This is a genomic window from Arenimonas sp. (assembly GCF_041913985.1).
GTDB lineage: Bacteria > Pseudomonadota > Gammaproteobacteria > Xanthomonadales > Xanthomonadaceae > Arenimonas.
In genome coordinates this window covers 1-41,888 of the sequence record NZ_JAYSEG010000025.1, presented here as the reverse complement: position 1 = coordinate 41,888, position 41,888 = coordinate 1, and the positions used below count along the sequence as shown (strand labels likewise).

Below are 41,888 nucleotides of genomic sequence, written 5' to 3'. Positions count from 1 at the left end.
CGGCAACGCCATCCACCTGGGCGAGCGCGACTGCTCCATGCAGCGCCGCCACCAGAAGGTGGTGGAGGAAGCGCCGGCGCCGGGCATCACCGACGAGCAGCGCGCCGAGATCGGCCGCATCTGCACCGAGGCCTGCGTGCGCATCGGCTACCGCGGCGCCGGCACCTTCGAGTTCCTGTACGAGAACGGCCGCTTCTACTTCATCGAGATGAACACCCGCATCCAGGTGGAACACCCGGTGACGGAGATGATCACCGGCATCGACCTGGTGCGCGAGCAGCTGCTGATCGCCAGCGGCCAGAAGCTTTCGATCAAGCAGAGCGACGTGAAGATCACCGGCCACGCCATCGAGTGCCGCATCAACGCCGAGGACCCGGAGACCTTCCTGCCCAGCCCCGGCCTGATCCGCCACTTCCACGCGCCGGGCGGCCCGGGCGTGCGGGTGGATTCGCACATCTACGAGGGCTACAAGGTCCCGCCGAACTACGACTCGATGATCGGCAAGCTCATCGTGCACGGCGCCACCCGCGCCCAGGCCATCGCCCGCATGCGCGTGGCGCTGAGCGAAATGGTGGTGGACGGCATCAAGACCAACGTCCCGCTGCAGAGCCGCATCATGGCCGACATGGGCTTCCAGCAGGGTGGCACCAACATCCACTACCTGGAAAAGCGGCTGGCCGAGCGCAAGGAAAAGGCCATCGGCCTGGGCTGAGCCCGGGCGGCTTGACGGATTTTTGACATACCCGGGGGCGTACCCGGCGAGAATGCTCGCCGGGGGCCACCGCGGCCCGAGAGCCCGAGCCCATGCGCCAACCGTTCCGGATGCCGTTCCGCCGCGCCGACGCGCGCGGCCTTTCCGCCAACACCCTGACCGCGCTCGCCGCGGCGGCCCTGGCCACGCTCTACAGCCTCAGCTTCTGGGACCGGCTGCTCGCCGCCGACATCCCCGACGGCGGCCGCGGCTGGCTGTTCCTCGTGGCGGCCTGGCTCGTGGTGTTCGCGCTCAACGGGGTGTTCCTGTCGCTGCTGGCCTGGCGCGGGCTGCAGAAGCCGGCGCTGGCGGTTGTGCTGGTGGTGTCGGCGGCCACGGCCTATTTCATGGACGGCTTTGGCGCGGTGGTGGACAGGCATGCGGTGCAGAGCGTGCTGGAAACCGACCTGCGCGAAGGCAGCGAATGGTTCTCCTGGCAGATGGCCGCCTACCTCGTCGGCCTGGGCCTGCTGCCCGCCGCCGGCCTGCTGATGCTGCCCGTGCGCTACCGCGCCTGGCCGCGCGAACTGCTGGCGCGCGCCGGCTACATGCTGGCCATGCTGCTGCTGGTGGGCGCGGCGGTGGCGCCGTTCTCGCGTGAAATGGCCTCCACCGCCCGCAACCACGGCGAACTGCGCCACCTGGCCGCGCCGCTGAACCTGGCCAACGCGCTGCGCGCCTACGTCAAGCATTCCGGGCCGCGCTTCCCGGACAAGGTCGAGCCGCTCGGCACCGACGCCCGGGGTGGCGGCAGTTACATCAGCGCCCCGCGCCCGCCGCTGCTGCTGGTCCTGGTGGTGGGTGAATCGGCGCGCGAGCAGAGCTTCAGCCTCGGCGGCTACGCACGGCAGACCAACCCGCGCATGGCGGCCGAGCGCATCAACTACTTCGGCAACGTCTCGTCCTGCGGCACCAACACCGCCACCTCGCTGCCCTGCATGTTCTCGGACCTGGGCCGCGAGAACTACGACGAGTCGCGCTTCAAGGGCCGCGAGAACCTGCTCGACGTGCTGGCCCGCGCCGGCTTCAAGGTGGACTGGAAGGACAACAACACCGGCAGCAAGGGCATCGCCCGCCGGCTGGGCGAAGTGCGCATGTCGGAGGTGTCGACCAGCCCGCACTGCCAGGACGGCGAATGCCACGACGAGGTATTCGTCGAGGACCTGCGCCGCGAGCTGGCCACCCCCGGCGGCGGCGACCGGGTACTGGTGCTGCACATGCTCGGCAGCCACGGCCCGGCCTACTTCAAGCGCTACCCGCCGGCGTTCGCGAAGTTCACGCCGGCCTGCGAATCGGTGGCCCTGCAGGACTGCACGCCGGAACAGATCCGCAACAGCTACGACAACACCATCCTCTACACCGACCACGTGCTGGGCGAACTGCTGGGCGTGCTGCAGGCCCAGGGCGACGCGCGCATCCCGGCCCTGCTCTACCTTTCCGACCACGGCGAATCCACCGGCGAGGGCGGCCTGTACCTGCACGGCGCGCCCTACCTGGTGGCGCCGCGCGAACAGACCCGGGTGCCCATGCTGCTGTGGACCTCGGAGGCCTTCGAACGCTGGCGCCGGCTCGACCCGGCCTGCGTGGCCACGCGCCGGGACGAGGCGCTGAGCCACGACCACTTCTTCCACACCGTGCTCGGCCTGCTCGACGTGCAGACCACCGCCTACCGCCCCGAACTGGACGCCCTGGCCGGCTGCGCCCCGGGCTGAGGCCAGCCGGCGCCGGGGGTGCGACAATGGCGGCCCCGTTGCCGCCTTGCCCGCCATGCCCTTCCTCGAACTTTCCCTGCGCGTCCGCGCCGAAGACGAACACCGCGCCGAAAACGCCCTGATGGACCTGGGCGCGCTGTCGGTGACCCTGCTCGACGCCGACGCCGCCACGCCCAACGAAAAGGCCGTGCTGGAACCGGGCGTGGGCGAAACCCCGCTGTGGCCCGAGATCACCCTGGTGGCGCTGTTCGAGGGCGACACCGTGCCCGAGCTGGTGCTGCACGCGCTCGAATCCTTCGACGACGCCATCGACCTGTCCCAGGCCGACTTCCGCACCGTGGCCGACCAGGACTGGGAGCGCGCGTGGATGGACCAGTACGTGCCGCTGCAGTTCGGCCGCCGCACCTGGATCGTGCCCTGGAACATGGACCCGCCGCCGGAAGCGAAGGACGGCGTCATCGTGCGGCTCGACCCGGGCCTGGCCTTCGGCTCGGGCACGCACCCAACCACGGCGCTGTGCCTGCGCTGGCTCGATTCGCTGGTGCTGCGCGGCAAGACCGTGCTCGATTTCGGCTGCGGCAGCGGCATCCTGGCCCTGGCCGCGCTCAAGCTCGGCGCCAGCGCCGCGGTGGGCGTGGACAACGACCCGCAGGCCCTGGCCGCCACCGCCGACAACGCCGAACGCAACGGCGTGGGCGACCAGCTGCAGGTGTTCCTGCCGGAAAACGAACCCGCGGCCAACTATCCGGTGGTGGTGGCCAACATCCTGGCGGTGGCGCTCGACGCCCTGGCCGAAACCCTGGCCTCGCGCGTGGCGCCGGGCGGCGTGATCGCGCTCTCCGGCATCCTGCACGGCCAGGAAGGCCCGCTGATGGAAAAATATTCAACCTGGTTCGACCAGCTCGAAGCCGTGCAGGACGGGGACTGGATGCGCATCACCGGGGTCCGCCGCGCCGGTTGAATCGGTATCCTTGCCGCCATGCCCCCCCGCGCCCCGCGTTTCGCCGTCACCACCCCCGCCGCGCCGCGCCGTCCCCTGCCCTGGGGCTGGTGGCTGGCGGCCGCGCTGCTGGTGCTGGCCCTGGGCCTTCAGTTGGCGCTCGCCGACCGCGCGCGCCTGGCCGGCGACCCGGCCTGGCGGCCGCGCCTGGAAACCCTGTGCGGCCTGCTTCGCTGCGACTTGCCGGCCTGGCATGAGCCCGCGGCCTTCCGCGTCACCAGCCGCGAAGTGCGCCGCCACCCGGAAGACCCGCGCGCGCTGCTCATCACCACCAGCTTCCGCAACGACGCACGCTGGGCCCAGCCCTGGCCGGTGATGGAAGTGGCGCTGCACGACATCGACGGCCAGGCCCTGGGCCTGCGCCGCTTCCAGCCGCGCGAATACCTGGGCAGCCCGCCGGCCCGGCCGCGCATCGAGCCCGGGCAGTCGGCCAGCGCCACGCTGGAGATCCTCGATCCCGGCCAGCGCGCCGTGGCCTTCACCTTCGACTTCCACTGAACCGCGCGGGGCAGTCGCGGCGTCAGCGGGATTGACGTAGACTCCCTTCCCCCGTCGCCAGCCGCCGGGTTCCGCAGGGAAGCGGACAAGAATCATTGGAGCGCCCCGAAGTGAATGCCCTGCCCGCCGCCCGCGCGGACGCCAGCACGACCCCCTCCGGCCATACGCCCCTGCGCGACCACGTTTCGCGGTCGGTGCGGCGCTACCTGCACGATTTCAACGGCTGCGACCCGGACGACCTGTACGAAGTGGTGCTGCGCGAGATCGAGGCGCCGCTGTTCGCCGAGGTCCTGCGCCACTGCGACGGCAACCAGAGCCGCGCCGCCGCCTGCCTGGGCATCAACCGCGCCACCCTGCGCAAGAAGCTCAAGGCCTACGGCCTCGCCTGAGCCGCCACCGGTATAATCGCGGCTTCCCCACGAGGTGCCCGATGACCGCCGAACGCCAACCCGTCCGCCGCGCCCTGCTGTCCGTGTCGGACAAGACCGGCCTGCTTGAACTCGCCCGCGGCCTGGCCGCGCTGGGCGTGGACCTGCTCTCCACCGGCGGCACCGCCAAGGCCCTGCGCGACGCCGGCCTGGCCGTGCGCGACGTGAGCGAGGTCACCGGCTTCCCGGAAATCATGGACGGCCGGGTCAAGACCCTGCACCCGAAGATCCACGGCGGCCTGCTCGGCCGCGAGGGCATCGACGACGCGGTGATGGCCGAACACGGCATCGCCCCCATCGACCTGCTGGTGGTGAACCTCTACCCGTTCGTGCAGACGGTCTCCAAGCCCGGCTGCAGCTACGACGACGCCATCGAGAACATCGACATCGGCGGCCCGGCCATGCTGCGCGCCACCGCCAAGAACCACGCCCGCACCTCGGTGGTGGTGGACCCGGCCGACTACGGCGCGCTGCTCGGGGCGCTGCAGGCCGGCGGCACCACGCCCGCCATGCGCCGCGCGTACGCCGCCAAGGCCTACGCCCACACCGCCGCCTACGACGGCCAGATCGCCATGTGGCTGTCGCCGCGCGCCGAGGAACCCGCCGAGCCCAAGGCCTGGCCGGACACCTTCCACGCCTCGCTGCAGCTGTCCTCGGCGCTGCGCTACGGCGAAAACCCGCACCAGCGCGGCGCGCTCTACGTCGAGGCGAACGCGCCGCAGGGCATCGTCGCCACGGCGCGCTTCCTGCAGGGCAAGGAGCTGAGCTACAACAACCTCGCCGACGCCGACGCCGCGCTCGAATGCGTCAAGGCCTTCGACGCGCCGGCCTGCGTGATTGTCAAGCACGCCAACCCCTGCGGCGTGGCCGTGGCGGCGAACCTGATGGACGCCTACGACCGCGCCTACGCCGTGGACCCGACTTCGGCCTTCGGCGGCATCATCGCCTTCAACCGCGAGCTCGACGCCGCCACCGCCGCCGAAATCCTCAAGCGCCAGTTCGTCGAAGTGGTGATCGCGCCGTCCATCGCCGCCGACGCAATGCCGCACTTCGCGAAGAAGGCGAACGTGCGCGTGCTGGCCTGCGGCGAGCTGCGCCCGGCCACCGGCTTCGAATACAAGCGCATCGCCGGCGGCCTGCTGGTGCAGGACGCCGACACCGACGCGCTCACCGCCGCCGACCTGAAGATCGTCAGCGCCAAGGCGCCCACCGAGGCCCAGCTGCGCGACCTGCTGTTCGCCTGGAAGGTGGCCATGTACGTGAAGTCCAACGCCATCGTCTACGCGAAGGACCTGCAGACGGTCGGCATCGGCGCCGGCCAGATGAGCCGCGTGGTGAGCGCGAAGATCGCGGGCCTGAAGGCCGAGGAAGCGGGCCTGGTGGTGCCGGGCTCGGTGATGGCCTCCGATGCCTTCTTCCCCTTCCGCGACGGCATCGACGCCGCCGCGCAGGCCGGCATCGCCGCGGTCATCCAGCCGGGTGGCTCGATGCGCGACGCCGAGGTCATCGCCGCCGCCGACGAGCACGGCATGGCCATGGTCTTCACCGGCCGCCGCCACTTCCGCCACTGATGAAGAAGAGCCCGCCCTGGCTGATCGCCCTCGTGCTGGTCGCCGGCCTGGCGATCATCGCCGGCGGCTGGTGGCAGGCCGAGCGTCGCACGCGCGAGAACGACGCCGCAGCCAAGGTGCAGGCCGTGCTGGCCGGCTTCCAGCAGGGGCTGCCGCGCGAATACGCGCCCGGCCTGCTTCTCGAGCGCGTGGCCTTCGAGGGCCCGGCGCTGGTGATGACCATTCGCGCCCTCAGCCGCAGCGTGCCCGAGGCCGGCAACACCGCCGACGTGGCGCGCGCCGAGAAGGCGCTGATGCTGCCGCTGTGCGAGTACCCCGACGTGGTGTTCCTGCTCTCGCGCGGGGTGGTGCTCAAGCGCCGCTTCGTCGACAGCCAGGACCGCCTGTTCTTCGAGGTCACGCTGGCCGCGGCCGATTGCCGGCGCTGACCCGGCCCCATTCCATTTCCCGCGGGAGACACGCATGAAAGTCCTGGTGATCGGTTCCGGCGGCCGCGAGCACGCCCTGGCCTGGAAGCTGGCGCAATCGCCGCGGGTCACCGAGGTGCTGGTCGCCCCGGGCAACGCCGGCACGGCCACGGAGGCCAAGTGCCGCAACGTGGACGTCGCCGCCACCGACCTCGACGGCCTGCTCAACCTGGTGGAAACCGACGGCGTGGCGCTCACCGTGGTCGGCCCCGAGGCGCCGCTGGTGCGCGGCGTGGTCGACCGCTTCCGCGAGGCCGGCCAGCCCATCTTCGGCCCCACCGCGGCCGCCGCGCAGCTCGAGGGCAGCAAGGCCTACGCCAAGGACTTCCTGGCGCGCCACCGCATCCCCACCGCCTACTACGCCGTGTTCGAAGACGCCCAGCTGGCGCTGCAGCACGTGCGCGACCACGGCGCGCCCATCGTCATCAAGGCCGACGGCCTGGCCGCGGGCAAGGGCGTGGTGGTGGCCATGACGCTGGCCGAGGCCGAGGCCGCCATCACCGACATGCTCGAGGGCAATGCCTTCGGCGAGGCCGGTTCGCGCGTGGTGGTGGAAGAGTTCCTGGAGGGCGAGGAGGCCAGCTTCATTTCCATGGTGGACGGCCGCTCCGCGCTGCCCATGGCCACCTCGCAGGACCACAAGCGCGTGGGCGACGCCGACACCGGCCCGAACACCGGCGGCATGGGCGCCTATTCGCCGGCGCCGGTGGTCACGCCCGAGGTGCACGCACGCATCATGCGCGAGGTGGTGGAGCCCACCGTGCGCGGCATGATCGCCGACGGCGTGCCCTTCACCGGCTTCCTCTACGCCGGCCTGATGATCGCGCCGGACGGTTCGCCGAAAGTGATCGAATTCAACGTGCGCTTCGGCGACCCGGAAACCCAGCCGGTGATGCTGCGCCTGCGCAGCGACCTGCTCGACCTGGTGGAAGCCGCCATCGCCGGCCGCCTGGCGCAGGCCAAGGCCGAATGGGACCCGCGCCCCAGCCTGGGCGTGGTGATGGCCGCCGAAAACTACCCCGGCACGCCGCGCACCGGCGACGTCATCGCCGGCCTGGGCACCGACCCGGGCCCCGGCGCCAAGGTCTTCCACGCCGGCACCGCACTGAAGAACGGCCAGGTCGTCACCACCGGCGGCCGCGTGCTCTGCGCCTGCGCCCTGGGCGACAGCGTGGCCGACGCCCAGCGCCGCGCCTACGCCGCCGCCGACAACATCCACTGGGACGGCTGCTTCTACCGCGGCGACATCGGCTGGCGGGCCATCGAACGCGAGCAGGGCTGAGGCCGGCATGCGGACGTTCACCGCGGCAAGGACCGTACTGGCACTGGCCACGCTGGCGCTGGTTTCCCCCGCGGCCGCGGTCGACCAGCCTTCGACCTATCCGGGCTGCGCGCAACGCGAGGCGGAAGTCGCCTGGGGTGGCGCGGTAAGCATCGACCTGGCCGCCTGCCAGTCGTTTGGCCTGGGCGTGCTTGCCACGCCGCCCGCACATGGCCAGGCCAGCCCCGCGCCCGACGCGCCGGCCGAGCGCTACGTGTACGTGCACGGCGGGACCGGCCCCGCGGGCGGCGGCGAAGACCATTTCGTGGTGCTGGACGACAATTCGGACCGCATCAGCGTGCGCGTGCGCATCGGGCCGCCCACCCTGGGCATCGCCCTGGCCCCCGACGCATTGCCCGCGCTGCGGGCCGGCGCCCGTTCGGCGGCGGCGCTGCGCGGCTCGGGCGGGCAAGCGCCGTATGCGTTCCGGTTGGGCGAGGGCGAATTGCCCCCCGGGCTGTCGCTGTCGCCGGACGGCCGCGTCGAAGGCGTGCCCACCCGGCGCGGGCCCTATTCGTTCGCGGTCATCGCGCGCGACGCCCGCGGCGCCGAAGGCCGCCGCGCCTATGCCGGCGAAGTCGCGGCGGCGACGTTCGCGCTGGCGCCGGAGACGATCGCGGTGGTCCGCGGGCAGGCCTTCGAAGTGAAGCTGTCGGCCGGCGGCGGCGTCGCGCCGCACCGGTTCGCCCTCGAACCCGGCCACGCCCTGCCCCCGGGCGTCACGCTTGCCGGCGACGGCTGGCTGCGCGGCATCGCCGCGACGGCGCCCGGCGACTATCGCGCCGGCGTGCGCATCACCGACGCCAGCACCGGCCCGGGCGAATCCTTCGAGGTCGAGGCCCTGGTGATGCGGCTGGTGCCGCCGCCCGACATCTCGCTTCAAATCGTCGCCGGCGCCGGGGGCGAGGCGCCGGCCCTGTTGGTGGTCGACCGCGGCGCGGCGCTGGCCGTCCCCACGCACGTGGCGCTCGCCGCCAGCGGCGACGCCCTGTCCGGGAACCCGGGCCTGGGCTTGCCGGCCGGCGCGCTGATTCCCCCCGGGGAGAAGCGGGTGCGGCTGCCCCTGCCGTTGGTGGTGTCGGCGGGGCCGGGCGCCGGGGAATCGCTCGTGCTGGCCGTCGCCCCGGGCGAGGGTTACCGGGCCGGGGCGCGGGTCGAAGCCAGCGTGCGCGGCCAGCGCTGAAGCCGGCGCCGGCCTGTAGCCGCGGCGTCGCCAGGGTGTATGCTCGGCGAGGGGAAAATCCTTGGGGAACTTCATGAGCCGTAGCGAACTGATGGCGCGGTTGCTCCGCATGGCGCGTGTTGCGAAGCGCTGCGAGCAGACGGGCGAATCCTTGGCCGACGTCCTTGGCGCGCAGTCGCTGGAAGACGCGGGACGACGTCGCTTCACCCAGGGCGTGCTGGCGGCCACCACCACCGCCGCGGCCTGGTCGCTGGCGCCGGGCGCGCTGGCCAAATCCACCGGCGGCGGCAGCCCCGTGTTCAGCGCACCCGCCAGCGTCGCCGTGGTCGGCGCGGGCATCGCCGGCCTGGCTTGCGCCAACGAGCTGGCGCGGCTGGGCATCGACGCCCAGGTCTTCGAGGCCTCCGACCGCGTCGGCGGCCGCGTCGCCAGCTTGCGCGGCGTGTTCCCGGGGCAGGTGGTCGAGCGGGGCGCCGAGTTCATCAGCTCCTCCCACAACGTGATGCTCGGGTATGCCCGCCAGCTCGGCCTGCCGCTGGAAGACCTGGGTGCCTCGCCGGGCACGGCCTTCCATTATTTCGGCGGCCGGCGCTACACCGAGACGCAGGTGATGGAGGAGTTCCGCGACTTCACCGCCGCGGTCCGCGGCGACCTCGGGCGCATCAGCCACCCGAACGCCGACCAGTTCACCCCCGTCGACGCCGAGTTCGACTTCCTGAGCATCGAAGAACTGCTCGACCTGCGCGGGGCCGGCGACCTGCTGCGCCAGGTCGTCTCGAGCGCGGTGCAGGCCGAATTCGGCGCCGGCATCGGCCAGGTCAGCGCGATCAGCCTGCTGCGCTTCCTGCACGCCGACCAGCGCGGCAAGCAGTCGGCGCTCGACGAGAACCACCACCGCTTCCTGCGCGTGGTCGACGGCAACGACCGGATCACCGCCGGCCTGGCGGCGCAGCTGCCGCGCCCGGTGGCGATGGACCACCACCTGGTTTCGGTGCGCCAGCTCGCCGGCGGCCGCTACCGCCTGGTGTTCGAGGTGGGCGGCCGCAGCCGGTACAGCGAGCACGACGCGGTCGTGCTGGCCCTGCCCTTCACCGTGCTGCGCCACGTCCAGCTGCACCCCAGCCTGCAGCTTCCGGAATGGAAGCGCCTGGCGATCAGCACCGCCGACATGGGCAGCCAGAATCGCCTGCTGGTGGGCTTCCAGGGCCCGTACTGGTATGAGCGCCACGGCCTGAGCGGCACCGGCTTCAGCGACCGCGCGGCGATGCCCGCGACCTGGGAAACCAACCCGGGCCGCTCCGGCGCCAACCACGCGGTGCTGGCGGCCAGCCTCGGCCCCTACGCCGCCGGCCCGGGCGCCACGCAGGCGCAGGCGCAAACCTTCGTCGACGCACTCGAGGCCGTGGCCCCGGGCGCCAAAGGCGCCGCCTCGCGCAACAGCCGCGGCGAACTGCTGGCGCACGTGGAAGACTGGACGGGCCATCCGCTCAGCCTCGGCGCGCAGGTCTACAACCGGCCTGGCTACTTCACCACCAACGCGCACCACGAGGCCAAGCCGGTGGGCAAGCTGCTTTTCGCGGGCGACCACACCAGCAGCTTCTACGAGTGGCAGGGCTTCATGGAAGGCGCGGCGCTGTCGGGCCTGCGCGCGGCCGCCGAGGTGCTTGCCCTCTCCCGCGCCTGACCGGCGGTCGTGACGGACGCCTTGGGCGCCGCCGCGGCGCCGCTGCTGGTCACCTCGCCGACGATCCGCTCCGGCAGCACGCTGGTGCAGCGGCTGCTGTGCAGCGCGCCCGATGGCCTGGTCTACGGCGAGGAGATCGGCAAGGACGTCGAGTTCCAGCTGCAGGTGCTGGCCTCGCGGCGCCTGGTCTACCGGCAAAGCGGCCCGCGCTTCGGGGAGGCGCTGGCGCAGGTGCTGGCGGGCCGCACCGACGATTGGATCATCGACCTGATGCCGGACATGGCCGGCTACGTCGCCGCGCTCGAACGCGGCGCGCTGGCCGGGCTCGAGGCCTGCCGGGCGCATGCGGCCTCGGTGGGCCGGCCGACCTGGGGCTTCAAGTACCCCGGCATGGCCCCGGCGGCGATGTCGCTGCTGGCCGAGCTGTCGCCCGGCCTGCGCGTGGTCTACGTCGTGCGCCAACTGGCCGGCACCCTGCGCTCGGCCAAGGCCTGGGGCGCGCTGCCCGACGAGGCCTGGACCCGGCGACTCTGCGAGGACTGGGTGACGCACCAGCGCTTCGTGCACGGCCTGCGCGCGCGGGTGCCGGTGCTGGTGCTGCGCCACGAGGCACTGGTGGCCGACCCGGCGACGGCGGTCGCCCGCCTGCGTGATTTCGCCGCGATAGGCGCACCGGACGTGGGCGTGCTTGCCCGCCGCATCAACGCGCCGGCCGGCGAGGATTACCGCGAGCCCGCGCCACTGTCCGCCGACGAGGCGGCCTGGGTGGAAGCCGCCAATGCCGCGGCACCGGCCTGGGACGGCATCGACTAGACTGCGCGGGTCAACGAGGATTTCCCATGGAACTGCTGAGGCTCGACCACTTCGCCGGCTGCGTGAACGAAACCTTCCGCGCCGCGCTCAACGACGGCGAGATCGAATTCGTGCTGGTCGAAGCCGCACCCATGGGCGCACCGCGCAACGGCGCGGGCCGGGAGCCGTTCTCGCTGCTTTTCCGCAACACGGCGCCGCTGCTGTTCCCGCAGCAGACCTACCGCATGACGCACGCGCGGGTCGGCAGCGTCGACATCTTCCTGGTGCCGGTCGCGCGCGAGCGCGAGGGTTTCCTCTACCAGGCCGTGTTCAACTGAGCGGCGGCCGCCAGCGCATGAACTGGTGGGTGTCGGTGCCGCCGTCCTCCTCGGGCGCGAAGCCCAGGCGCGCGTAAAGCCGCTGCGCCCCGAGGTTCCAGCGCAGCACGTGCAGGCACAAGCCGCGGCCCGGCGCCGCGGCGGCCCGCTGCGACGACGCCAGGAGCGCGCCGCCCAGCCCCTGCCCACGCCATTCCGCCAGCAGGCTGATGTCCACCACGAGGTCTTCGCCGGCGCCGCGCTGCAGGTAGTAGCGGCCGACCAGGGCGTCGCCGTGCAGCAACACCAGGAAGTCGGCGTCGGCGTGGTGGGACAGGTAGTGCCGGTGCTGGAGCGCGAACTGCTGGTCGGTGAAGGCCTGCTTCGCGGCGGGAGGCCAGGGCAGCGGCGCCAGCTCCTCGGCCCGGGTGTCGGCGTACAGGCGCGCCAGCGCCGGCAGGTCGGCATCCCTCGCATGGCGAAGGCTGACGCCGCGGACTACCAGGGGTTCCGGGGCCGGCGGGGGCACCGGCCGGCCGGCCGGGAAGGAGGGCAGGCCGTGCAAGCCCGCTGCCTCAGGGGAAGGAGGGATAGATGCCCTGCAGCGCGATGCAGAAATTGATGCCCAGGTAGGGCTGCTGGTTCTGGTGCGGGTTGCCGCCGCCGGCGCTGGGTTGGAGCATCGACGCCACGAAGCTGGTGTTGGGCGAGGTCCCGGGCAGGAAGTTGGTCGCGCTGGCGTTGGAGGACACCGACAGCGCGTTGCCCGCCGAGGGCGAATGGGCGCGCTTGCTGGTGTCGTTCTGGGAATACAGCACGAAGCCGTGGCCGTGCTGCGGGATCTGGTTGCTGGTCAGGGTGACGGTGTTGACGCCGTAGGCCTCGCCCAGGCTGCGTGGCGTCAGGCCGGGCCCCTGCCCCTGCTGGTTGGCGGCGCGGCCGGCGAGGTTAGGCAGCTGGAACGTGGTCTGGCCGTTGCCGCCGTAGATCGTGCCGATCAGCGAGAACAAGGCGGTGTTCTGCGCGATCGGCAGCGTCGCGCCGTTGCAGAACGCCCAGCCGCGCGGGTTGAAGTTGAATCCGAACAGCTGGATTTCGCCGATGAAAGGCTGGGTCATGACAGTGCTCCCCTGAGGTCCGGCGTCAGCCCTGGGACGGGAAAATGCCCTGCGTCGCGATGCAGAACTGCACCGTCAGCGTGGGCATGCAATTTTCGTGCGGCTGCGAGCCACCCGCGTTCGACACCGACGAACCCGCCAGGGTGAACGGCGCGCCGCCCGTGGTGTCGGTGACGTACATCGTCTGGTTGGCCACCGCGCCGGGGAGCACGGTGTTGCCCGGGCTGCCGGTGGAAGCCGCCGCGGTCGAGGCGACGGCGGTATGGGTGTGCGCCGGCATCTGGGTGGACAACACGGTCACCGTCTCGGTGCCCGCGCGCTGGCCGATGACGTAGTTCGACAGGCCCGGCCCCTGGCCCTGGTGCACCGGCACCCGGCCACGCAGGTCGGGCACCCCGAAGGTGGTCTGGCCGTCGCCGCCGTAGGTCGTGCCGATGAGCGCGAACAGCGCGTCGTACTGGGCAATGGGAAGCAGGCTGCCGTCGCAGGCCTGCCAGCCGTTCGGCGCACCGCGGGTACCGAAGGCGAACATGCGGATTTCGCCGATGTAGGGCGTCGACATGGCTCAGGCTCCGGTCCGGGAAAGGAAGGCGATGGCGGTCATGGCTGCCCTCAGTTGCGCGACGGGTAGATGCCGGACAGGGCGATGCAGAAATTGATCGTCATGTAGGGCTGCAGGTTGGGATGCGGCTGGTTGCCGCCGGCGGGCGCCACCGTCGCCGGGTTCAGCGGCACCTGGGTGCCGGTGGGTGGCCCGAAGAGCGCCACCGCGCTGGCCGCATAGGTGGCGTTGTTGGGGTTGCGGGTCGTGCCGTTGCTGGTGGTCGCGCCGAGCGTGTGCGCGTGCGCGGGCAGGTTCGTGGACAGCAGCGTCACGTTCTCGACACCGGCCGACTGCCCGATCTGCACCGCCGGCGGCTGCCACGAGGGGTCGACCGAGGAGGCATAGCCGATCGGGGTCCGCGAACGCAGGTCGGGCAGGGCGAAGTTGGTGGTGCCGTTGCCGCCGTACTGGGTACCCAGCAGCGAGAACAGCGCCTGGTTCTGGTTGATCGGCAGCAGCTGGCCGTTGCAGAGCGCCCAGAACTTGGGCGCGAAATTGAAGCCGGCCATCATCACCTGGCCGATGAAAAATTCGCTCATGACTCCCCCCTGCTTGTCCGCGCCGGCAGGCGCGCGGCCCGGACGGGCCTTCCCCCCGGTCACTCTGCCCCGCGCGCAAGGCGATGGCAAGCACCCTGCTGGCGCCAAGGGACCGGCTCCGCTACCTTTGGCCGCGCAAGGCGGCTGGCTCCGTTGAACCGGGGGCGGCCAGGGGCAGCCGCCATACTCAAGGGGAATTCGTAATGTCCGAGGCCAGCACCGCGCCGCGTCGTCGCGTCCGCGCTTTCTTCCACCGTCCGGGCCTTGCGGCCCTGTTGTTGCTCCTGGGCCTGGCCTGGAGTTCGCTGGTGGCGGCCGTCGGCCTGCCTTCCACCTATCCCGGCTGCGCCACGCGCAGCGCGACGGTGAGCTGGGGCGGCACGGTCAACGTGGACATGAGCGCGTGCCACTTCTTCGGCCTGGGCGTGGTGTCCACGCCGGCCACGCACGGCAGCGTGACCCCGGGCGACCCCGAACCGCTCGACAGCTACAACTACACCCACAACGGCAGCACGCCGGCGGGTGGTGGCACCGACACCTTCGTCGTGCTGGACGACAACAGCGACTTCATCACGGTCACGATCACGATCACGCCGCCGACCTCGGCCATCGTGGTCAGCCCGGCCAGCCTGCCCACGCTGACCGCCGGCACGCCCTTCTCGCAGACGCTGACCTCCAGCGGCGGCACCGCCCCGTATACCTACAGCCTGCAGTCCGGCAGCCTGCCGGTCGGCCTGACGCTCAGCTCGTCCGGCCTGCTCAGCGGTACGCCGACCCAGCGCGGCGGCTACGCCTTCACCGTGCGCTCCACGGAAAACGGCCCGGGCTTCGTCGACAAGGGCTACTCGGGCAACGTCGAGGCGCCGGCCCTGTCGATCAGCCCGGCCAGCGGCACCGCCATCCAGGGCGTGGCGTTCTCGCAGACGCTGTCGGCCGTCGGCGGCGTCGCGCCGCACAGTTTCCTGCTTGAATCCGGCAGCCTGCCGGCCGGCATCACCGTCAGTCCCGCGGGCGTGGTCAGCGGCACCACGGCCGCCGCCCCGGGCAACTACCCGGTGGTCCTGCGCGTCACCGATTCCAGCACCGGCCCGGGCAGCTACTTCGAGCTCGAGAACTACACCCTCACGGTCAGCCCGCCGCCCAGCGTGAGCATCGCGGTGTCGCCGGCCAGCGTGTCGGAAGACGGTGCGACCAACCTCACCTACACGGTCACCCGCAGCCTCAACCTCAGCTCGCCGACGGTGGTCAACCTCACCGCCAGCGGCACCGCCACCAGCGGCGTCGACTACACCGGCGCCCCGGCGACGATCAACATCCCGGCCGGCGCCACCACCGCCACCTTCGTGATCGACCCGGCCGTCGACGGCACGGTCGAGGCCGATGAAACCGTCACCTTCACGGTCGCCGCCGGCACCGGATATTCGGTCGGCGCGCCCAACGCGGCCACCGGCAACATCCTCAATGACGACGTGCCCAGCGCCACCATCAGCGTGTCGCCGGCCGCGGTCGCCGAGGACGGCGCGCCCAACCTGATCTACACCGTCACGCTGAACCAGGCGTCCACCAGCGCGCTTTCGGTGAACTACACGATCACCGGCACCGCCACCAACGGCACCGACTACGCCAGCATCGCCTCGCCGCTGCTGATCGCGGCGGGCAACACGACCGGCACCATCACGGTGAACCCGACCGTCGACGCCACCATCGAGGCCGATGAAACGGTGACCCTGACGCTGGCCGGCGGCACCGGCTACACCGTGGGCGTGCCCAACGCGGCCACCGGCACCATCCTCAACGACGACCAGCCGAACCTGACGATCAACGACGTCACGATCTCGGAGGGCAATGCCGGCACCACCAACTTCACCTTCACGGTGAGCCTGTCGGCACCGGCCGGCCCGGGCGGCGTCACCTTCGACATCGCCACCGCCGACGACGTCGCGACCGCGGGCGTGGACTACGTCGGCCAGAGCCTGACCGGCCAGACCATCCCGGCCGGCAGCAGCACCTACGCCTTCACCGTGCTGGTCAACGGCGACACCCTCAACGAAGTCCCGGAAACCTTCTTCGTCAACGTGACGAACGTCGTCAATGCCGTGCTCCAGGACGGCCAGGGCCTCGGCACCATCAACAACGATGATCCGCTGCCCAGCCTGTCGATCAACGACGTCAGCCTCGCCGAGGGCAACGCCGGCAGCAGCAACGCGGTGTTCACCGCCACCCTGTCGGCCGCGAGTGGCCAGACGGTCACCGTGAACTACGCCACCGCCGACGGGACTGCAACGCAGCCGGCCGACTACACCTCGGCCAGCGGCACGCTCACCTTCGCCCCCGGCCAGACGACCCAGCAGGTCAACGTATCCGTCATCGGCGAGACCGTGCCGGAGGCGAACGAAACCTTCTTCGTGAACCTGTCGGGCGCGGCCAACGCCACCATCGCCGACAACCAGGGCGTCGGCACCATCCTCAACGACGACGTGCCGGTCACCGTCTCGCCGGGCAGCCTGCCGGGCGGTACGGTCGCCGCGGCCTACAGCCAGGCGGTCTCCGCCAGCGGCGGCGTCGGCCCCTACACCTTCGCCGTGACGGCCGGCGCCGTCCCCGGTGGCCTGACGCTGTCGCCGGGCGGCACGCTCAGCGGCACGCCGACCGCCGGCGGCACCTTCAACTTCACCGTCACCGCCACCGACTCCAGCCCGGTGCCCGGCCCGTTCTCCGGCAGCCAGGCCTACTCGGTCACGATCGCGGCGCCGACCATCACGCTGCCGCCGACCACGCTGGCCGACGGCAACCTGGGCCAGGCCTACACGGCGACGATCAACGCCGCCAGCGGCGGCACCGCGCCCTACGGCTACGTCGTCACCGGCGGCGCGCTGCCCGGCGGCCTGACGCTGGACGCCGCCACGGGTGAGATCTCCGGCACCCCGACCGCCTTCGGCACCTTCAACTTCGACATCACCGCCACCGACAGCAGCACCGGCACCGGCCCGTACACCGCCACGCAGTCCTATGCGCTGGTGGTGATTGACGCCCCGCCGGTCGCCAATGCCGTCTCGGTCACGGTGCCCTACGGCGCCGGCGCGACCGCGGTGACGCTCAACCTCACCGGCGGCGGCGCGACCTCGGTCGCGGTGGCTTCGGCGGCGAGCAACGGCACGGCCGTCGCGGCGGGCCTGGGCATCACCTACCAGCCGAACGCCGGTTACGCCGGCCCGGACAGCCTCACCTACACCGCCACCGGTCCGGGCGGCACCTCCGCGCCGGCCACGGTCTCGGTGACCGTGAGCGACCCGGTGATCGCGATCGTGCCCGGCGGCCCGCTCTCTACCTCCGTGGGCGCGGCCTACAGCCAGACCTTCACTTTCACCGGCGGCGCCCAGCCGTGGACGGGCTACCAGGTCACCAACCTGCCGGCCGGCGTGACGATCACCGGCACGACCGCCAACTCGGTGACGATCTCCGGCACGCCCAGCGCCGCCGGCAGCTTCGCGCTGAACGTGTCGGCCGCCGACAGCAGCACCGGCGGCGGCCCCTTCACCGTCGGCCAGGTGTTCACCCTGGACGTGTCCGCGCCGACGCTGACCCTGGCGCCGGCCGCGGGCACGCTCAACGCGCCCTACGGCGCCGCCTACAGCCAGGCCTTCTCGGCCGGCGGCGGCATCGGCGGCTACGGCTACGTGCTCACCGGCGCCCTGCCGGCCGGCATGAGCTTCGCCGGCGACACCCTGTCGGGCACGCCGACCGTGCCGGGCAACTACCCGATCTCCGTGACCGCGACCGACAACGGCAGCACCGGCGCCGGCGCCCCCTTCACGATCACGCAGAACTACACCATCGACGTGCCGGTGCCGACGATCGTCGTCGCCCCGGCCACGCTGCCGGATCCGGTGGCAGGCACGGCCTACAGCCAGGTGCTGTCGGCCAGCGGCGGCGTTGCCCCGTACGACTTCGCGGTCACCGCCGGCGCTCCGCCGACCGGACTGGCGCTGTCGACCGGCGGCACGCTGTCGGGCACGCCCACGGCGATCGGCACCTTCAACTTCACGGTCACCGCCACCGACGACAACGGCCAGACCGCCAGCCGGGCCTACACCGTCACCGTCGGGGCGCCCACGCTGGTGCTGTCGCCGGCCGCGGGCACGCTCAACGCGCCCTATGCCGCGGCCTTCAGCCGCAGCTTCACGGCGGCCGGCGGCTCGGGCAACTTCAGCTACGCGCTGACGGGCGCGCTGCCGACCGGCATGTCCTTCGCCGGCAACACGCTGTCGGGCACCCCGACCGCGCCGGGCAATTACCCGATCACCGTGACCGCGACCGACACCACGCTGACCGGTCCGGGTGCACCGTTCACCGCCACCAACGCCTACACCCTGGTGGTGCCGGCCCCGGCGATCGTGGTGAACCCGGCCTCGCTGTCGGCCGGTGTTGCCGGCCAGGCCTATGCCGCGGCGATCACCGCCACCGGCGGCGCCGCGCCGTACTCGTACGCGGTCAGCGCCGGCGGCCTGCCGGCGGGCATGACGCTGGGCAGCGATGGCGCGCTCTCGGGCACGCCGACCGCAAGCGGCAGCTTCAACCTCACGGTCACCGCCACCGACCGCTTCGGCCAGACCGGCGCGCGCGCCTACACGCTCGTGATCGCCGCCCCGACCCTGGCGATCACGCCGGCCAGCCTGCCCTCGGGCATCGTCGGCGTGGCCTATGCCTCGGCCGTCTCGGCCAGCGGCGGCATCGCGCCGTACAGCTACGCGGTCACGTCCGGCAGCCTGCCGGCCGGCCTGTCGCTGGCGGCCGACGGCTCGATCTCGGGCACGCCGACCGCGGCCGGCAGCTTCGGCTTCACGCTCACCGCCAGCGACAGCACCGGCGGCACGCCGGGCACGGCCAGCCAGGCCTACACGGTGGAGATCGTGTACGCCCCGCCGGTGGCGGTGGACGACGCGGCCACGGTGCTGGCGGGCGAGTCGGTGACGATCGCGGTCACCGCGAACGACAACAGCCTCGCGCCGATCACCAGCGTCGCCATCGTGTCGCCGCCGGCCGAAGGCACGGCCACGGTGTCGGGCCTCGACATCGTGTACACCGCGCCGACCCTGGCCTCGCCGCAGGTGAGCTTCACCTACGTCGCCAGCGGCCCGGGCGGCACCTCGGCGCCTGCCACCGTCACGGTGACGGTGAACCCGCTGCCGATCCCGGTGGCGCAGCAGGCGACGACCCCGGCGGCCACGCCGGTCACCGTGGACATCACCGCCGGCGCCACCGGCGGCCCGTTCACGGCGGCCGAAGTGCTGTCAGTCGCCCCGGCGGGCGCGGGCACCGCGGCCATCGCCGCCGGCGGCAGCGGCTACCTGCTCACCTTCACCCCGGCGTCGACCTTCGAAGGCCAGGCCACCGTGCAGTTCACGGTGAGCAACGCCTACGCCACCTCGTCGACCACCGCGCTGGTGGTGACGGTGCAGCCGCGGCCGGATCCGTCCGCGGACCCGGAAGTGCGCGGCCTGATCGATGGCCAGGTGGATTCGGCGCGCCGGTTCGCCACCGCGCAGATCACCAACTTCCAGCAGCGCCTCGAGCAGCTGCACCGCGGCGGTGGCGGCGGCAGCCAGAACACGCTGTCGTTCGCGGCCACGCGCACGTGCAGCGAGCCGCTGGTCGGCCACTCGATCGATCCCTGCGGCCAGGCCTTCGACGATGGCGCGGGCCTGGGTGGCATCGGCAGCGCCGGTGGCGGTGGCCAGGGCGCGGGCGCCCCGGCGTCCGCCGGCGGCGGTTCCGGCAGCCCGTGGGGCACCTGGGTCGGCGGCATGATCCGCTCGGGCAAGCTCGACGGCAGCGCCGGCCGCGCCGGCCTGGACTTCGAGTCCGACGGCCTGAGCACCGGCGTCGACTACCGCGTCAGTGCCGACCTGGCCGTGGGCGCGGGCTTCGGCTGGGGCCAGGACGAGGTCGAGGTCGGCCGCAACGGCAGCCGCATCGAAGGCAAGGCCCGCACGCTGGCGCTGTACGCCAGCTGGCACCCGGGCCAGCGCTGGTTCGTGGACGGCCTGGTCGGCCTGCAGGACCTGCGCTTCGACCTGCGCCGCTACCTGCCCAGCACCACCGGGTTCGTCAACGGCCGCCGCGACGGCGACCAGTGGTTCGCCTCGGTGTCCGCCGGCATGGAACACCACCGCGACGGGCTGATGCTCTCGCCCTACGCCCGGTTCGACTTCGCCCGCGGCACGCTGGACGGCTACGTCGAAACCGGCCACCCGGTGCTGGCGCTGGCCTACGAGGCGATGGACGTCGAGACCAGCATCGGCAGCCTGGGCCTGCGCCTGGATTGGCGCCAGGCCCGCGACTGGGGCGCGTTCACGCCGCAGGTCCGGCTGGAATACCAGCAGGACTTCTCGGGCCGCTCCGAGGCCGAGCTCGGCTACGCCGACCTGCCCGGTGGCCCGACCTACGGCGTCGCCGCCAGCCGCTTCGACCGCAACCGCTTCGTCGCCGGCCTGGGCATGCTGTTCGACACCCGCGGCGGCTGGAACTGGCGCCTCGAGTACCGCGGCCAGCTCGGCGGCGACGGCGAGGACCAGGGCGTGCAGCTCAACGTGCAGAAGCAGTTCTGAGCCAACGCAGCAACGCGTGACCACGAAGGGGCCGGGCAACCGGCCCCTTCCTTTTGGGTCGCTGGAAAGCCGGGGCGCCGGGGTACTATTCGGCGGCGGGCGCACCGGCCCGCGTCCAGCGATGGCCCGGAGGCGGCGTGGCGCACAACCAGTTCGAACTGCTCGGGCAGCGGCGTTTCCTGCCCTTCTTCGTGGTCCAGTCGCTGGGCGCGTTCAACGACAACGTCTACCGGCAGGCCATCATCGGCCTGCTGTTTTTCCTGGGCACCGGCGCCGAGCAGCGCACGCTCTACACCAACCTGGCGCCGGCGCTGTTCATCCTTCCCTACTTCCTGTTCTCCGGCATCGCCGGCCAGGTGGCCGAGAAGCTGGAGAAGTCGCGGCTGATCCGCATCACCACGATGATGGAGATCGGCATCATGTCGGTCGCCGCCGTGGGTTTCGTCACCGAGAACATGCCGCTGCTGCTGGTGGCGCTGTTCGGCACCGGTCTGCAGTCCACCCTGTTCGGGCCGGTGAAGTATTCCATCCTGCCCAGCGTGCTCAAGCCCGAGGAGCTCACCGGCGGCAACGGACTGGTCGAGATGGGCACCTCCATGTCCATCCTGCTGGGAATGATCTTCGGCGGCATGATCTTCGTGGTGGCCGGCGAACACGGGCCCGAGACGGCGGCGGTGGCCATCATCGCCCTGGCCATCACCGGCAACCTGGTGAGCCGCCTGGTGCCCGCGGTGGACGCCGCGGCGCCGGACCTGAAGATCAACTGGAACCCGTTCCCGGAATCGCTGCGGGCGCTTTCGCTGGCGCGCAGGCAGCCGGCGGTGCGCAACGCCATCCTGGGCATTTCCTGGTTCTGGTTCGTGGGCACGGTGCTTACCGCCCAGCTGCCCACCTACGCCGAAACCTACCTCGGCGGCGGCAGCACGCTGTACCTGTTCTGCTTCGTGCTGTTCTCGGTGGGCACCGGCATCGGTTCGCTGCTGTGCGAGAAGCTCAGCCACCGCACCATCGAGATCGGCCTGGTGCCGCTGGGCGCGATCGGCATGACGGTGTTCTGCGCCGACCTGTATTTCGCCCAGCCCGGCCCGGTGGCGGCCAGCGGCCTGACGGTGCGCGAATTCGTGGCCGCGGGGAACTGGCGCCTGATCGCCGACCTGGTGTTGATTGGCCTGTTCGCCGGCATCTTCATCGTGCCGCTGTTCGCGCTGGTGCAGAGCCGCACGCCGAAGGAAGAGCTCTCGCGCGTCATCGCCGGCGTGAACATCCAGAACGCCTTCTTCATCGTGCTGGCGGCCGTGCTCGGAGTGGCGGTGCAGCAGGCCCTGGGCTGGTCGATCCCGCAGGTGTTCCTGGCGCTGGCCATCGCCAACGCGCTGGTGTCGATTCTCATCTTCAGCCTGGTGCCGGAATTCTTCCTGCGCTTCCTGGCCTGGATCTACGTCTCGCTGTTCTACCGCGTGCGCATCGAGGGCGTGGAGGACAACGTGCCCGACGAAGGCCCGGCGGTGCTGGTGTGCAACCACGTCAGCTACATGGACCCGCTGGTGATCAGCGCCGCGGTGCCGCGCCCGATCCGCTTCGTCATGTACTACAAGATCTTCCGCATCCCGGGCATGAACTGGGTGTTCCGCGCGCACCGCGCGATTCCCATCGCCGGCGCGAAGGAAGACCCGGCGGTGATGGAGGCGGCCTTCGCCGAAGTGCAGGCCGCACTCGAGGCGGGCGAACTGGTGTGCATCTTCCCCGAGGGCGCGCTCACCAAGGACGGCCGCATCGCGCCCTTCAAGGGCGGCATCGAACGCATCCTGGCGGCCAAGCCGGTGCCGGTGGTGCCGATGGCGCTCACCGGCCTGTGGGACAGCATGTGGAGCAAGCGCGACAGCCGCCTGGGCCGCCTGCGCGTACCCCGTCGCCTTCGCGCCCAAGTGGGCCTCATCGCCGACCCGCCCGTGCCCGGCACCGAAGCCACCGCCGCTTCGCTCGAGGCGCGCGTGCGGGAACTTCGCGGGAACCGACCTTAAAAAGCCTTTGACACGGATGACGCGGATAAAAGCCGATCAGAGCCGATAGGGCAAAAGCTTTTTGAGTGGCACTTGGCCAGGGCCGACCCCTGCGCGAATACCCAACCGAATCGCTTCTGCCTTATCGGCTCTGATCGGCTTTTATCCGCGTCATCCGCGGCAAGGCTCCTTCCCCCACCCCGCCGGATGGATCAGGTGGCCCAGCCGGCCAGGACGATGACGGCGAGCACGCCGAGCCAGAGCAGCAGCACGCGCCAGACCAGGCTCATGGCGTCGCGCAGTTCCAGCAGGCCCGGGGCCTGCGCGGGGCCGTCCACGGCGTAGGCGTCTTCCTCGGCCAGTTCGCTGGCGACCGACGCGCGCGCGGCGGCGCCCAGGAAACCGGCGTCGAGCCGCACGCCCTCGGCGTGCCAGTCGCGCCAGGCGCTGAGCACGCGGTCGAAATCGGCCGCCAGCGCCAGCCCGAAGGTCATCAGCTGCGCCACCGGCCAGTTCAGCACCGCCAGCGCCACGCGGGCCATGCCGCGCTGGCCGACCGGCAGGCTGCGCCGGGCCTCGCCCTGCGCGCACAGCGAAATGAGCCGGTAGCCGATGGCGCCCACCGCGCCCGCCACCAGGAACCAGAACAGCACGCCGAACCAGCGCCACAGCGCGCAGCGGAACACCGCCTCCACCAGCGTGGGGCCTTCGCACACCGGCTCGCCGCCCTCGGGGAACAGCGCCGCGGCCGCGGCGCAGCGCGCCTCGGGTTCACGCGCCTCGATCACCGCCTCCACGTCCAGGCTCAGGTCGCGCGGGCCCCAGGTGTAGAGCAGCGCCAGCAGCGCGAAGAAGAAGGCCGGCAGCCCGTAGGCCAGGTCGTCGATGAAGAACTGCACCGTGCCCACCGCCACCAGCGGCAGGCCCACGGCGATCAGCAGGCCAACCTTGTTCGGCCAGTCGCCGCCGCTCTGCTTGCCCAGCCAATGCAGCCAGCCGATGAACCAGTCGTAGCGGCGCAGCGCCGGCAGCGCCGGGAACACGTGCCCCAGCAGGAGCGAAACGACGACGGCGATGAGCGCGGCGGACATGGCCAGATTCTAGCCCCGTTTGCCGCGGCGCCGCCTAGGCCCCGGGCTGGCCCGCCAGCCAGCTGTCGATGAGCCAGCGCGAGATGGACAGCCGCGGCGACAGCAGCAGTTCGCCCGAGGCCACGCCGGCATGGATGTCGGCGGCGCTGAACCAGCGCGCCTGCTCCAGCTCGTCGCTCACCACCGGCTCCACCGGCGCGCCTTCGGCGTGGAAACCCACCATCAGCGCCGCCGGGAAGGGCCAGGGCTGGGAAGCGGCGTAGGTGCAGGACAGCACCGGCACGCCGGCTTCCTCCATCACTTCGCGCGCGACGGTCTGTTCCAGCGATTCGCCCGGCTCGACGAAGCCGGCCAGCACCGACCAGCGGTTGGGCGGCCAGCTGGCCTGGCGGCCCAGCAGCAGGCGCGAACCGTCGGTGACGGCGACGATGATGGCCGCGTCGGTGCGCGGGTAGTGCTCCAGGCCGCAGGCCGGGCAGCGCGCGCAGTAGCCCGCGCGGGCGAGCACCAGCAATTCACCGCAGCCGCCGCAGTGGCGGTTGCGCTGCTGCCAGTGGATGAGCGCGCGCGCCTGGGCCAGCGCGGCGGCCTCGAGCGCCGGCCAGCGCACGGCGGCGTCGCGCAGGCCGAGGCGGCCGGGCAGCGGTTCGGGCAGGGTTTCATGCGGCAGGGCGAACCAGGCGGTGTCGCCGTCCAGGCCCAGGAAGCTGGCGGAAGCCGGCAGTTCTTCGCCGAAGTCGGCGCCGCGGCCCGGCTCGGGGGCTTCGTCGCTGCCGTGGAAGCGGGCGTTGCCCTCGGCGTCCACCACCAGCACGCGCGCGGCCGGCCAGCGGGCGCGCAGCTCGTCGGGACGGTCGCGCAGCAGTTCGGAGCGGTCGGGGCCCGGGCCGCGGAAGCCGAAGGCGGGCGGCGGCACGGGCGGCATGCGCGCGGGGCTCAGGCCGAGAAGCTGCTGCCGCAGCCGCAGGTGGTCTTGGCGTTCGGGTTGCGGATGACGAACTGCGCGCCCTGCAGGCTTTCGCGGTAGTCCACTTCCGCGCCCATCAGGTACTGCAGGCTGAGCGGGTCCACCAGCAGGGTGACGCCGTCGCGCTGCAGGGCCAGGTCGTCCTCGGCCTGCTGCTCGTCGAACTCGAAGCCGTACTGGAAGCCCGAGCAGCCGCCGCCGGTGATGTACACGCGCAGCTTGAGCGCCGGGTTGCCTTCCTCGGCGATGAGGGCGGCGACCTTGGCGGCCGCCGACGCGGTGAACTCGAGCGGGGCGTCGAGCTGCTGGTAACTGGGGTGCATTTCCATGCCGCCAAGATGGGGCCTCGCGGCCCCTTGTTCAAGCTTCCTGGGGCTCGCCCTTGGCCTTCACGCGGGCGGCCGGCGCGGGCGCCGTGTCGGGGCCGGTGAGCTGGGCCAGCGGGGCGTCGGCGTGGATCAGCCGGCCGGTGATCATGGCGCCGGCGGCCATTTCCACCACCTTGTAGTGGATGTTGCCCTGCACCCGGGCGTTGGCGGCAAGTTCCACCCGCTCGCTGGCGTACACGTCGCCCTGCATGTGGCCGTTGATGACCACCACCGGCGCGCGCACCTCGCCCTCCACCCGGCCCTTGTCGGCGATGGTGAGCACCGCGGCCGAGCCGTCGTCGGCCACCACCTTGCCGTGGATGGTGCCCTCGACATACAGGCCACCGGTGAAATTCACGTCGCCGCGGATCACCGCGCGGGGGCCCACCAGGGTTTCCACGGCATGGTGGCCGTGGTTGGTCGACTTGCCTTTTCCGCTGCCGAACATCTCAATCTCCTCGTGGCGACCCGACTTGCCAGGGGAAGGCCTGGTCCACGGTGCTGCCGTCCGAGCGCAGCTGCACCCGGACGCGTTGGGGGGTGAAGCCCTCGGGCAGCATCACGCTGCCCTCGAGCTGCTGGAAATAGCGGAACGAAAACGGCTGTCCGGGTGCGCCCGGCTTCTGTACGAGATCTTCCCAGCCCAGGCTGCGCAGGCGGCCCTGGCTGACGCCTTCCACCGACACCCGCGCTTCGCCCTTGCTGATGGCGCCGCGGTTGAGGTTCTGGGTGAGCGTGACGGTGTAGCGCCAGGTGCCGCCTTCCTCGGGCGCGAACACGGCCTCGTGCACGCTCAGGCCGCGGCGCTGGCCGGTGGCGCCCACCAGGCGTTCGTAGAAGGCCACGTCGGCGCGCAGGCCGGAGACCTCCTCCTCGCGCTCGGCCAGGCTGGCCTGCAATTCGGTGTTGGCGCTGCGGCTGATCTGGTCGCTGCGGCGCAGCGTGGCCACGTTCTGGCGCAGCTGCCGCACCAGGGCCTCGCTGTCGGCCACGCGCCGGTTGGCCAGGTCGAGTTCTTCGCGCACCTTGGCCAGGCCCGGCGCGGCCCGCTCGGACGCCACCCACCAGGTGGCCGCCAGGCTGGCCAGCCACAGCGCGGCAGCCACGGCCAGCAGCACCCGGACATGCGGGCGGTGCGGGACGATGACGAAGCGGGGCTTGACCGGGGCGGGGGTGCTCATGCGTAGGAACAGGTGCGCGGGCGGCGCGAATCCGGTCAACTAGAGCCGGTGCGCTCCGCCAGCGTCAAGGCGGAGGCTCACTATACTGTGAACCACGTCACGCTCCGGGAGCCCCGCCATGACCGAAGCCCACCTCTTCGCCCTCGGCCTCGCCCTGGCCTGCCTGGCCGGCGTGCGCGCCTACCTGACGGTGTTCGGCGTGGGCCTGGCCGGGCTGGCGGGCTGGGTGGACCTGCCGGCGGCGCTGGCGGTCACCACCTCGCCCTGGGTGCTGGGCACGGCGGGCGCGCTGGCGGTGGTCGAATTCGCGGCCGACAAGATCCCGGGCGTCGATTCCGGCTGGGACCTGCTGCAGACGCTGGCCCGCATCCCGGCCGGCGCCTTCCTGGCCGCCGCCACCCTGTCCGACGACGGCCAGCTGGCCGGCGGCGCGCTGGCCCTGGGCGCCAGCGCGGCGCTGGGCACCCACCTGCTCAAGACCGGGACGCGCGCGGTCATCAACGCCTCGCCCGAGCCGCTGTCGAACTGGGCCGCGTCGGCGGGCGAGGACGTGGCCTCGCTGGGCGCGCTGGGCCTGGTGTTCGCCTACCCCTGGGTGGCGCTGGCCTTGCTGCTGCTGGTGCTGGGCGTGGCCGCGCTGGTGGTGTTCTGGCTGGCGCGCTGGGTGTGGCGACGCACGGCCGGCCCCAAAGGCATAATCCAAGGCCAACCGGGGGCCACGCGATGAATCCGCACGACGAGTCACGACTCGCCGAACACCGACACGCCTTCCTGCGCCACCTGCCGCGGCGCGTGGAAACCTTGGGCCGTCGCCTGCACCGCTTCCTGCAGGACGGCTGGGACATCAACGGCCTGGCGCTGATGCACGAAGACGCCCTGCACCTGGGCCACGCCTGCCAGCGCCACGGCCTGGACGAGGCCGGCGAACACTTCCTGCGCCTGCACGCCCTGCTCGACGAAACCCTGCAGCAGCAGGCCCTGCCCTCGCCGGAAACCGGCGAGCGGCTGTGGCACCTGGTGGAAGACATCGGCACGGCCGTACCCATGGCCGCCGAGGCGCCCACGCCCGACCTGGCCCCGCCGCGCCCGCAGCAGGGCAGCGGCCGCGCCGAAACGCCGCCCGCCAACTACTGGCGCCGCTGGAGCGAAGACGCCCCGCCGGCCACCGCCACCGCAGTGGGCGACGCCGCGCCACCGCCGCCGCAGGTCGTGCCGGCCAAGCCCGCCAAACCCGCCAGTCCGGACGAACCGCTGCACATCGCCGCCGGCCCGCGCCACGGCCCCGCGCCAACGCCGACGCCCAAGCCGGCGCCCCCGCCGGCCGCCCCCGCCAAACCCGCCGCCCCGGTGCCGGCACCTGCGGCCGCCGCCGAGCCGCCGCCGGTCACGCCGGGCACCCGCGTCTACCACCTCACCGAACACGGCCCGCTGTCGCTCGAACTCGACCAGCGCATGGAGGCCGCCGGCTACGAAGTGGAGCTGCTGGAAAGCGCCGAGGAGCTGCACGAACTGCTGGGCGCCCTGCCCGCCCGCCTGGCCCTGGTGGACGCCGCCTTCAGCGACCAGCTCGACGCCATCGGCGCCACCGTGCGCGAGGCGCGCACGCGCAGCAACCAGCCGATCCAGCTGGTGGCCCTGAGCGCCGCCGACGACATCACCCTGCGCCTGAACGCCCAGCGCGCCGGCGTCGACCTGCTGCTGGTCGAACCCAACGCCGCCGAAGTGCTGCGGCGCCTGGCCGTGCTGCTCAGCCCGGGCGGCGGCGAACCCTTCCGCGTGCTGGTGGTGGAAGACGACCGCAACCAGGCGCTGTTCGCCGAGGGCATCCTGCGCAACGCCGGCATGCAGACCGAAGTGGTGCTCGACCCGCTCGACGTGCTCGAGGCCCTGCACCGCTTCAACCCCGACCTGATCCTGATGGACCTGCACATGCCGCATGCCAACGGCATCGAGCTGACGGTGCTGATCCGCGACCAGGACCCGTTCCTGCACACGCCCATCGTGTTCCTGTCGGGCGAAGCCGACACCGACCGCCAGTTCGACGCGCTCGAGGCCGGCGGCGACGACTTCATCACCAAGCCGGTGCGGCCCAAGCACCTGATCGCCGCCGTGCAGAACCGCGTCACCCGCCACCGCGCCATGCAGGCGCGCCCGGCCCGGCGCGGCGTGCGCAACGCGGAAACCGGCCTGGCGCACCGCTCGGAGCTGCTCGAAACGCTGCACGGCGTGGTGGCCGGCGCCACCGCGGAAAGCACCGGCGGCCTGCTGTTCCTGGAAGTGGAAAGCGTGAACCTGCTGCGCGACCGCCTGGGCCTGACCGCGCTCGAGCAGTTGCTCACCGGCGTGGGCAAGCTGGTGGGCGAACGCGCCGGCAACGTGCCGGCCACGCGCTTCGGCGACGGCAGCTTCCTGCTGCTCGACACCGAACGCGACGAAGCCGCGCTGGAAGCCTTCGCCGCCCAGCTGCGCGGCGCGCTGGTGCAGCACCCCTTCACCGTGCAGGGCCACCCGCTGCGCCTGCGCGTGTCGGTGGGCATCTGCGCCTTCAGGCACCGCTTCCACGACGCCGGCGACCTGCTCAACGCCGCCGAGCGCATGGCCCGCGAGGCCCGCACCAGCGACCGCGGCTACAAGCGCTTCGAGCCCGCCCAGCCCACCGAGGCGGCGCGCGAGGCGGCGCTGGTGAAGCAGATCCGCGAAGCCATCGCGCTCAACAGCCTCGAGCTGCTCTACCAGCCGGTGGTGGCCGTGGCCGGCAGCGACGATTCCCAGTACCAGGTGCTGCTGCGCCTGCGCGACGCCAGCGGCAAGCTGCTGCCGGCGGCGGAAGTGGTGCCGCTGGCCGAACGCGGCGACTTCATCCTCGACATCGACCGCTGGGTGCTGCAGGCCTCGATGAAGCTGGTGCGCGACCGCCGCGCCGAAGGCCGGCCGCTGCGCCTGTTCGTCACCCAGTCGCCGCTCACGCTGGCCGACCCGGGCCAGGCCACCTGGCTCAAGGCCGAGCTGGTGGCGCACGACGTGCCCGGCACCTCGATGGTGATCGAGCTGCGCATGGAGGACGCGGTCATCCACGCCGCCACCATCCGCCAGTTCTGCGACGCCATGGTGGCCGACGGCGTGCAGTTCTGCCTGAGCCAGTTCGAGTCCAGCCCCGACACCGAGCGCCTGTTCGACGAACTGCCGCTGGGCTTCGTGAAGCTGGCGCGCAAGTACACCGCCACGGCGCTTTCGCCCACCATGCGCGACGAGCTGAAGGTGCTGATCGACCGCGCGCACCGGCGCGGGCTCGAGGTGATCGGCCACGGCGTGGAAGACGCCCAGGCCGCCGCCACGCTGTGGATGAGCGGCATCGACTTCATCCAGGGCAACCTGGTGCAGCAGGCCGACCGCGACATGGACTTCGACTTCCAGCAGGCGGTGCTCTGAGATGCCACCCAATGTCCATGACGCCCTGATCGTCCGCTGGCTGGCCATCGCCGGCGCCGCCGGTGCCGCCATCGCCGCCGCCATCAGCCACTTCAGCGACAACTGGCTGTGGCAGTCGCTGGCCTTCGTGGCGGCGCTGCTGGCCCTGGCCGGCGCGGCCGGCTTCTGGCGCGCGGTGACGCTGCGCAACCGCGCGCTGATGCAGGCGGCCCAGACCACCGGCGAACAGACCCGCGAAGTGAACGCGCTGCAGGAAGAGCTGGCCCTGCACCGCCGCCTCGAGCGCGAACTGACCGAAGCCAAGCAGGCGGCCGAGTCGGCCATGATGGCCAAGGGCGAGTTCCTGGCCACCATGAGCCACGAAATCCGCACGCCGCTCAACGGCATCATCCCCATGCTCGACCTGCTGATGAGCTCGCGCCTGCAGCCCGACCAGCAGGAAATCCTGCGCACCGCCTACACCTCGGCGCGGCAGATGCAGCGCATCGTCGACGACATCCTCGACTACTCCAAGCTCGAGGCGAACAAGGTCACGCTCGAGACCACCAGCTTCAACCTGCGCGAGCTGCTCGATTCGGTGATCCGCCTGATGGAGAAGCCGGCCGAGTCCAAGGGCCTGCGCCTGAGCCTGCAGATCGACCCGGCCGTGCGCCTGGCCGTGCGCGGCGACCCGGTGCGCCTGCGCCAGGTGCTCACCAACCTGCTGAGCAACGCCGTGAAGTTCACCGAGCGCGGCTCAGTGAGCCTGGCCGTGAGCCGCCGCGGCGAAACCCGCAGCCAGCACGAGCTCCGCTTCGAAGTGACCGACACCGGCATCGGCATCGACAAGGACGCGCGCCTGTTCCGCGCCTTCAGCCAGGCCGACGCCAGCACCACCCGCCTGTACGGCGGCACCGGCCTGGGCCTGGTGATCTGCAAGCGCATCGTCGACCTGATGGGCGGCAGCATCGGCGTGGAATCGGAACCCGGCCGCGGTTCGACCTTCTGGTTCGAGATCCCGCTGCTCAAGGCCGCCGGCGACATCCAGGGCCAGCGCACCGACCTCAACGGCGCCCGCGTGCTGCTGCTGAGCACCGACGCCCAGCTGCGCCAGCGCATCGGCCAGGCCGCGCCCGGCTGGGGCGCCAACCTCACCCAGGCCGAAACCACCCAGGACACGCTCACCAAGCTGCGCACCGCGCTCACCCGCGGCGCCAACTGGAGCTTCGACCTGCTGCTGGTGGACCTGAGCAGCGTGCGCAGCACGGCCATCGCCCTGCACCGCAATTTGCGCCGCACCCCGGAACTGGAGGATTTGCGCGTGGTTTACCTGCATGGCGAGGAAGCCGTGGCCGTCGAGCTCACCCAGGGCCCGCACGCCCTGCTGCTGCCCCGCCAGATCGGCGGCAGCGAACTGCGCAACGCCATCGGAAGCTTCCTGTCGGCCCAGGCCGCGCCGCGCGCCGCCGAGCCCGAGCCCGAGGCGCTGCCCGAGCGCACGCTCGTGGGCGCGCCCGGCGAGGAAACCGGCGGCGACACCGGCAAGGGCCGCCTGCGCGGCCGCATCCTGCTGGTGGAAGACAACCCGGTGAACCTGATGGTGGCGCAGCGCCTGGTGGGCCTGCTGGGCCTGCACTGCGAAACCGCCGAAAACGGCGAGAAGGCGCTCGAGCGCATGGTGCAGGGCAACCTGGACCTGGTGCTGATGGACTGCCAGATGCCGGTGAAGGACGGCTACACCGCCTCGCGCGAATGGCGCCAGTTTGAGGTGGCGCAGAACCTGGCGCGCCTGCCCATCATTGCCATGACCGCCAACGCCATGGCCGGCGACCGCCAGAAGTGCCTGGACGCCGGCATGGACGACTACCTGTCCAAGCCGGTGGACCGCCGCCTGCTGGAGGCCACGCTGGCGCGCTGGCTGCAGCATCGTCCGTCGGCGTCCGGCGCTGCGCCCGCGCCCCTGCCCGAGCCGGCACCGGCTCCGGTACCGCAGCCTGCCGTCGCCAGCGCCCCGGCCGCGGCTGTCGCCCCGCGCCCGGCCGTGCCCGCCGCGCCGTCCAGTCCCCGCCCGAGCGCGCCGTTCCCGCCGCGCCCGGCCGCACCGGCTCCCGCGCCCATGCCGGCCCCGGCGGCGCGCCCGGCGCCCGCACCGAAGCCCGCCGCCGCCAGCGCGCCGGCGCCGGTGTCCATCGAACACCGCCCCGAGCCCGCCCCGCCCCCGCCGCCGGTGCTGGCCACCGAAGTGGTGGACGAACTGCGCGCCGTGATGGGCAACGAATACCTGAGCCTGGTGCGCCTGTTCCTGGAAGACGCGCCCAAGCACGTGCAGGCGCTGGAAGCCGCGGCCACCGCCAACGACATGGCCGCCATGGTGGCCCCGGCGCACACGCTGAAATCGGCCAGCGCCAACCTGGGCGCCATGGCGCTTTCGGCTGCCGCCAAGCGCATCGAGCTTGGCGCGCGCCAGGGCGTGCTGCCGCGCCCGGCCGTGGCGGTGGCGGTGCTCGATTCGGAATACCGCCGCGCCTCGCAGGCGCTGCACGGGCTGCTGCGCGGCTGAGGCCGTCGGTTTTCCCCGGCGTACGAAAAAGGGCCCGGCATCGCTGCCGGGCCCTTCGTTTTCAACGCGGGGTTTACGTCAGAACGACTCGACGTTCAGGCGGCCGTTGGTGGCCACCTTGCCCTGCACCGACGGGGTCGGGGCGGCGTTGTTCAGGATGGCCGCCTTGATCTGCGCCGCAGTGGCGCCCGGGTGGCGGGCCGCGTACATGGCGGCGGCGCCGGTCACGTGCGGGGTGGCCATCGAGGTGCCGTTGTAGCTGGCGTAGCCAGAGCCCACCGTGGCGTTCTTGCCCTTGCCGCTGGCCACCGGAACCGTGGACCAGATGCCCGAGCCCGGGGCGGCGATGTCCACCGTGGTGGCGCCGTACTGCGAGTAGCTGGCCAGCGCGCCGGTGTTGGTCAGCGCCGCGACGGCGATGACGTTGTTGCTGGCGTAGCCGCTCGGGTAGGAAGCCGTGGCGTCGTTGTTGGTGCCGCTGTTGCCGGCCGCCGCGATGAACAGGATGCCGGCCGCGTCGGCGCGGTCGATGGCGTCCTTCAGCGCCTGCGAGAAGCCACCGCCGCCCCAGGAGTTGTTGGTGGCGACCAGGTTCAGGCCGTGGCGCTGCTTCATGTCGGTGAAGTAGTCGACCGCCTTGATGGCGTTGGCGGTGGTGCCGCCGCGGCTGCCCAGGAACTTGGCGCCCATCAGCTTCACCGACCAGCACATGCCGGCCACGCCAGCGCCGTTGCCGCCGACCGCGCCGATGGTGCCGGCCACGTGGGTGCCGTGGTCGTCGCCGGTGCCGTCGAACACCGAGCTGTTGTTGCCGTCGAAGTCCCAGCCGTACACGTCGTCGGCGTAGCCGTTACCGTCGTCGTCGATGCCGTTGCCGGCGATCTCGCCCGGGTTCTTGAACGCGTTCGGGGCCAGGTCGGCGTGGTTGTACATGTAGCCTTCGTCGATGATGCCGATCACGACGTTGGAGCAGCTGGTGCCACCGGAGGCCCACACTTCGGCGGCCTGGCTGCCGTACTGGTTGGCCGGCGAGCTGGCGTTGCCATAGACGCCCCACAGCGAACCATTGGTGTAATAGGTGTCGTTCGAGGTGGCGGCGTGCTGGACGATCCAGTTCGGCTCGGCGAATTCGACGGCCTCGTCGGCGTAGAGCTCCGCCAGCAGGTCGACGATGTCGGCGTGGCCGCGCGCGTTGAGCAGCTCGACGTCGCCGCTGCGGCCGCGGCCGCGGGAAAGCACGTCGGCGCGGTTGCCGTTGACGCGGGCCATCACGCGGCTCTTGTCGGCGTCGGAGGCATCGGCGCGGAACTGGACGATCACCTGGTCGGCCTGGAACGGCTTGCCCTGGGCGATGCCGCGGGCGACGAGGTCGGGACGGCCGCCGGCGAAGGCGGTGGAAGCGGTGCCGAGGGCGGCCAGGGTGGCCGCAGCCAGCAGGGTGGTGCGGAAGACGGACTTCATGTGCAAGGAACTCCCCGTAAGTGCCGGGTCCAATACGGGCCCGGGTATGGGAACTTAGGGGGCGTGTGCAGAACTTGTCATTTTGCGACGCAGCACACAGTTTCAGCAGAAACCTTTCCACGAAGCTGAACGGAACTGGTCCGGAAAAAGCCATAAAAAACAAAGGCCTGCCAAAAGCACTGGCAGGCCTTCGTTCAGTTTCGGGCGGACCGGCTCAGCTGCCGATCTTGGTCTGCAGGTAGTTCTGCTCGCCAATGCGCTCGATCAGGGCCAGCTGGGTCTCCAGCCAGTCGATGTGCTCTTCCTCGGAGGCCAGGATGTCGGCCAGCAGCTGGCGGCTGGTGTAGTCGGCCACCTGTTCGCAGTGGGCGATGCCGGCGCGCAGGTCGGGCACGGCCTGGTTCTCGAGCTTGAGGTCGCACTCCAGCGCTTCCTTCGGCGTCTGGCCGATGAAGAGCTTGCCGAGGTTCTGCAGGTTGGGCAGGCCGTCGAGGAACAGGATGCGCTCGATCAGGCGATCGGCGTGCTTCATCTCGTCGATCGATTCCTTGTACTCGTGCTCGCCCAGCTCCTTCAGGCCCCAGTTCTGGAACATGCGGGCGTGCAGGAAATACTGGTTGATGGCGATGAGTTCGTTGTAGAGCGCCTTGTTGAGGTGCTCGATGACCTTGGCGTCGCCTTTCATGGGCGCCTCCGCTTCCGTGGGTTGGACCCGAAGCCTACCCCGTTACGCGGCCGGTGGCCTAAATGCCACTCACTTCCAACAACGCTGTAGGAGCGGCTTCAGCCGCGACCGCCCTTCGCCAATTCCGTCAAGCCGCCGCTGCAAACACCGCCAACGGCAGCTCGCGGCCCCGCGCCTCGCCCAGGATCTCGGAAGCCAGCTCGCCGCAGCTGCCGCAGCCGCTGCCCAGGCCGGTGCGCATGGTCAGCTCGGCCAGCGAACCGCAGCCGGCTTCGGCCGCCCGGCGGATGTCGTGGTCGGTAACCCCGTGGCAAAGGCAGACGTACATGGCGGGCCGTCCTGGATGGGAACGGTTCGCATTACGCCCCAGATGCGAATGATTGTCAACTACCGCCCGGCGCGGGCCTTCTGGGGCGGGGCCGGCAGCAGGGCGCGCAGGCCCTCGCCCGCCGGCGGCACGGCCTGTTCGCCGGCCACGGCCCGGGCCCGGGGGGCCAGGTGTTCCAGGGCCCGCACGTACACCTCGCGCTTGAAGCTGACCACGTGCTCGGCCGGGTACCAGAAGTCCACCCAGCGCCAGCTGTCGAATTCGGGCTTCTCGGTGAGGTCCAGGCGCACGTCCTGCTCCCGCCCGGTGAGGCGCAGCAGGAACCACACCTGCTTCTGGCCAATGCACACCGGCCGGTTTCCCCGGCGGATGCAGCGGCGCGGCAGGCGGTAGCGCAGCCAGCCCGGCGTGGAACCCAGCACTTCCACGTGCTCGGGCAGCAGGCCGGTCTCCTCGCGGAGTTCGCGGAACATCGCCTCGAGCGGCGTCTCGTCGGTGTTCATGCCGCCCTGCGGGAACTGCCAACCGTCGCGGTTGACCCGCCGGGCCCAGAACAGGCGACCGTCGCCGTGCATGAGCACGATGCCCACGTTGGGGCGATAACCGTCCGGATCGACCACGAAACGGACTCCAAAAATCTACTGCGGCCAGACTGCCACAGCCCCGGAAGCCCCCACAAGCACGGGCCCGGCATTTGACAGGAGGGGCCCCCAGGGCCCAAAATTCGCGGCCCTGTCTGCAACGGACAGGCCGCGTTGCCCCATGGCTATGTAGCTCAGCCGGTTAGAGCACAGCACTCATAATGCTGGGGTCGGTGGTTCGAGTCCACCCATAGCCACCATACTAAGCCCGCGAATTTGCGGGCTTTTTTGTTTCCGGACGCGGGTGCCGACGCACTGGCGAGTGGCCTGTGACACATCCTGTGACGAATCTGTGCCACTTGGCTGGCCCGAAACTCGATAAATTTGACCCGAGCACTACTGCGCCGGCGAAGTTATCCCGATGACCCCCGCAAGCACACTGCTTTGGTCCTGCGACCAAGCCTCGAACTGATGACCAAAGCACACATGTGCGCCACTTTTTGTGGGGCCAATCGGAACTTCCGGATCTCACATACCGCAATCGGCCAGCAGCGGACATTTCGCTAGAATCGTGGGTGGGCCTCTAAGGTGACGGCGATGAATAGATATGAAGCTGCCAAGCAAAGGCTGGCCGGCCTTGTAGCTGAGACTCGTAACCTGCCTGCTTACAACGAAGCCACCGCACGATTCCAGATCATTGACGTCATATTGACAGAAGTTCTTTGTTGGGATCGGCAGGGTATTTCAGTTGAAAAGTTCGATCGGGGAGAATTCACGGACTACGAGTGCGGTACTCCTGTGTCGCTCTTGGTCGAGGCTAAACGTGAGTCAATTGGATTTAGCCTTCCTCTGGGAGTTGATGCTGGGCCAATGAAGCTCAGCACGCTCGCGGAGGGCAACCCTGCATTTGAGAGTGCACTAAACCAGGCCATTCGCTACTGCAAAGATCGCAGTATTCCCTACGCTGCCGTAACTAATGGCAAGCAATGGGCTTTCTTCCTTGGGGCAAGAACAGATAACGTCGCCCCCATTGATGGAAGATGTATTGCCTATCCAAGTCTAGAGGTGATGCTAGAGCGATTCCGGGAACTATGGGATCTCTTCACACCGGAAGCTGTCTCGGAGCGAAACCCCACATCATTGCTGGCGAAGGAATCGCTGCCCCCTCCTCCTATCAAACTATCCGGGCGCATTCCTGATTACCCGGGATTCAAGAACAGGAACCCGATCGCTACTGAGCTTCAGATTCTCGGCGGACTATTCTTTGATGACATTGTGAACGAGCCGGAGCTAGAGGAGGAGTTCCTTCGTAGCGCCTATTGCCAAAGCGGTGCGTTATCACAATACGCATTGGTAAGTAGGGATCTTCTGAGAACTCGCTACACAACCTTCTTTGAAAGCCAGGCTGGAGTGGCGGTCGCTCCGGCGACTACAAAGAAAGGGACCAACCCTCAACTGACAGCTGACGTACTGGCTGCAGCATTAAGCAAGAGGCCAATCCTCTTGGTAGGAGATGTGGGTGTTGGCAAAACAACCTTCATCCGAAATCTCATTAAAAATGAAGCAAAAGAGGAACTGAGTCGGGCGCTAGTTCTCTATCTGGACTATGGAACGAGACCTGCAGTAGCCACCGAGCTAAAGCCGTATACATCACAAGAGATCATCCGACAGCTCCGAGAGCAGGCTGGGGTAGACATATTCGAGCGTCAGTTCGTTAGAGGGGTATACAACCAACGGCTGGAGGACTTCTCTCGAGGAATATATGGCGACCTCAAGGAGGCTGACCCGACCGCGTATAGGGTGAAAGAAGTTGATTTCTTGGAGAAACTGATTAGCCAAGAGGATGAGCATGTTCGGTTGTCGCTTGAGCACATATTCAAAGGACAGAAGCGCCAAATAGTTCTGTTCCTGGACAATGTTGATCAGCGGCCACCACAGTTCCAAGAAGAGGTGTTTCTAATTGCGGCTAGTGTTGCTGCGCACTGGCCAGTAACTGTGTTTGTTTCCCTCAGGCCCGAGACGTTCGCATTGTCTAGGGCGCGTGGTGCACTCGCTGCCTATCAACCAAGGGTTTTCACAATTGAGCCTCCGCGCGTAGATCTCGTCATAAGAAAACGACTGGATTTTGCGCTTGACCAACTAAAGAACTCTGGAAAGCTGCCGGGCCTTCCGGCAGGAACCACCATCGCATCCAAAAGTCTGGAGAATTATCTGAAGATGCTCATAAGAGCCTTCGATTCGCAGACGGAAGTTATTGAGTTCATAGACAACATGTGTGCCGGGAATGTTCGAGAAGCTCTCAACTACGTGGCATCTTTCGTGGGCAGCGGCCACGTTGACAGCGAGAAAATTCTATCGGCTATGGATAGATCCGGATCATACCTGCTGCCGCTACATGAGTTCTTGCGCGCTGTGATTCATGGGGATTCGGAACACTACGACCCATCCGACTCCCCTATCCTCAACATCTACGATGTAACCAGCAACTCCAAGTCTGAGCATTTCGCTATGTTGTTGCTGCTGGACTATGTTGAGCGTGCTGGTCAAGTCGGAGGCAACCATGGATTTGTTCAACGCGACCTTGTGCTTGAGTACATGCAGTCTGCTGGGTTCTCGATTGCGCAGACTCTCCCGCAAGTTAGACGCGCATTCGACAAGGGGCTCCTGTCTTCGCCAGAGGGCCTTAAGGATGAAGCCAGCGACCGAATTCGAATAACGTCCGCCGGCGCCTACTCGAGAAAGAAGCTTTGCACGCTTTTCGCCTACCTAGATGCGGTGATTGTCGATACACCAATAATTGATCCTGGCTACAGAGCGCGACTCCAAAGCGCATACTCAATCGAGGATCGCCTTGCACGGAGCCTATCGTTTCTCGATTACCTAGACCTTTGCTGGCAAGAATCGCCATTGTTGTTTGGAAGGCTTGACTGGCCGTCTTTAGCCGAGACATCACGGAGGCAGATTGCCGAGATCCAGCTTAAGCTCGGAATCGCCTAGCGTCCGCTTTGTGGACTACTCAGCCATTTTTAGGCAGTTGATCTGCGGCACCGTTGGGCAGAGCTCGCTTACGATCGGTAGCTCCGATCTCCCTATCCAGGGGGATGGTTTTGCCCGAGCAGAAGGCTCTCAGATGCCTTCAACATGCATTCCGTGCTCGGCCAACCAAGCCATCCGCCGTTCGTAGTCGGGCATGGCTCGCTCCACAAGCAGCCAGAAACTGGCCGTGTGGTGCGGCTCATGTAAGTGCGCCATTTCATGGACCACCAAATACTCTGCGATATGCGCCGGCAGGAGTATGGCCTTCCAGTGGAAGTAGAGCCATTCGCCCTTTCCGCAGGAACCCCAGCGGTAGCCCAGATCCTGCACCTTCAGCCCGCCGGGATTGACCTCCATTCGGTGGCGGTAGTCCGCCACCCGTGATGCCAGCCAAGGCGTAGCCCTTTGGCAATACCACTTTACGAGATGATGCCGGGCGTCAGGCAGATTGCAGCGACGCATCATGAACCGCCCGTTGGCAAGCTTCAGCGGCACGTCCTGCTCATCGACCAGCTTCAGGCGGTAGCTGCGCCCTAGGTACGGAAAGCCCTCGCCGTCCACGAACTCCCTGCGGGGCCTGGCGCGGTTGAGGCGGTCCTTCTCGGCGAGCTTGGTGTACACCCAGAAGCGCTTCTCCTCGACGAACTTGCGGAGCTTCGCTTCGCTCACGTCGGGCGGCGCCTTGATCAGGAGTTCGCCCTCGCGGTCCACGGTGATCTCCATGGTCTTGCGGCGGGCGCTGCGCTGCAGGGCGAAGTGCAGGTCGCCTACGGTGAGTGTCGCGTCCGGGATAACCATGGCGGCAGTCACACGGCGACCAGCTTGTCGTGGTTGGCGCGGGCCTGCCCCAGCAGGCGATCCGTCAGCACCTCGGCCTTACCCATGTCCACCAAGGGCGGGCGCAGGCGCATGATCCGCTCGAATAGCGCGCCATTGAGCGCCTCCTGGGCGGCGCGCTTGTGCGGCTTCCAGATGTCCCGGTTAGTCTTGAGCTCGTCGGTCAGGACATCCACGAGATCGACGGTGATGTCCTTCAGGCGCACCAACTCCTCGGGCTTGGGCTGGGCATCGCCACAGACCACGTCGAGCAGCGTTCGCAGGAACGGCAAGTAGTGCTCTGGAAGGGTGCCGCCATGGGTGTCGTCGGAGGCTTTGCCGGCGCGCAGGTCGTCGATGATCTTCTGCATCTGAGTGATCAGGTCACCCCACTGCTCGTCGAGGTCCTTGAGGATCTGGCTCAGGCGCTCGGAGAGCTTGCGGTACAGCACCGGGTCTTCGTCGGCGTGCTTGCGGATGTGCGAGCGGATGGCGTGCTCCATCTCGGACGCCTTGGCGCGGTCATTGGCGGCGCGGCCGACGTGGGTATCGAAATCGGCGTGGGTGAGCTCAATGGGCGGGATCTTCGGATCGACTCCCAGCGAGATCACGTGGTCGTCAATGAGCTTCTGGACCTTCTTGCCGACGTCCTTGCCCAGTACCGGGGTATCCTTGTAGCGATTGCGGGCGCGTGCGTAGATGTAGGCGAGCTTCTTGGCGTCCTTGGTGAACGGCAGACCCTCGGGGCGCGGCAGCACGGTGTCCAGCGAGGCGAGGAAGGCCTTGAGCTTCACCGAGAAGTCGGCGCGCAGTTTGTCGCTTCCCAACAGGTCCACGCAGGCTTCCACGTCATCGAGTGAAGCGATGTCGTTTTTGCGGAACAGGTCCATCACGCGCTGGTGGCGGTCGCGCAACACCGGCACTTCGTCCTTGAGACTGGCGAGCGCGCCCTCAATGTCCTGGTCGGCGTAGACCTTGAGGGCTTCCTTCAGGTGGCCGGCGACGCCGTAGTAGTCCACCACGATGCCGCAGCGCTTGCCGAAGCCGGTGCGATTCACGCGGGCGATGGCCTGCAGCAGCTCCGCTTCCTTGATGGGGCGGTCGAGGTACATCACACCTTCGATGGGCGCGTCGAAGCCGGTCAGCAGCATGGACTTCACGATTAGGAAGGCCAGCGGGTCGGCCTTCTTCGGATCGGCACTGGTCAGTGGCTTCTTGAAGCGCTTGATCAGGTCTTCCTGCTTGCTGCTGTCGGTCCAGTCCTTCCACTCCGGCGGATCGTTGTTTCTGCCGGAAATGATCGGCGCGAACTGCAGCGAGGCTAGCAGGTCGCGGTAGCGCCACGCCTGGACCGCTGCCCGGACCTTGGGTGGGCGCTGACAGAGCGCCTCGTCATCTATGGCCTTGTCTGCAGGGTTCAGAGCATCAGCTTCCTTGAGCAGCTCGTCGCGGGCCTTCTGCAGGGCGTCGTTATATCGCAGCGCGGCGAGACGGCTGTAAGCCACCACCTGCGCCTTGTAGCCATTGGGCAGGATGTTGGTGACGTAGTGGCGGAGGATGTCCTTGGCCTTGTCGGCGATGAGCGCCGGGGCATCGAAGATGTGGCCCTTTGCGGCGTACTTCTTCTTTATGGCCTCCATCTCTTCCTTGGTTCGCTCGCGAAACAGATCCTCGAAAAGCTCATCGAGGCTAGTGCCATCCTTCACGGCACCCTGGGCGGTGCGCCCCTCGTAGAGCACGGGCACGGTGGCGCCATCGGCCTCGGCTTCCTTGATCGTGTACTTGTCGATGAACTCGCCAAAGACCTCGTGGGTGCGTTTCTTGTCGCCCATGATGATCGGCGTGCCGGTGAAACCGATGCGCGCGCAGTTGGGCAGGCCGGCCAGCAGGTTGGCGTGCAGGTCGCCGGCCTGGGTGCGATGGGCTTCGTCCACCAGCACGAGGATGGCCTCGTCCTCGTTCAGCACCTCGAAGACTTCTCCGGGCTTAGGTTCGGCGACCTTGCGCGCGGGCACGGCAGGGATGTCGTAGGACTCCTCTGCGGCCGGGTCGATCTCGGTGTCTTGCTCGCGGTATTTCTGGATGGTGGCGAACACCAGACCCGGCCCCTTCTTCCTGGCCAACCCCTTCACTCCAGCCGTGCTGCTGGCAAGCTCGACCGTCTCGCCGGTCAGGGTCGCGGTTTCAGAGAGCTGCCTCTGCAGGTCCTTACGATCCGTGATCACGATGACCTTGAATCGGCGTAGCGTAGGCTCGGTGCGCAGCTTTCGCACGAGGAACACCATGGTGAGCGACTTGCCTGAACCTTGGGTGTGCCAGACGATGCCGCCGCGCTGGTCCTGCTCGCCGTCCTGCAGCCGGGTCTTGCCCGTCTTCAGGCGGTCGATAGACTTGTTCACCGCGCGGTACTGCTGGTAGCGGCAGACAGTCTTGATGGTCTGGCCGCCAGCCTGCATGAACAGCATGAAGTGGCGGACCACGTCGAGCAGGTTCGCCGGCGTTAGCAACCCGGCAATCAGTCGTTCCTGTTCGGAGAGCTTGGTCTTACCGAGGCTGGCGGCTACGTCCGCTTCGCTGCCGTGGCCATCCGGCCCTACCACCGTCTTCCATTGAGCGTAGTGCTCGAATGCAGATCCGATGCAGCCGACGCGCGCCTCCTCGAAGCTGGTGGCGATCAGCAGCTGGTTGGTGGCGAACAGGTTCTCGTTGCCCTCGTTCTCTTCCACCTCGCTGGCGGCACGGCGCTGGTTGCTGTAACTGTTGATGCGCGACCAAAATTGACCACCCCTGCGCGTTGAAAATTGACCAGGGCA

General features: G+C 69.6%; 32 protein-coding genes, 1 tRNA gene and 1 pseudogene. 19 read left to right on the top strand and 15 right to left on the bottom strand.

Annotation, left to right across the window (positions count from 1 at the left end):
- The 12 genes and pseudogenes from ACE3Q2_RS09645 to ACE3Q2_RS09590 form a co-directional block, all read left to right on the top strand.
- A pseudogene (locus ACE3Q2_RS09645) lies at positions 1 to 712 on the top strand (acetyl-CoA carboxylase biotin carboxylase subunit); the annotation flags it as partial.
- 92 nt (positions 713 to 804) lie between these two features.
- The gene (locus ACE3Q2_RS09640; protein ID WP_231698184.1) at positions 805 to 2,463 is read left to right on the top strand and encodes a phosphoethanolamine transferase; all 1,659 of its coding nucleotides are present in this window, start codon (positions 805 to 807) and stop codon (positions 2,461 to 2,463) included.
- A gap of 55 nt (positions 2,464 to 2,518) precedes the next feature.
- Positions 2,519 to 3,424, top strand: coding sequence for a 50S ribosomal protein L11 methyltransferase (gene prmA, locus ACE3Q2_RS09635; protein ID WP_231698183.1), 906 nt, complete (start codon positions 2,519 to 2,521; stop codon positions 3,422 to 3,424).
- 18 nt (positions 3,425 to 3,442) lie between these two features.
- Positions 3,443 to 3,961 carry a DUF3426 domain-containing protein gene (locus ACE3Q2_RS09630; protein ID WP_231698182.1) on the top strand — a complete coding sequence of 173 codons (519 nt, stop codon included), beginning with the start codon at positions 3,443 to 3,445 and terminating at the stop codon, positions 3,959 to 3,961.
- Positions 3,962 to 4,080: 119 nt separating this feature from the next.
- Positions 4,081 to 4,350 (top strand): DNA-binding transcriptional regulator Fis, encoded by a 270-nt coding sequence (gene fis, locus ACE3Q2_RS09625; protein ID WP_374473869.1) that lies wholly within the window; start codon positions 4,081 to 4,083, stop codon positions 4,348 to 4,350.
- 41 nt (positions 4,351 to 4,391) lie between these two features.
- The gene (gene purH, locus ACE3Q2_RS09620; RefSeq protein WP_374473868.1) at positions 4,392 to 5,960 is read left to right on the top strand and encodes a bifunctional phosphoribosylaminoimidazolecarboxamide formyltransferase/IMP cyclohydrolase; all 1,569 of its coding nucleotides are present in this window, start codon (positions 4,392 to 4,394) and stop codon (positions 5,958 to 5,960) included.
- Entirely contained in the window at positions 5,960 to 6,388 is a 429-nt protein-coding gene (locus tag ACE3Q2_RS09615) for a hypothetical protein (RefSeq protein WP_374473867.1), read from the top strand. The genes purH and ACE3Q2_RS09615 overlap by 1 nt, the downstream gene beginning before the upstream one ends.
- A gap of 34 nt (positions 6,389 to 6,422) precedes the next feature.
- Positions 6,423 to 7,709 carry a phosphoribosylamine--glycine ligase gene (gene purD / locus ACE3Q2_RS09610; protein WP_374473866.1) on the top strand — a complete coding sequence of 429 codons (1,287 nt, stop codon included), beginning with the start codon at positions 6,423 to 6,425 and terminating at the stop codon, positions 7,707 to 7,709.
- A 7-nt stretch (positions 7,710 to 7,716) separates the two neighbouring features.
- Positions 7,717 to 8,931 (top strand): Ig domain-containing protein, encoded by a 1,215-nt coding sequence (locus ACE3Q2_RS09605; RefSeq protein ID WP_374473865.1) that lies wholly within the window; start codon positions 7,717 to 7,719, stop codon positions 8,929 to 8,931.
- Between the two features lie 73 nt (positions 8,932 to 9,004).
- Positions 9,005 to 10,615, top strand: a complete 1,611-nt coding sequence (locus ACE3Q2_RS09600; RefSeq protein WP_374473864.1) for a flavin monoamine oxidase family protein — start codon at positions 9,005 to 9,007, stop codon at positions 10,613 to 10,615.
- 9 nt (positions 10,616 to 10,624) lie between these two features.
- Positions 10,625 to 11,428 carry a sulfotransferase gene (locus tag ACE3Q2_RS09595; RefSeq protein ID WP_374473863.1) on the top strand — a complete coding sequence of 268 codons (804 nt, stop codon included), beginning with the start codon at positions 10,625 to 10,627 and terminating at the stop codon, positions 11,426 to 11,428.
- Positions 11,429 to 11,454: 26 nt separating this feature from the next.
- The gene (locus ACE3Q2_RS09590) at positions 11,455 to 11,745 is read left to right on the top strand and encodes a hypothetical protein (RefSeq protein WP_374473862.1); all 291 of its coding nucleotides are present in this window, start codon (positions 11,455 to 11,457) and stop codon (positions 11,743 to 11,745) included.
- Here the strand turns inward: ACE3Q2_RS09590 and ACE3Q2_RS09585 are convergent.
- Genes ACE3Q2_RS09585 through ACE3Q2_RS09570 form a run of 4 tightly spaced genes read right to left on the bottom strand, consistent with a single transcriptional unit; the run spans position 11,738 to position 13,985 of the window.
- Positions 11,738 to 12,289: an N-acetyltransferase family protein gene (locus tag ACE3Q2_RS09585; protein ID WP_374473861.1), complete on the bottom strand. Its 552-nt coding sequence runs from the start codon at positions 12,287 to 12,289 to the stop codon at positions 11,738 to 11,740. The genes ACE3Q2_RS09590 and ACE3Q2_RS09585 overlap by 8 nt on opposite strands.
- A 10-nt stretch (positions 12,290 to 12,299) precedes the next feature.
- The gene (locus ACE3Q2_RS09580; protein WP_374473860.1) at positions 12,300 to 12,842 is read right to left on the bottom strand and encodes a phage tail protein; all 543 of its coding nucleotides are present in this window, start codon (positions 12,840 to 12,842) and stop codon (positions 12,300 to 12,302) included.
- Positions 12,843 to 12,867: 25 nt separating this feature from the next.
- A complete protein-coding gene (locus ACE3Q2_RS09575) occupies positions 12,868 to 13,404 on the bottom strand; it encodes a phage tail protein (protein ID WP_374473859.1) in 537 nt (178 codons plus the stop codon).
- 50 nt (positions 13,405 to 13,454) lie between these two features.
- Positions 13,455 to 13,985 carry a phage tail protein gene (locus tag ACE3Q2_RS09570; protein ID WP_374473858.1) on the bottom strand — a complete coding sequence of 177 codons (531 nt, stop codon included), beginning with the start codon at positions 13,983 to 13,985 and terminating at the stop codon, positions 13,455 to 13,457.
- Between the two features lie 203 nt (positions 13,986 to 14,188).
- On the opposite strand from ACE3Q2_RS09570, the gene ACE3Q2_RS09565 reads away from it, so the two are divergent.
- Together ACE3Q2_RS09565 and ACE3Q2_RS09560 are read left to right on the top strand one after the other, a co-directional pair.
- Positions 14,189 to 20,593, top strand: a complete 6,405-nt coding sequence (locus ACE3Q2_RS09565; RefSeq protein WP_374473857.1) for a putative Ig domain-containing protein — start codon at positions 14,189 to 14,191, stop codon at positions 20,591 to 20,593.
- 137 nt (positions 20,594 to 20,730) lie between these two features.
- On the top strand, positions 20,731 to 22,614 hold the full coding sequence (locus ACE3Q2_RS09560) for an MFS transporter (protein WP_374473856.1): 1,884 nt from the start codon (positions 20,731 to 20,733) through the stop codon (positions 22,612 to 22,614).
- A 191-nt stretch (positions 22,615 to 22,805) separates the two neighbouring features.
- On the opposite strand, the gene ACE3Q2_RS09555 is transcribed toward ACE3Q2_RS09560, so the two are convergent.
- The 5 genes from ACE3Q2_RS09555 to ACE3Q2_RS09535 are packed head-to-tail and all read right to left on the bottom strand — an operon-like array spanning position 22,806 to position 26,200.
- Positions 22,806 to 23,684 carry a hypothetical protein gene (locus tag ACE3Q2_RS09555; RefSeq protein WP_374473855.1) on the bottom strand — a complete coding sequence of 293 codons (879 nt, stop codon included), beginning with the start codon at positions 23,682 to 23,684 and terminating at the stop codon, positions 22,806 to 22,808.
- Positions 23,685 to 23,718: 34 nt separating this feature from the next.
- Complete coding sequence (gene nudC / locus ACE3Q2_RS09550; RefSeq protein ID WP_374473854.1) at positions 23,719 to 24,609, bottom strand: NAD(+) diphosphatase; 891 nt, start codon at positions 24,607 to 24,609, stop codon at positions 23,719 to 23,721.
- Positions 24,610 to 24,620: 11 nt separating this feature from the next.
- Positions 24,621 to 24,980, bottom strand: coding sequence for an iron-sulfur cluster insertion protein ErpA (gene erpA / locus ACE3Q2_RS09545; RefSeq protein WP_043803513.1), 360 nt, complete (start codon positions 24,978 to 24,980; stop codon positions 24,621 to 24,623).
- Between the two features lie 31 nt (positions 24,981 to 25,011).
- The gene (locus tag ACE3Q2_RS09540) at positions 25,012 to 25,467 is read right to left on the bottom strand and encodes a polymer-forming cytoskeletal protein (protein WP_231698172.1); all 456 of its coding nucleotides are present in this window, start codon (positions 25,465 to 25,467) and stop codon (positions 25,012 to 25,014) included.
- A 1-nt stretch (position 25,468) separates the two neighbouring features.
- Positions 25,469 to 26,200 carry a DUF6776 family protein gene (locus ACE3Q2_RS09535; RefSeq protein ID WP_231698171.1) on the bottom strand — a complete coding sequence of 244 codons (732 nt, stop codon included), beginning with the start codon at positions 26,198 to 26,200 and terminating at the stop codon, positions 25,469 to 25,471.
- 118 nt (positions 26,201 to 26,318) lie between these two features.
- On the opposite strand from ACE3Q2_RS09535, the gene ACE3Q2_RS09530 reads away from it, so the two are divergent.
- From ACE3Q2_RS09530 to ACE3Q2_RS09520, 3 genes are read left to right on the top strand one after another with little or no spacing between them, the layout of a single operon-like run.
- Positions 26,319 to 26,927, top strand: coding sequence for a DUF4126 domain-containing protein (locus tag ACE3Q2_RS09530; protein ID WP_231698170.1), 609 nt, complete (start codon positions 26,319 to 26,321; stop codon positions 26,925 to 26,927).
- Entirely contained in the window at positions 26,924 to 29,629 is a 2,706-nt protein-coding gene (locus tag ACE3Q2_RS09525) for an EAL domain-containing protein (RefSeq protein WP_374473853.1), read from the top strand. The genes ACE3Q2_RS09530 and ACE3Q2_RS09525 overlap by 4 nt, the downstream gene beginning before the upstream one ends.
- A gap of 1 nt (position 29,630) precedes the next feature.
- Complete coding sequence (locus tag ACE3Q2_RS09520) at positions 29,631 to 32,168, top strand: ATP-binding protein (RefSeq protein ID WP_374473852.1); 2,538 nt, start codon at positions 29,631 to 29,633, stop codon at positions 32,166 to 32,168.
- Between the two features lie 78 nt (positions 32,169 to 32,246).
- Here ACE3Q2_RS09520 and ACE3Q2_RS09515 read toward each other — a convergent pair whose 3' ends face one another.
- The 4 genes from ACE3Q2_RS09515 to ACE3Q2_RS09500 all read right to left on the bottom strand — a co-directional run bounded on the left by ACE3Q2_RS09515 (position 32,247) and on the right by ACE3Q2_RS09500 (position 35,262).
- Positions 32,247 to 33,629: a S8 family peptidase gene (locus tag ACE3Q2_RS09515; RefSeq protein ID WP_374473851.1), complete on the bottom strand. Its 1,383-nt coding sequence runs from the start codon at positions 33,627 to 33,629 to the stop codon at positions 32,247 to 32,249.
- Between the two features lie 214 nt (positions 33,630 to 33,843).
- Positions 33,844 to 34,314 carry a bacterioferritin gene (bfr, locus tag ACE3Q2_RS09510; RefSeq protein WP_231698106.1) on the bottom strand — a complete coding sequence of 157 codons (471 nt, stop codon included), beginning with the start codon at positions 34,312 to 34,314 and terminating at the stop codon, positions 33,844 to 33,846.
- A gap of 127 nt (positions 34,315 to 34,441) precedes the next feature.
- Positions 34,442 to 34,642: a (2Fe-2S)-binding protein gene (locus ACE3Q2_RS09505; RefSeq protein WP_231698105.1), complete on the bottom strand. Its 201-nt coding sequence runs from the start codon at positions 34,640 to 34,642 to the stop codon at positions 34,442 to 34,444.
- A 59-nt stretch (positions 34,643 to 34,701) separates the two neighbouring features.
- Entirely contained in the window at positions 34,702 to 35,262 is a 561-nt protein-coding gene (locus tag ACE3Q2_RS09500) for an RNA pyrophosphohydrolase (RefSeq protein WP_374473850.1), read from the bottom strand.
- A 144-nt stretch (positions 35,263 to 35,406) separates the two neighbouring features.
- On the opposite strand from ACE3Q2_RS09500, the gene ACE3Q2_RS09495 reads away from it, so the two are divergent.
- A tRNA-Met gene (locus ACE3Q2_RS09495) sits at positions 35,407 to 35,483 on the top strand.
- Between the two features lie 337 nt (positions 35,484 to 35,820).
- On the top strand, positions 35,821 to 38,220 hold the full coding sequence (locus ACE3Q2_RS09490; protein ID WP_374473849.1) for an AAA family ATPase: 2,400 nt from the start codon (positions 35,821 to 35,823) through the stop codon (positions 38,218 to 38,220).
- 129 nt (positions 38,221 to 38,349) lie between these two features.
- Here the strand turns inward: ACE3Q2_RS09490 and ACE3Q2_RS09485 are convergent, their stop codons facing one another.
- Complete coding sequence (locus ACE3Q2_RS09485) at positions 38,350 to 39,057, bottom strand: M48 family metallopeptidase (protein WP_374473848.1); 708 nt, start codon at positions 39,055 to 39,057, stop codon at positions 38,350 to 38,352.
- A gap of 8 nt (positions 39,058 to 39,065) precedes the next feature.
- Positions 39,066 to 41,888: type I restriction endonuclease subunit R (locus ACE3Q2_RS09480; protein WP_374473847.1), on the bottom strand; the 2,823-nt coding region annotated here is incomplete at its 5' end.

Excerpts from the sequence above, each read along its gene's own strand:
- ACE3Q2_RS09600 (WP_374473864.1), top strand. The coding sequence starts at position 9,005 with ATGAGCCGTAGCGAACTGATGGCGCGGTTGCTCCGCATGGCGCGTGTT.
- ACE3Q2_RS09525 (WP_374473853.1), top strand. The coding sequence starts at position 26,924 with ATGAATCCGCACGACGAGTCACGACTCGCCGAACACCGACACGCCTTC.
- purD (WP_374473866.1), top strand. The coding sequence starts at position 6,423 with ATGAAAGTCCTGGTGATCGGTTCCGGCGGCCGCGAGCACGCCCTGGCC.
- ACE3Q2_RS09535 (WP_231698171.1), bottom strand. The coding sequence starts at position 26,200 with ATGAGCACCCCCGCCCCGGTCAAGCCCCGCTTCGTCATCGTCCCGCAC.
- ACE3Q2_RS09505 (WP_231698105.1), bottom strand. The coding sequence starts at position 34,642 with ATGTACGTCTGCCTTTGCCACGGGGTTACCGACCACGACATCCGCCGG.
- ACE3Q2_RS09640 (WP_231698184.1), top strand. The coding sequence starts at position 805 with ATGCGCCAACCGTTCCGGATGCCGTTCCGCCGCGCCGACGCGCGCGGC.
- purH (WP_374473868.1), top strand. The coding sequence starts at position 4,392 with ATGACCGCCGAACGCCAACCCGTCCGCCGCGCCCTGCTGTCCGTGTCG.
- ACE3Q2_RS09565 (WP_374473857.1), top strand. The coding sequence starts at position 14,189 with ATGTCCGAGGCCAGCACCGCGCCGCGTCGTCGCGTCCGCGCTTTCTTC.
- ACE3Q2_RS09530 (WP_231698170.1), top strand. The coding sequence starts at position 26,319 with ATGACCGAAGCCCACCTCTTCGCCCTCGGCCTCGCCCTGGCCTGCCTG.
- nudC (WP_374473854.1), bottom strand. The coding sequence starts at position 24,609 with ATGCCGCCCGTGCCGCCGCCCGCCTTCGGCTTCCGCGGCCCGGGCCCC.
- ACE3Q2_RS09615 (WP_374473867.1), top strand. The coding sequence starts at position 5,960 with ATGAAGAAGAGCCCGCCCTGGCTGATCGCCCTCGTGCTGGTCGCCGGC.
- ACE3Q2_RS09580 (WP_374473860.1), bottom strand. The coding sequence starts at position 12,842 with ATGACCCAGCCTTTCATCGGCGAAATCCAGCTGTTCGGATTCAACTTC.
- ACE3Q2_RS09490 (WP_374473849.1), top strand. The coding sequence starts at position 35,821 with ATGAATAGATATGAAGCTGCCAAGCAAAGGCTGGCCGGCCTTGTAGCT.
- bfr (WP_231698106.1), bottom strand. The coding sequence starts at position 34,314 with ATGAAAGGCGACGCCAAGGTCATCGAGCACCTCAACAAGGCGCTCTAC.
- ACE3Q2_RS09540 (WP_231698172.1), bottom strand. The coding sequence starts at position 25,467 with ATGTTCGGCAGCGGAAAAGGCAAGTCGACCAACCACGGCCACCATGCC.
- ACE3Q2_RS09520 (WP_374473852.1), top strand. The coding sequence starts at position 29,631 with ATGCCACCCAATGTCCATGACGCCCTGATCGTCCGCTGGCTGGCCATC.
- ACE3Q2_RS09515 (WP_374473851.1), bottom strand. The coding sequence starts at position 33,629 with ATGAAGTCCGTCTTCCGCACCACCCTGCTGGCTGCGGCCACCCTGGCC.
- ACE3Q2_RS09590 (WP_374473862.1), top strand. The coding sequence starts at position 11,455 with ATGGAACTGCTGAGGCTCGACCACTTCGCCGGCTGCGTGAACGAAACC.
- ACE3Q2_RS09485 (WP_374473848.1), bottom strand. The coding sequence starts at position 39,057 with ATGGTTATCCCGGACGCGACACTCACCGTAGGCGACCTGCACTTCGCC.
- ACE3Q2_RS09630 (WP_231698182.1), top strand. The coding sequence starts at position 3,443 with ATGCCCCCCCGCGCCCCGCGTTTCGCCGTCACCACCCCCGCCGCGCCG.
- ACE3Q2_RS09575 (WP_374473859.1), bottom strand. The coding sequence starts at position 13,404 with ATGTCGACGCCCTACATCGGCGAAATCCGCATGTTCGCCTTCGGTACC.
- erpA (WP_043803513.1), bottom strand. The coding sequence starts at position 24,980 with ATGGAAATGCACCCCAGTTACCAGCAGCTCGACGCCCCGCTCGAGTTC.
- ACE3Q2_RS09605 (WP_374473865.1), top strand. The coding sequence starts at position 7,717 with ATGCGGACGTTCACCGCGGCAAGGACCGTACTGGCACTGGCCACGCTG.
- prmA (WP_231698183.1), top strand. The coding sequence starts at position 2,519 with ATGCCCTTCCTCGAACTTTCCCTGCGCGTCCGCGCCGAAGACGAACAC.
- ACE3Q2_RS09555 (WP_374473855.1), bottom strand. The coding sequence starts at position 23,684 with ATGTCCGCCGCGCTCATCGCCGTCGTCGTTTCGCTCCTGCTGGGGCAC.
- ACE3Q2_RS09570 (WP_374473858.1), bottom strand. The coding sequence starts at position 13,985 with ATGAGCGAATTTTTCATCGGCCAGGTGATGATGGCCGGCTTCAATTTC.